The organism is Mesorhizobium sp. M1423, from assembly GCF_040317575.1.
Taxonomy (GTDB): Bacteria; Pseudomonadota; Alphaproteobacteria; order Rhizobiales; family Rhizobiaceae; genus Mesorhizobium.
Map to the genome: position 1 here is coordinate 276,591 of NZ_JAMYKU010000001.1, position 54,997 is coordinate 331,587.

58 protein-coding genes and 1 other RNA gene (2 of these 59 only partly in view) are annotated in these 54,997 nt (G+C 62.9%); 33 read left to right on the forward strand and 26 right to left on the reverse strand.

Features of this window, described 5'->3' with window-relative positions; translation table 11 throughout:
- The 5 genes from NKG95_RS01410 to NKG95_RS01430 form a co-directional block, all read left to right on the forward strand.
- A protein-coding gene (locus NKG95_RS01410) for a S41 family peptidase (RefSeq protein ID WP_353039755.1) crosses the window boundary here: on the forward strand, nucleotides 1–991 show its 3' portion. The gene continues 335 nt to the left of window position 1, outside the view; only the last 991 of its 1,326 coding nucleotides appear in the window; its start codon lies beyond the left edge, outside the window; the stop codon is at nucleotides 989–991.
- A 198-nt stretch (nucleotides 992–1,189) separates the two neighbouring features.
- Nucleotides 1,190–2,401, forward strand: a complete 1,212-nt coding sequence (locus NKG95_RS01415; protein ID WP_353039757.1) for a divergent polysaccharide deacetylase family protein — start codon at nucleotides 1,190–1,192, stop codon at nucleotides 2,399–2,401.
- A gap of 1 nt (nucleotide 2,402) precedes the next feature.
- A complete protein-coding gene (locus NKG95_RS01420) occupies nucleotides 2,403–2,924 on the forward strand; it encodes an RNA pyrophosphohydrolase (protein WP_352480951.1) in 522 nt (173 codons plus the stop codon).
- A gap of 29 nt (nucleotides 2,925–2,953) precedes the next feature.
- On the forward strand, nucleotides 2,954–4,123 hold the full coding sequence (alr, locus tag NKG95_RS01425; protein ID WP_353039759.1) for an alanine racemase: 1,170 nt from the start codon (nucleotides 2,954–2,956) through the stop codon (nucleotides 4,121–4,123).
- 138 nt (nucleotides 4,124–4,261) lie between these two features.
- Complete coding sequence (locus NKG95_RS01430) at nucleotides 4,262–5,518, forward strand: D-amino acid dehydrogenase (RefSeq protein WP_353039760.1); 1,257 nt, start codon at nucleotides 4,262–4,264, stop codon at nucleotides 5,516–5,518.
- Nucleotides 5,519–5,556: 38 nt separating this feature from the next.
- On the opposite strand, the gene NKG95_RS01435 is transcribed toward NKG95_RS01430, so the two are convergent.
- Nucleotides 5,557–6,438 (reverse strand): LysR family transcriptional regulator, encoded by an 882-nt coding sequence (locus NKG95_RS01435; protein WP_352480948.1) that lies wholly within the window; start codon nucleotides 6,436–6,438, stop codon nucleotides 5,557–5,559.
- A gap of 375 nt (nucleotides 6,439–6,813) precedes the next feature.
- On the opposite strand from NKG95_RS01435, the gene NKG95_RS01440 reads away from it, so the two are divergent.
- The 3 genes from NKG95_RS01440 to NKG95_RS01450 all read left to right on the forward strand — a co-directional run bounded on the left by NKG95_RS01440 (nucleotide 6,814) and on the right by NKG95_RS01450 (nucleotide 9,537).
- On the forward strand, nucleotides 6,814–8,310 hold the full coding sequence (locus tag NKG95_RS01440; protein WP_023719667.1) for a CoA-acylating methylmalonate-semialdehyde dehydrogenase: 1,497 nt from the start codon (nucleotides 6,814–6,816) through the stop codon (nucleotides 8,308–8,310).
- Nucleotides 8,311–8,617: 307 nt separating this feature from the next.
- Nucleotides 8,618–8,917, forward strand: coding sequence for a hypothetical protein (locus tag NKG95_RS01445; RefSeq protein WP_023719666.1), 300 nt, complete (start codon nucleotides 8,618–8,620; stop codon nucleotides 8,915–8,917).
- A 305-nt stretch (nucleotides 8,918–9,222) separates the two neighbouring features.
- On the forward strand, nucleotides 9,223–9,537 hold the full coding sequence (locus tag NKG95_RS01450; RefSeq protein ID WP_352480947.1) for a hypothetical protein: 315 nt from the start codon (nucleotides 9,223–9,225) through the stop codon (nucleotides 9,535–9,537).
- A 14-nt stretch (nucleotides 9,538–9,551) separates the two neighbouring features.
- Here the strand turns inward: NKG95_RS01450 and NKG95_RS01455 are convergent, their stop codons facing one another.
- Entirely contained in the window at nucleotides 9,552–10,205 is a 654-nt protein-coding gene (locus NKG95_RS01455; protein WP_353039762.1) for a GntR family transcriptional regulator, read from the reverse strand.
- Between the two features lie 103 nt (nucleotides 10,206–10,308).
- Between NKG95_RS01455 and NKG95_RS01460 the strand changes: the two genes are divergently transcribed.
- The 13 genes from NKG95_RS01460 to NKG95_RS01520 all read left to right on the forward strand — a co-directional run bounded on the left by NKG95_RS01460 (nucleotide 10,309) and on the right by NKG95_RS01520 (nucleotide 25,163).
- Nucleotides 10,309–11,202 carry a dihydrodipicolinate synthase family protein gene (locus tag NKG95_RS01460; protein WP_353039764.1) on the forward strand — a complete coding sequence of 298 codons (894 nt, stop codon included), beginning with the start codon at nucleotides 10,309–10,311 and terminating at the stop codon, nucleotides 11,200–11,202.
- 48 nt (nucleotides 11,203–11,250) lie between these two features.
- Nucleotides 11,251–12,501 carry an NAD(P)/FAD-dependent oxidoreductase gene (locus tag NKG95_RS01465; RefSeq protein ID WP_353039766.1) on the forward strand — a complete coding sequence of 417 codons (1,251 nt, stop codon included), beginning with the start codon at nucleotides 11,251–11,253 and terminating at the stop codon, nucleotides 12,499–12,501.
- Nucleotides 12,502–12,529: 28 nt separating this feature from the next.
- Entirely contained in the window at nucleotides 12,530–13,531 is a 1,002-nt protein-coding gene (locus tag NKG95_RS01470) for a 4-hydroxyproline epimerase (RefSeq protein WP_023719661.1), read from the forward strand.
- A gap of 334 nt (nucleotides 13,532–13,865) precedes the next feature.
- Nucleotides 13,866–14,768, forward strand: a complete 903-nt coding sequence (locus NKG95_RS01475; protein ID WP_023719660.1) for a branched-chain amino acid ABC transporter permease — start codon at nucleotides 13,866–13,868, stop codon at nucleotides 14,766–14,768.
- 4 nt (nucleotides 14,769–14,772) lie between these two features.
- A complete protein-coding gene (gene livM, locus NKG95_RS01480) occupies nucleotides 14,773–16,368 on the forward strand; it encodes a high-affinity branched-chain amino acid ABC transporter permease LivM (protein WP_352480943.1) in 1,596 nt (531 codons plus the stop codon).
- Entirely contained in the window at nucleotides 16,368–17,879 is a 1,512-nt protein-coding gene (locus tag NKG95_RS01485; protein ID WP_353039768.1) for an ATP-binding cassette domain-containing protein, read from the forward strand. Before livM ends, NKG95_RS01485 begins: the two co-directional genes overlap by 1 nt.
- Nucleotides 17,879–18,607, forward strand: a complete 729-nt coding sequence (locus tag NKG95_RS01490) for an ABC transporter ATP-binding protein (protein WP_023719657.1) — start codon at nucleotides 17,879–17,881, stop codon at nucleotides 18,605–18,607. The genes NKG95_RS01485 and NKG95_RS01490 overlap by 1 nt, the downstream gene beginning before the upstream one ends.
- A gap of 17 nt (nucleotides 18,608–18,624) precedes the next feature.
- Nucleotides 18,625–18,972, forward strand: a complete 348-nt coding sequence (locus NKG95_RS01495) for a DUF6867 family protein (RefSeq protein WP_023719656.1) — start codon at nucleotides 18,625–18,627, stop codon at nucleotides 18,970–18,972.
- A gap of 140 nt (nucleotides 18,973–19,112) precedes the next feature.
- On the forward strand, nucleotides 19,113–20,231 hold the full coding sequence (locus tag NKG95_RS01500) for a branched-chain amino acid ABC transporter substrate-binding protein (RefSeq protein WP_023719655.1): 1,119 nt from the start codon (nucleotides 19,113–19,115) through the stop codon (nucleotides 20,229–20,231).
- Between the two features lie 173 nt (nucleotides 20,232–20,404).
- The gene (gene pyc, locus NKG95_RS01505; RefSeq protein WP_352787925.1) at nucleotides 20,405–23,863 is read left to right on the forward strand and encodes a pyruvate carboxylase; all 3,459 of its coding nucleotides are present in this window, start codon (nucleotides 20,405–20,407) and stop codon (nucleotides 23,861–23,863) included.
- Between the two features lie 161 nt (nucleotides 23,864–24,024).
- Nucleotides 24,025–24,285: a DUF2312 domain-containing protein gene (locus NKG95_RS01510; protein WP_023719653.1), complete on the forward strand. Its 261-nt coding sequence runs from the start codon at nucleotides 24,025–24,027 to the stop codon at nucleotides 24,283–24,285.
- A gap of 51 nt (nucleotides 24,286–24,336) precedes the next feature.
- On the forward strand, nucleotides 24,337–24,777 hold the full coding sequence (locus NKG95_RS01515) for a hypothetical protein (RefSeq protein ID WP_353039770.1): 441 nt from the start codon (nucleotides 24,337–24,339) through the stop codon (nucleotides 24,775–24,777).
- A 71-nt stretch (nucleotides 24,778–24,848) separates the two neighbouring features.
- Complete coding sequence (locus NKG95_RS01520; protein WP_353039772.1) at nucleotides 24,849–25,163, forward strand: hypothetical protein; 315 nt, start codon at nucleotides 24,849–24,851, stop codon at nucleotides 25,161–25,163.
- 3 nt (nucleotides 25,164–25,166) lie between these two features.
- Here NKG95_RS01520 and msrB read toward each other — a convergent pair whose 3' ends face one another.
- The 5 genes from msrB to NKG95_RS01545 form a co-directional block, all read right to left on the reverse strand.
- Entirely contained in the window at nucleotides 25,167–25,571 is a 405-nt protein-coding gene (gene msrB / locus NKG95_RS01525) for a peptide-methionine (R)-S-oxide reductase MsrB (protein WP_353039774.1), read from the reverse strand.
- Between the two features lie 109 nt (nucleotides 25,572–25,680).
- Nucleotides 25,681–26,502, reverse strand: a complete 822-nt coding sequence (locus NKG95_RS01530) for an MBL fold metallo-hydrolase (protein WP_352917738.1) — start codon at nucleotides 26,500–26,502, stop codon at nucleotides 25,681–25,683.
- Nucleotides 26,503–27,693 carry a vWA domain-containing protein gene (locus NKG95_RS01535; RefSeq protein ID WP_023719648.1) on the reverse strand — a complete coding sequence of 397 codons (1,191 nt, stop codon included), beginning with the start codon at nucleotides 27,691–27,693 and terminating at the stop codon, nucleotides 26,503–26,505.
- 8 nt (nucleotides 27,694–27,701) lie between these two features.
- Nucleotides 27,702–28,148: a GNAT family N-acetyltransferase gene (locus NKG95_RS01540; protein ID WP_023719647.1), complete on the reverse strand. Its 447-nt coding sequence runs from the start codon at nucleotides 28,146–28,148 to the stop codon at nucleotides 27,702–27,704.
- A gap of 118 nt (nucleotides 28,149–28,266) precedes the next feature.
- Entirely contained in the window at nucleotides 28,267–29,106 is an 840-nt protein-coding gene (locus NKG95_RS01545; protein WP_352961854.1) for an AAA family ATPase, read from the reverse strand.
- 176 nt (nucleotides 29,107–29,282) lie between these two features.
- Between NKG95_RS01545 and ssrS the strand changes: the two genes are divergently transcribed.
- The 4 genes from ssrS to NKG95_RS01565 all read left to right on the forward strand — a co-directional run bounded on the left by ssrS (nucleotide 29,283) and on the right by NKG95_RS01565 (nucleotide 31,847).
- A non-coding RNA gene (ssrS, locus tag NKG95_RS01550) (6S RNA) lies at nucleotides 29,283–29,438 on the forward strand.
- Nucleotides 29,439–29,518: 80 nt separating this feature from the next.
- Nucleotides 29,519–30,106, forward strand: coding sequence for a 5-formyltetrahydrofolate cyclo-ligase (locus NKG95_RS01555; protein WP_023719645.1), 588 nt, complete (start codon nucleotides 29,519–29,521; stop codon nucleotides 30,104–30,106).
- An 81-nt stretch (nucleotides 30,107–30,187) separates the two neighbouring features.
- Nucleotides 30,188–31,012, forward strand: a complete 825-nt coding sequence (locus tag NKG95_RS01560; RefSeq protein WP_023678036.1) for a TIGR00282 family metallophosphoesterase — start codon at nucleotides 30,188–30,190, stop codon at nucleotides 31,010–31,012.
- A 70-nt stretch (nucleotides 31,013–31,082) separates the two neighbouring features.
- Complete coding sequence (locus NKG95_RS01565; protein WP_352494148.1) at nucleotides 31,083–31,847, forward strand: TerC family protein; 765 nt, start codon at nucleotides 31,083–31,085, stop codon at nucleotides 31,845–31,847.
- A gap of 21 nt (nucleotides 31,848–31,868) precedes the next feature.
- Here the strand turns inward: NKG95_RS01565 and NKG95_RS01570 are convergent, their stop codons facing one another.
- The 4 genes from NKG95_RS01570 to NKG95_RS01585 are packed head-to-tail and all read right to left on the reverse strand — an operon-like array spanning nucleotide 31,869 to nucleotide 33,689.
- Nucleotides 31,869–32,336, reverse strand: a complete 468-nt coding sequence (locus tag NKG95_RS01570; RefSeq protein WP_352999090.1) for an SRPBCC family protein — start codon at nucleotides 32,334–32,336, stop codon at nucleotides 31,869–31,871.
- A gap of 31 nt (nucleotides 32,337–32,367) precedes the next feature.
- Nucleotides 32,368–32,730 carry a hypothetical protein gene (locus NKG95_RS01575; RefSeq protein ID WP_352640128.1) on the reverse strand — a complete coding sequence of 121 codons (363 nt, stop codon included), beginning with the start codon at nucleotides 32,728–32,730 and terminating at the stop codon, nucleotides 32,368–32,370.
- 55 nt (nucleotides 32,731–32,785) lie between these two features.
- Nucleotides 32,786–33,178: a VOC family protein gene (locus NKG95_RS01580; RefSeq protein ID WP_352640129.1), complete on the reverse strand. Its 393-nt coding sequence runs from the start codon at nucleotides 33,176–33,178 to the stop codon at nucleotides 32,786–32,788.
- Nucleotides 33,179–33,206: 28 nt separating this feature from the next.
- A complete protein-coding gene (locus NKG95_RS01585; protein WP_023719640.1) occupies nucleotides 33,207–33,689 on the reverse strand; it encodes an SRPBCC domain-containing protein in 483 nt (160 codons plus the stop codon).
- Between the two features lie 51 nt (nucleotides 33,690–33,740).
- Between NKG95_RS01585 and NKG95_RS01590 the strand changes: the two genes are divergently transcribed.
- The 3 genes from NKG95_RS01590 (at nucleotide 33,741) to NKG95_RS01600 (ending at nucleotide 35,354) form a co-directional block, all read left to right on the forward strand.
- Nucleotides 33,741–34,064, forward strand: coding sequence for an ArsR/SmtB family transcription factor (locus NKG95_RS01590; protein WP_352815026.1), 324 nt, complete (start codon nucleotides 33,741–33,743; stop codon nucleotides 34,062–34,064).
- A 232-nt stretch (nucleotides 34,065–34,296) separates the two neighbouring features.
- Nucleotides 34,297–35,046, forward strand: a complete 750-nt coding sequence (locus NKG95_RS01595) for a YebC/PmpR family DNA-binding transcriptional regulator (protein ID WP_023678028.1) — start codon at nucleotides 34,297–34,299, stop codon at nucleotides 35,044–35,046.
- Complete coding sequence (locus NKG95_RS01600) at nucleotides 35,043–35,354, forward strand: Rdx family protein (RefSeq protein ID WP_023719638.1); 312 nt, start codon at nucleotides 35,043–35,045, stop codon at nucleotides 35,352–35,354. Before NKG95_RS01595 ends, NKG95_RS01600 begins: the two co-directional genes overlap by 4 nt.
- A 20-nt stretch (nucleotides 35,355–35,374) precedes the next feature.
- Here the strand turns inward: NKG95_RS01600 and NKG95_RS01605 are convergent, their stop codons facing one another.
- Complete coding sequence (locus NKG95_RS01605) at nucleotides 35,375–35,854, reverse strand: anthrone oxygenase family protein (RefSeq protein WP_353039777.1); 480 nt, start codon at nucleotides 35,852–35,854, stop codon at nucleotides 35,375–35,377.
- Between the two features lies 1 nt (nucleotide 35,855).
- Entirely contained in the window at nucleotides 35,856–36,689 is an 834-nt protein-coding gene (locus tag NKG95_RS01610; protein ID WP_352640132.1) for a Rossmann-fold NAD(P)-binding domain-containing protein, read from the reverse strand.
- 112 nt (nucleotides 36,690–36,801) lie between these two features.
- On the opposite strand from NKG95_RS01610, the gene NKG95_RS01615 reads away from it, so the two are divergent.
- Complete coding sequence (locus NKG95_RS01615) at nucleotides 36,802–37,443, forward strand: TetR/AcrR family transcriptional regulator (protein ID WP_352480932.1); 642 nt, start codon at nucleotides 36,802–36,804, stop codon at nucleotides 37,441–37,443.
- Between the two features lie 16 nt (nucleotides 37,444–37,459).
- On the opposite strand, the gene NKG95_RS01620 is transcribed toward NKG95_RS01615, so the two are convergent.
- On the reverse strand, nucleotides 37,460–38,533 hold the full coding sequence (locus tag NKG95_RS01620) for a helix-turn-helix domain-containing protein (RefSeq protein WP_353039779.1): 1,074 nt from the start codon (nucleotides 38,531–38,533) through the stop codon (nucleotides 37,460–37,462).
- 160 nt (nucleotides 38,534–38,693) lie between these two features.
- On the opposite strand from NKG95_RS01620, the gene NKG95_RS01625 reads away from it, so the two are divergent.
- Nucleotides 38,694–39,401: a hypothetical protein gene (locus NKG95_RS01625; protein ID WP_353039781.1), complete on the forward strand. Its 708-nt coding sequence runs from the start codon at nucleotides 38,694–38,696 to the stop codon at nucleotides 39,399–39,401.
- A gap of 70 nt (nucleotides 39,402–39,471) precedes the next feature.
- Here NKG95_RS01625 and rpmE read toward each other — a convergent pair whose 3' ends face one another.
- Nucleotides 39,472–39,693, reverse strand: coding sequence for a 50S ribosomal protein L31 (gene rpmE / locus NKG95_RS01630; RefSeq protein WP_006327661.1), 222 nt, complete (start codon nucleotides 39,691–39,693; stop codon nucleotides 39,472–39,474).
- A 204-nt stretch (nucleotides 39,694–39,897) separates the two neighbouring features.
- Here rpmE and NKG95_RS01635 point away from each other — a divergent pair, with 204 nt between their 5' ends.
- Nucleotides 39,898–41,700 carry an ABC transporter transmembrane domain-containing protein gene (locus tag NKG95_RS01635; RefSeq protein ID WP_353039783.1) on the forward strand — a complete coding sequence of 601 codons (1,803 nt, stop codon included), beginning with the start codon at nucleotides 39,898–39,900 and terminating at the stop codon, nucleotides 41,698–41,700.
- 25 nt (nucleotides 41,701–41,725) lie between these two features.
- On the opposite strand, the gene NKG95_RS01640 is transcribed toward NKG95_RS01635, so the two are convergent.
- Both NKG95_RS01640 and NKG95_RS01645 read right to left on the reverse strand, forming a co-directional pair.
- Nucleotides 41,726–43,753, reverse strand: a complete 2,028-nt coding sequence (locus NKG95_RS01640; protein WP_353039785.1) for a DUF3857 domain-containing protein — start codon at nucleotides 43,751–43,753, stop codon at nucleotides 41,726–41,728.
- Nucleotides 43,754–43,959: 206 nt separating this feature from the next.
- Nucleotides 43,960–45,444, reverse strand: a complete 1,485-nt coding sequence (locus NKG95_RS01645) for a carboxypeptidase M32 (protein WP_353039787.1) — start codon at nucleotides 45,442–45,444, stop codon at nucleotides 43,960–43,962.
- Between the two features lie 183 nt (nucleotides 45,445–45,627).
- Between NKG95_RS01645 and NKG95_RS01650 the strand changes: the two genes are divergently transcribed.
- On the forward strand, nucleotides 45,628–45,978 hold the full coding sequence (locus NKG95_RS01650; protein ID WP_352480926.1) for a DUF1304 domain-containing protein: 351 nt from the start codon (nucleotides 45,628–45,630) through the stop codon (nucleotides 45,976–45,978).
- Between the two features lie 79 nt (nucleotides 45,979–46,057).
- Here the strand turns inward: NKG95_RS01650 and NKG95_RS01655 are convergent, their stop codons facing one another.
- From NKG95_RS01655 to NKG95_RS01685, 7 genes are all read right to left on the reverse strand, one after another.
- Nucleotides 46,058–46,456 carry a hypothetical protein gene (locus NKG95_RS01655; protein ID WP_353039789.1) on the reverse strand — a complete coding sequence of 133 codons (399 nt, stop codon included), beginning with the start codon at nucleotides 46,454–46,456 and terminating at the stop codon, nucleotides 46,058–46,060.
- Nucleotides 46,457–46,720: 264 nt separating this feature from the next.
- Nucleotides 46,721–47,752, reverse strand: a complete 1,032-nt coding sequence (locus NKG95_RS01660; RefSeq protein ID WP_352480924.1) for a peptidoglycan -binding protein — start codon at nucleotides 47,750–47,752, stop codon at nucleotides 46,721–46,723.
- 1 nt (nucleotide 47,753) lies between these two features.
- Nucleotides 47,754–48,779 (reverse strand): MotA/TolQ/ExbB proton channel family protein, encoded by a 1,026-nt coding sequence (locus tag NKG95_RS01665; protein ID WP_023719628.1) that lies wholly within the window; start codon nucleotides 48,777–48,779, stop codon nucleotides 47,754–47,756.
- Between the two features lie 115 nt (nucleotides 48,780–48,894).
- Nucleotides 48,895–49,602: a PAQR family membrane homeostasis protein TrhA gene (trhA, locus tag NKG95_RS01670; protein WP_023719627.1), complete on the reverse strand. Its 708-nt coding sequence runs from the start codon at nucleotides 49,600–49,602 to the stop codon at nucleotides 48,895–48,897.
- A gap of 99 nt (nucleotides 49,603–49,701) precedes the next feature.
- The gene (locus tag NKG95_RS01675; protein WP_023719626.1) at nucleotides 49,702–50,502 is read right to left on the reverse strand and encodes an inositol monophosphatase family protein; all 801 of its coding nucleotides are present in this window, start codon (nucleotides 50,500–50,502) and stop codon (nucleotides 49,702–49,704) included.
- 81 nt (nucleotides 50,503–50,583) lie between these two features.
- Nucleotides 50,584–51,150 carry an elongation factor P gene (efp, locus tag NKG95_RS01680; RefSeq protein WP_023678016.1) on the reverse strand — a complete coding sequence of 189 codons (567 nt, stop codon included), beginning with the start codon at nucleotides 51,148–51,150 and terminating at the stop codon, nucleotides 50,584–50,586.
- 138 nt (nucleotides 51,151–51,288) lie between these two features.
- The gene (locus NKG95_RS01685) at nucleotides 51,289–52,146 is read right to left on the reverse strand and encodes a LysR family transcriptional regulator (RefSeq protein WP_353039791.1); all 858 of its coding nucleotides are present in this window, start codon (nucleotides 52,144–52,146) and stop codon (nucleotides 51,289–51,291) included.
- 110 nt (nucleotides 52,147–52,256) lie between these two features.
- Between NKG95_RS01685 and NKG95_RS01690 the strand changes: the two genes are divergently transcribed.
- Nucleotides 52,257–53,273, forward strand: coding sequence for a zinc-dependent alcohol dehydrogenase family protein (locus NKG95_RS01690; protein ID WP_353039793.1), 1,017 nt, complete (start codon nucleotides 52,257–52,259; stop codon nucleotides 53,271–53,273).
- Between the two features lie 45 nt (nucleotides 53,274–53,318).
- Here the strand turns inward: NKG95_RS01690 and NKG95_RS01695 are convergent, their stop codons facing one another.
- Entirely contained in the window at nucleotides 53,319–54,350 is a 1,032-nt protein-coding gene (locus NKG95_RS01695) for a tetratricopeptide repeat protein (protein ID WP_023719623.1), read from the reverse strand.
- Between the two features lies 1 nt (nucleotide 54,351).
- Nucleotides 54,352–54,997 carry the 3' portion of a thiamine phosphate synthase gene (locus NKG95_RS01700; RefSeq protein ID WP_353020171.1) on the reverse strand. Its footprint extends 2 nt past the window's final position, so only the last 646 of its 648 coding nucleotides appear in the window; only part of the start codon is in view: it crosses the right edge, with 1 base visible at nucleotide 54,997; the stop codon is at nucleotides 54,352–54,354.

Here is a 54,997-nt window from a genome sequence, read left to right on the forward strand (position 1 = left end):
GGTCAAGGTGATCACGCCGATCGACGATACGCCGGCCGCCAAGGCTGGCGTGCTCGCCGGCGACTATATCGCCAAGATCGACGGCGAGGAGGTTCGCGGCCTGACCCTCAACGACGCCGTCGAGAAGATGCGCGGGCTGGTCAACACACCGATCAAGCTCACCATCCTGCGCCAGGGCGCCGACAAGCCGATCGAACTGACGGTCGTGCGCGACATCATCAAGGTAAAGGCGGTGAAGTTCCGGGTCGAAAACGACATCGGCTACATGAAGATCACCTCCTTTACCGAAAAGACCTATGACGACCTCGAGAATGCCATCGACACCATCAAGAAGCAGGTGCCGAACGACAAGCTCAAGGGTTACGTGCTCGACCTGCGCCTCAATCCGGGCGGTTTGCTCGACCAGGCGGTGAGTGTGTCGGATGCCTTCCTCGACCGTGGCGAGATCGTCTCGACGCGCGGCCGCGATCCGAAGGACGTCACCCGCTTCGACGCGCGGGCCGGCGACGACATCGGCGGCAAGCCGCTGATCGTGCTCGTCAATGGCGGCTCGGCCAGTGCCTCGGAAATCGTTGCCGGCGCGCTGCAGGATCTGCGCCGCGCCACGGTGGTCGGCACGCAGTCCTTCGGCAAGGGTTCGGTGCAGACCATCATTCCGCTTGGCGAGAACGGGGCGCTGCGGTTGACGACGGCGCTCTATTACACACCGTCCGGCAAGTCGATCCAGGGCAAGGGCATCACGCCCGATATCAAGGTTGACCAGCCGCTGCCGGCGGAACTGCAGGGCAGGGACCTGACGCGCGGCGAATCCGACCTCAAGGGCCATATCAAGGGCGCCGACGAAGGCACGACCGGTTCGGGCTCGGCAGCCTATGTGCCGCCGGAACCGAAGAACGATTTGCAGCTCATCTATGCCGAGCAGCTGCTGCGCGGCCAGAAGACCGATCCGGCGTTCCCACCGAATCCGCAGAAGGCCGTGTTGAACCAATAAGGGCAGGCAACCCGGGCCAAACAGGTCTGGCTGCCTGAGCGAAGCGATGCGATGCTGCCGGGGCCGCGAGGCTCCGGCAGTTTGATTCGGGGCCGCGGCCGGCATGCTGCGCGTCCAGTGAAGCGAGGGGACGCGCCGACATTTTGGATTTGCGCCTCCGGAGGTTTCACTTCGGAGATGCGCGCCGGAGGTGCGGGCTTGGCTGATATCGGCAAGAACATAGAACGACCTCTCGGACAGGCGATCCGGGCGCCGCGCCCAGGCAGCAGGATCAGCGCCGGCGCAGTCGCGGCCGCGCTCGTCGTGCTGGCCGTGGTCGGCGTTTCCGGCGCGATCGCCTTGCGCGACAAGCCGTTCCGCAAGCCGCAAGAAGTCGCCGTTTCGACGCCGAAGATGCCGGCAGCGGCGGATCCCGCCGCGGCGCCGGCCAAGGCGACGCCCGCAACGGAAGCGCCAAGCAACGCAAGCGAACAGAAGACGGGCGAACAAACGACAAGCGGGAAGATGGGCGGTCCGCAGATCATCCATGTCCAGACCGAAGAGGGCGACGGTCCGCCCAAGGCGGCCATTGTCATCCGCGACCCTTCGACGATCGGCCAGAACCTCAGGATCGCGCACATTCCCGACAAGGCGCTGATCGAGGCCAGCGAGACCGGTCCGCTGCCGATCCGCGCCGCCGACGGCCGGCGCCCGTTCGATGTCTATGCGCGGCCGTGGTCCGGCGCACGCGGTGCACGCGTGGCGCTCGTCATCGGCGGGCTTGCCGTGTCGCAGACCGGCACGCAGGCAGCCATCGCCAAGCTGCCGGCGGAAGTGACGCTGGCCTTCGCGCCGCAAGGCAACAGCATCGGCCGCTGGATGCAGGTGGCGCGGCAAGGCGGCCATGAGATCATCATGCAGGTGCCGCTCGAGCCGTTCGACTATCCGAACGTCAACCCCGGCCGTAACACGCTGACCGTGGCAGCGGCGCCGGACGAGAATTTGAAGAATTTACGCTGGGCGCTGTCGCGAACGACCAACTACACCGGCGTCATGAACTATATGGGCGCCCGCTTTTCGGCCGACGCGACGGCGATGGGGCCGTTGATGGCCGAGCTTGGCAAGCGTGGTCTGGCCTATGTCGACGACGGTTCGTCGGCGCGCAGCCTGGCATCCGAATTGGCGCTGAAGGACGGCGTGCCGTTCGTCGGCGGCGATACGGCGATCGACGCGGTGCAGGACCGCGGCGCCATATTGAAGAAACTGGATGGGCTGGAAGCGATGGCACGGGCGAAAGGCTTTGCCGTCGGCATCGGCTCGGCCTTCGACCTGACAGTCGATACCGTGTCGTCCTGGGTGACCGAGGCCAAGAAGCGCGGCATCGAGATCGTGCCGATTTCGGCGGTGGCCATAGATCCGGAAAAAGGCTGACATGGCAAAGAACAAGCTCGTTGACGCCGAGACACTGCCCTACCGGCCCTGCGTAGGGGTGATGGTCCTCAATGGCGATGGCATGGTCTGGGTCGGCCATCGCATTGCCGAGCCGGACAGCGAATTCGCTGGAACCACGCAGCTCTGGCAGATGCCACAGGGCGGCATAGACGATGGCGAGGAGCCGCTGCCCGCGGCGGAGCGCGAGCTTTACGAAGAGACCGGCATGCGCTCGGTGTCGCTGCTGGCCGAGGCGCCGCACTGGATCAAATACGACCTGCCGGCCCATCTGGTCGGCGTCGCCTTCAAGGGACGATATCGCGGCCAAACGCAGAAATGGTTTGCCTTCCGCTTCCACGGTGACGAAAGCGAGATCGAAATCAATCCGCCGCCGGGTGGCCACAAGGCCGAGTTCGACCGGTGGGCGTGGCGGCCGATGCTGGAACTGCCCGGTCTGATCGTGCCGTTCAAGCGCAAGGTCTACGAAGACGTGGTGGCAGCGTTCCGGCACCTGGTGGCGTAGCCGCCGGCCTTCCGCTAAAACAGGTCGGCATGACCGACATCTCCAGCAAATCCCTTCCGCAGACCGTCTCTCTACCGCAGGCCGGCGCCCCGAGTGAGCCGATCAGCGAAGCGGCGGCGGGGGCGATCCTGACCGTCGATCTTGGCGCCGTCCGTGAGAATTACCGGCGGCTGAAGGCGCGTCTGGGCGGCGTCAGCTGTGCCGGAGTGGTCAAGGCCGACGGTTACGGGATTGGCGCGGCGCCGGTGGCGGCGGCGCTGATGGCTGAAGGCTGTGATATTTTCTTCGTCGCGCATTTGGCCGGCGGCGTCTTGCTGCGCAAGGCGCTCGGCTCAGACCCGGCCATCTACGTGCTGAACGGCATTCCGCCAGGTGCGGAACGGGAAGCGGTTGCGGCGGGGCTTTGCACTGTCGTCAACAGCGCCAGCCAACTTGCGGCATGGCGCGAGATGGCCGGGCGGGTGGGCCATAAATTGCCTGCCGCCGTCCAGGTCGACAGCGGCATGTCGCGGCTCGGCATGGCGCCCGAGGAGGTGAAAGCCATCGCGCAGGATCCGCAGGCTTTCGATGGTGTCGAACTGACCTTCGTGATGAGCCATCTCGCCTGCGCCGACGAACCCGAGCAACCGGCCAACGAGCAGCAACGGCTGGAATTCGAACGGCTGCGCCGGATGCTGCCGGGAGCGCCGGCGTCGCTTGCCAATTCATCAGGCATTTTTCTCGGGCAGCGCTATCACTACGACCTCGTTCGTCCGGGTGCCGCTCTCTATGGCATCAATCCGACGCCGGCGAAGGACAACCCGATGCTGCCGGTGGTGCGATTGCAAGCCAGGGTCATCCAGACGCGGATGCTGGAGGCCGGCGCCGGTGTCGGCTACGGCCACACTTTCCACACCAAGGCCCCGCTTGCCGCGGCGACGATTTCGCTCGGCTACGGCGATGGCTGGCATCGACGCGCCGCTTCCGCTGCCTGGTTCGAAAGTGTGCGGCTGCCCTTCATCGGCCGGGTTTCGATGGATTCGATCATCCTTGACATTTCCGCATTGCCGCCCGGCAAGCTGAAGGCCGGCGACCTCGTCGAACTGATCGGGCCGTCGTCGCAGACCGTGGACCAGGTAGCCGGCCAGGCCGGCACCATCGGCTATGAGGTCTTGACCAGCCTCGGCCACCGCTTCCACCGGCGCTATGTGAATGGCTAGGACGCAAGCTTGTTGTCCTCACGCATGTCGTTTCCCTCAGCATCGGCACTTGGCGGACGCCGCAGAATCCGGCAGACAGAAGGCGGCGATGATCCCGGACCCGACCCCTGACGAGACGCCGTTGCGGAGAACTAAGCGATGAAGATCTTCGTGCTGGGCGGCGGTGTGATCGGGGTCACCACCGCCTATTTTCTTGCCGAGGCCGGCCATCAGGTGACGGTGATCGACCGCCAGAAAGGCCCGGCGCTGGAAACCAGCTTTGCCAATGCCGGCGAGATCTCGCCCGGCTATGCCTCGCCCTGGGCCGGGCCTGGCGTTCCGCTGAAGGCTATCAAATGGCTGTTAATGAAGCACGGTCCACTGGTGGTGCGGCCGGCGCTCGATCCGCATATGTGGATATGGCTGGTCAAGATGCTGCGCAATTGCACGGCTGAACGCTACGCGCTGAACAAGGCGCGCATGGTGCCGCTGGCCGAATACAGCCGCGACACGCTGAAGGCGCTGCGCGAGGCGACCGGCATCGCCTATGACGAGCGCGCCAAGGGTACGCTGCAGCTTTTCCGAACGCAAAAGCAGCTCGATGGCGTCGGCGGCGACGTCGAGGTGCTGAAGACCTATGGCGTCCCTTATGAGGTCCTCGACCCCGACGGCTGCATTGCTGCCGAGCCCGCGCTGGCTGGCGTGCGCGAGAAATTCGTCGGTGGCCTGCGGTTGCCCGGCGACGAAACCGGCGACTGCAAGATGTTCACCGACAGGCTTGCGGAGCTTTGCGCGGCACGCGGCGTCACCTTCGAATACGACACGGAGATACGGCGCGTCGTCAAGAAGCGCGATCGCATCACCAACATCAGCACCAGCAGGGGTTGGATGGTCGCTGACGCCTATGTAATGGCGATGGGCAGCTATTCGGCGCGGTTCATGCGCATGCTGAAGCGGCCCATCCCGGTCTACCCGGTCAAGGGCTATTCGATCACCCTGCCGATCAAGGACGCCGCCGCCGCGCCGGTGTCGACGGTGATGGACGAGAGCTACAAGGTGGCGATCACCCGCCTCGGCGACCGTATCCGGGTCGGCGGCACGGCGGAAATCTCCGGCTTCGACATGCGGCTGCACGAATCGCGGCGCCGCACGCTCGAACATTCGGTCGGCGACCTTTTCGCGGGCGGCGGCGACATGCGGTCGGCCACCTTCTGGTGCGGGCTGCGGCCGATGACGCCGGACGGGCCGCCGCTGATCGGGCGCACCGATTTCTCCAATCTCTATCTCAATACCGGCCACGGCACGCTCGGCTGGACCATGGCCTGCGGCTCGGCCAAGGTTCTGGCCGACATCATCTCCAGCCGGGTGCCAGACATCGACGTCGGCGATCTCGGGCCGGGACGATATGCCAAGTAAGACCCCCAGCAGCTAAGACAGCCAGCGGCCGATAGATCTCACGCGAACAATCCCCGATCCCGTTCGACGGCCTTGGTGATGAAGCTCGCGACGATCTGAACGCGGCGCAGCGGCCTGACCGATTCATGATAGACCAGCCAGTAGGCGCGGCGGATGGGTGCGACGATATCGAGAGGCACCAACTCCGGCATCGAGTGGGCAACGAAGGTGTGCAGTATGCCGATGCCGGCGCCGGAACGCACCGCTTCGGCCTGGCCGAGCGCTGAGGAAATGGCGAAGCTGGTGCGCCAGTCGGCGCTGAATTCGGCCGCGTAGTCGAGCGAGGGACTGACGATCAGGTCCGGCACGTAGCCGATCAGCGTGTGCTGGCCCAGCTCGGCGGCGCTTCCGGGCAGGCCATGCGTGTCGGCGTAGGCCCGCGACGCGAACAGGCCGAGCGTGTAGTCGACCAGCTTTCCCGCCACCAGCCGGCCTTCCGTCGGCCGTTCGACGGTGATGGCAATGTCGGCCTCGCGGCGGGATAACGAGAAGGAGCGCGGTACCGGCACCAGCTGGATGGTGAGTTCACGGTGCAGAGCGGTCAGCGCGCCGAGGCGCCTGGCCAGGAAGGCGACGCCAAAACCGTCCGGCGCGCCGATGCGCACGGTGCCCGAGACGTCGTCGCCTTCGCCTGAAACGGTCGAGCGCGCGGCGATCATGTCGCCCTCCATGCGTTCGGCGATTTCGAGGAAACGTTCGCCTGCCGGCGTCAGCTCGCTGCCGGTGGTAAGCCGGCGAAACAGTTTTGTCCTGAATGCATCCTCGAGGGCGGCAATGCGGCGCGAGACGGTCGCGTGATTGAGCTCCAACCGCCTGGCGGCGCCGAGGATCTGGCCGGCGCGCGCCACGGCAAGGAAGATGCGAACGTCATCCCAGTTCATGGGGATGGTCCGTTTCGATAGAGAGCGCCGTGTTCCCGCCCACCCCCCTCTGGCCTGCCGGCCATCTCCCCCGCAAGGGGGGAGATCGGATGTCCGGTCGGCTTTCGCCAATCTCCAACGTCGCAAAAAGGGCGGTAAGGCCGAAGTCGCCAATCTCCCCCCTTGCGGGGGAGATGTCCGGCAGGACAAAGGGGGGTGTGAAGAAACTCAACTCAGCAATCCAAGCGATAGGAGTACACTCCCTACCATTTGCGCCATTTGATGCACAATCGCGCGCCGCTATCTATTTTCTGCACAACGGTTGCGTTTTCACTCGCGTTGCCATCGCTCCCGCAAAGGCGGACAATGCCTCATCACGAACCAGGGAGAGAGACCATGATCGAATACGGTCATTTCATCGGCGGCAAGCGTGTCGCCGGAACCAGCGGCCGCAAGCAGGACGTCATGCAGCCGATGGACGGCACGGTGCGTGGCACGGTGGCGTTGGCTTCGCAGGCGGAATTGCGCGCAGCGGTCGAAAACGCCAAGGCGGCACAGCCCGGCTGGGCGGCAACCAACCCGCAGCGGCGCGTGCGCGTCTTGATGCGGTTCCTCGAGCTGGTCGCCAAGGAGTATGATGCGCTGGCCGAGATATTGGCGCGCGAACACGGCAAGACCGTCGCCGACGCCAAGGGCGACATCCAGCGTGGCCTCGAAGTGGTCGAGGTCTGCATCGGTGCGCCGCATATGATGAAGGGCGAGTTCACCGATGGCGCCGGCCCCGGCATCGACGTCTATTCGATGCGCCAGCCGCTCGGCGTCGTCGCCGGCATCACGCCGTTCAATTTTCCAGCGATGATCCCGTTGTGGAAGATCGCGCCGGCCATCGCCTGCGGCAATGCCTACATCCTCAAGCCGTCGGAGCGCGATCCGGGCGTGCCGATGCGGATTGCCGAACTGTTCATCGAGGCCGGCCTGCCGGCGGGCATCCTCAATGTCGTCAACGGCGACAAGGAAGTGGTCGACGCCATCCTCGACGATCCCGACATTAAGGCTATCGGTTTCGTCGGCTCGACACCGATCGCCCAGTACATCTATTCGCGCGGCTGCGCGGCCGGCAAGCGCGTGCAGTGCTTCGGCGGCGCCAAGAACCACATGATCATCATGCCCGATGCCGACATGGACCAGACCGTCGACGCGCTGATCGGCGCCGGCTACGGCTCGGCCGGCGAGCGCTGCATGGCGATCTCGGTGGCCGTCCCGGTCGGCAACGACACCGCCAACCGGCTAATGGAAAAACTGGTGCCGCGCGTCGAGAGCCTGAAGGTCGGTCCGTCGACGGATTCTTCCGCCGATTTCGGCCCTCTGGTCACGGCGCAGGCGCTGGAGCGGGTCAAATCCTATGTCGACACCGGCGTCAAGGAAGGCGCCAAGCTGGTGGTCGATGGCCGCGGCTTTTCCATGCAGGGCTACGAGAACGGCTACTATATGGGCGGCTGCCTGTTCGACAACGTGACTGCCGACATGCGCATTTACAAGGAAGAGATCTTTGGGCCGGTGCTGTCGGTGGTGCGCGCGCCGACTTACGAAAACGCCATCAAGCTTGCCAACGAGCACGAGATGGGCAATGGCGTCGCCATCTTCACCCGCGACGGCGATGCGGCGCGGGACTTCGCCTCACGAGTCCAGGTCGGCATGGTCGGCATCAACGTGCCGATCCCGGTGCCGATCGCCTACTATACGTTTGGCGGCTGGAAGGCGTCCTCGTTCGGCGACCTCAACCAGCACGGGCCGGACGCGTTCCGCTTCTACACCAAGACCAAGACTGTGACGTCGCGCTGGCCGTCCGGCGTGAAGGACGGCGCCGAGTTCGTCATCCCGACGATGAATTAGCCGGACGGTTTCCTGTCTGCGCGTCCTCGCTTCGGCTGCGGGCGCGCGGGCCGGTGTGAAGGACGGCGCCGAGTTCGTCATCCCGACGGTGAACTGATCCAAATCGCAGAAAGCAAGAAAAGGCCCGGGCTTGGAGCCCGGGCCTTTTTTGTCGCCGTCTTCATCGGCATGAACACGAATGTGATGGAACCAAGAAGGCAGCAATCCTCTTAGGTTGCAGTCCTGCCGCGAAGGAGGAGCTGGCAGATCAACCAACGGCGCTGGTGACGGCTCCGGGGGATATCGTCGGGCGCAAAGGAGATGTCAGATGACACGTCTCATGGCGATCATAGCTTGCGCGGCAACGGCGGCGCTTTCCGCCATCCCGGCAATGGCTGCCGAGCAATGCGCGGCACGCGCCGATATGGTCAAGGCGCTCGGCGAGAAGTTTCATGAAAACCCGAGCGCGGTTGGCGTCGTCAATCCGAATGTGGTGCTTGAAGTCTTCGTTTCCGACAAGGGCACCTGGACCATCCTCGCCAGCGATACAAAAGGTCAAAGCTGCGTGATTTCAGTCGGCGAAGGCTGGGAGAGCGCGATGACGATAGCGGCGCTGCCCGGTACCTGAAGTAGGCCTTTCCTATTCACCTGGCCGCAGCCTCGGCACGACAGCCGGGCTGCGGCCCTGTTCTCGGCGACCTTGAAACGGATCTCCCCGCGCCCACTTGAGGCGCGCACGGCTTGCTATTTTTCGTTAGCGATACCATATATGGAACATAGCGAGAACATCCAGAATCGTTCCCGCTGGCGGCAGACCGGAACACGGAAAGGAGCGACGCGATGATGACGTCGGAACCGGCCTGGATCGCTCCGGCAAAATGAGGCCGTCAATCACCTCCCTTTGCCGGATCGTGATGGCAAAGGAGGTGCCCTATGGCACGCAAATCGCTGTTAGGATGGGTGAAGACCGTAGCTTTTGCTGGCTTATTCGCGGTGGGTACGAATGCCGCAAGCGCCCAATATCAATACTGCGTTGAACATGGCGACCTCGTCGCCCACCTGGCCGAGAATTTCCAGGAAAGACAGTTTGCTCTCGGACTGATCGGTCAGGAGGCGGTCATGGAAGTTTTTGTCGCCGATAGCGGAAGCTGGACGGTCATCGTGACCGACGTCGCCGGCAGAAGCTGCATTGTCGCAGCCGGCGAAAATTGGGAAAGCGTGGAGGCCCTGCCCGGCCAAAACTCATGAGGGAGCGGGCGGCGTCAGCGCGTAGCAGCTGCCTCAGCGTGGCCGCGCAGCAACGCCATCAGGCGTTTGGCATCCTTGGCCGCGGCCTCTTCGTCGCCGGCGAGGATCGAGCGGATCAATGCGACATGGTGCTCGGCCGATTCGGCCAGGCCGGTGTCGGCCTTGTAGCGGAACCAGAAGCGGCGGCTGTGGGTTTGCAAGGGCGCCGCCAGGCGCGCCGCGAACGGGTTGTCTGCAGCCAGCGCCAGCGCCTCATCAAGCGCCTTGTCGGCTTGGATGAAGCAAAGAACATTTTCCGAAATCACGGCCTTTTGCATGGCCAGCGCTGCGTCATGAAACAGGTCGGCGGCCTCGCGGGTGACGAAGCGCGCGGCCGAGCGGGCAAGCAAGACCTCGACGCCGCGGCGGGCGTCGAGGACGCGCAGCCAGTCGCCAGGGTGAAGCGGGGCAATGGCAATGCCGGCACGCGGCCGGACCTCGAGCAGCCCCTCCCAGGCCAGCCGCTGGATCGCTTCGCGCACCGGGGTGCGGCCAAGGCCGAGCCTGTCGATCAGCGCCCCCTCGGTGATGAAGCTCGCGGGCGCCAGTTCGAGCGTTACGATCATATGCTCGAGCCTGCGGTAGGCCTTCGCAGTCGCCGGCTCGGAGCCTGGGTTGTCATATACCAATGCGGCGTCTCCTGATATATTTTTGATATATCATATCAGATTCAACGTTGACAGCCGGCTTCTTAAGAAATATACGACTGATATATCAGACGGAGCAACCGACATGTGGGCCGGAGTTTTCCCCGCCGTTACGACCAAATTCACCGAGGATGATCGCCTCGACCATGCCGAGATGGAGCGCTGCTTTGCGCTGCAGATGGAGGCCGGCTGCGACGGCATCATCGTCTGTGGCTCGCTTGGCGAAGGACCGATGCTGTCGCATGACGAAAAGATCGAGGTGCTGAAGACCGCGCAGAAGATCGCCGGCAACAAACCGGTGCTGTTGACGGTCAACGAAGCCGGCACACGCGAGGCGGCGACGATCGCGCGCCGCGCCGCAAAAGAAGGCGCCAACGGTTTGATGGTGGTGCCGAGCCCGATCTACCATACCGATGCCGAGGAGACAGTCGCGGCACTCAGCGCCGTCGCCGCGGCCGGCGACCTGCCGGTGATGATCTACTCCAACCGGCTTGCCTACCGCGTCGACGTCACCGTCGACCAGATGGAGGAACTGGCGAAGGACCAGCGCTTCGTCGCCATCAAGGAGTCCTCCGACGATATCCGCCGCTCGACCGAGATCATCAACCGCCTCGGCGACCGCTACGATTTGTTCACCGGCGTCGACAATCTCGCCTTCGAGGCGCTGTCGGTCGGCGCTATCGGCTGGGTGGCGGGCCTGGTCACCGCGTTCCCGCGCGAGACGGTCGCTATCTACCAGCTGATGAGACAGGGCCGCCGTGAGGAGGCGCTGAAGATCTACCGCTGGTTCCGGCCGCTGCTCGATCTCGACGTATCGACCTATCTGGTGCAGAACATCAAGCTCGCGGAAGTCTTCGCCATCGATACCAATGACCGGGTGCGCATGCCGCGCCAGCCATTGTCGGGCGAGCGCCGCAAGGCTGTCGAAAAGATCGTCAGGGATGCGCTGGCGGTGCGGCCAGAGCTGCCGACATTCTGATCCAGTCACTTTGAGGCTATTTGCAGATGTGCAGCGCGGCGCATGGCAATGAATGATGATGCTACGCTCGATGTTGCCATCATTGGTGGCGGCATCATCGGCATCTGCGCCGCCGCCTTTCTGGCCGAGGCGGGACGAAACGTCACGATCTTCGATCGGACGGGGATCTGCGAGGAAACCAGCTCCGGCAATGCCGCTGCCTTTGCCTTCTCCGATGTGCTGCCGCTCGCCCACAAGGGCATGATCAGGCAGCTGCCGAAATGGCTCGCCGACCCGCTCGGCCCGCTCAGCATTCCGCCCGCCTATTTGCCGAAGCTGTTGCCTTGGCTGGTCCGCTTCTGGCGGGCCGGCCGAAGCGACCGCTATGAAGCCGGCCTTGCCGCGCAGGCCGGGATGATGAAGCTCGCCGAGGCGGAATGGATGGGCTTGCTCGACCGTTCCGGCACACGGCCGATGCTGCACGAGGACGGCTCGCTCGAACTCTACGAAAGCGAGGCCGAGTTCAAGGCGTCGCTGCCCGGCTGGGCGGCAAGGCAGCGCTTCGGCATCGGCTTCAACCATGTCGAAGGCAGCGCTCTCGCCGCCTTGCAGCCCGGCCTGTCGCCGCGCTTCGCCAGGGGCACGTTCGTGCCGGGGTGGAAGACCGTCGCCGACCCCAAGCTGCTTGGAAAGGCCTTATGGGCCTATGCCGAGAGGTTGGGCGCGGGGTTCGAAAAGGCCCGGATCGAGCGTATCGAGGCGGGACAGGGCGACGCGATCCTGACCATGGCCGACGGTACGACGCGTCGGGCAAAGCATGTCGTCATCGCTGCCGGGGCCTGGTCGCATCTGCTGGCGAGACATCTCGGCGACGGCATCCCGCTGGAGACCGAGCGTGGCTACAACACGACCCTGCCGAAGACTGCGTTCGACGTAAAGCGGCAATTGATCTTCTCCGGGCATGGCTTTGTCATCACGCCGCTCGAGACCGGCCTGCGCGTCGGTGGCGCGGTCGAGCTCGGCGGCCTCGAAAGGCCGCCCAATTATGCGCGCTCGAAAGCACTGCTCGAAAAAGCGCAAAAATTCCTGCCAGGGCTGGATCCGGCCAATGGCCGCGAATGGATGGGATTCCGGCCATCGCTGCCGGATTCGTTGCCGGTGATCGGGCGGTCGCAAAAAACGCCGTCGGTGGTGTATGGCTTCGGCCATGGTCATCTCGGCCTGACCCAGGCCGCGGCGACCGGACGCTTGATCCGCGAACTCGTTCTCGGGCAGAGTCCATCGCTCGATCTCGGTCCGTTCAGCCCGCAACGGTTTTGAGATCGAAGACATTCAGTTGGGAGCCGGCATGGCCAAGAATTCCTTCTTCTGCATAGACGGCCACACCTGCGGCAATCCGGTGCGGCTGGTCGCCGGCGGCGGACCGCTGCTCAACGGCTCGACGATGATGGAGCGGCGAGCGCATTTCCTGGCCGAATATGACTGGATCCGCACCGGTCTGATGTTCGAGCCGCGCGGCCATGACGTGATGTCCGGCTCGATCCTCTATCCGCCGACGCGCGAGGATTGCGACATCGCCATCCTGTTCATCGAAACCTCCGGCTGTCTGCCGATGTGCGGCCACGGCACAATCGGCACTGTGACCTTTGCCGTCGAACATGGGCTGATCAAGCCGAAGACGCCGGGCGTGCTCAGGCTGGATACGCCGGCGGGCCTGGTCGTCGCCGAGTACAAGCAGGTCGGCGACTATGTCGAGGAGGTGCGCATCACCAATGTGCCGTCCTTCCTCTATGCCGAGGGACTGACGGTCGAATGCCCCGGGCTCGGCGAGATCAGCGTCGATGTCGCCTATGGCGGCAATTTCTACGCCATCGTCGAACCGCAAACGAACTATCGCGACATGGCCGACCATTCGGCGGGCGAGCTGATCGCCTGGAGCCCGGTGGTGCGGCAGCGGCTCAACGAGAAATATTCCTTCGTCCACCCGGAGAATCCCGGCATCGACAAGCTGTCGCACATATTGTGGACCGGTGCGCCGACCAACCCGCAAGCCGATGCCCGCAACGCCGTCTTCTACGGCGACAAGGCGATCGACCGCTCGCCCTGCGGCACCGGCACCTCGGCGCGGATGGCGCAGCTTCACGCCAAGGGCAAGCTTGGGGTTGGCGACGACTTCGTCCATGAATCGATCATCGGCTCGCTGTTCAAGGGCAGGGTGGAAAAAGAGGTCACCGTCGCCGGCAAGCCGGCGATCATTCCGTCGATCGGCGGCTGGGCACGGATGACCGGATTGAACACGATCTTCATCGACGACCGCGACCCGTTCGCGCACGGCTTCGTCGTCAAATAGAAAAAACGCTGACGCAGGGGAAGAAAGAGAGCGTAAACGGATTGCGATCAACGACGCAACGATCCCGCTCATCAACTTATTTTGACGGCGATTTCTTCGAAACGAGGCGCATGGTGCGGTTGAATCGTCAAAGACATTGCGTTAGGCCAATGGTAGGGTCCGCGATGGTCCAGGGGCCGGACGGGAATAAAACGGGCAATCGGACGGCGTGCGGCGAAAACACGCATAGCCATCGAAAAATCACGTTGCAATCCGGGCTCGAAACTTTACGACTAGGGGAAATACGAAAAGGAATGCGTCTGCATGGGCGACATTCCAGGGGAGCCACGACAGCATGCAGTATTTTGTCCAGCAGCTTATCAATGGGCTGACGCTGGGATCGATCTATGGGCTGATAGCGATCGGCTATACGATGGTCTACGGCATCATCGGCATGATCAATTTTGCCCATGGCGACATCTTCATGGTCGGGGCATTCACCGCCCTCATCGTTTTCCTCATTCTCGGCGCATTGTTCTATTCCTTGCCGGTGGTGATCGCGCTGCTGATCATGATGATCGTCGCGATGCTGCTGACCAGCCTGTATAATTGGACGATCGAGAAGGTGGCCTACCGGCCTTTGCGCGGTTCGTTCCGGCTGGCCCCGCTGATCACCGCGATCGGCATGTCGATCGCCCTGTCGAACTTCGTCCAGGTGACGCAAGGGCCGCGCAACAAGCCGATCCCGCCGATGGTGTCCACGGTCTACAACATCGAGGGCATCAGCGTATCGCTGAAGCAGATCATCATCGTCATCGTCACCGCGCTGCTGCTGGCGCTGTTCTGGTATTTGGTCAACAAGACCTCACTGGGCCGGGCGCAAAGGGCATGCGAGCAGGACCGCAAGATGGCGGCGTTGCTTGGCATCGACGTCGACCGCACCATCTCGATCACCTTCGTCATGGGTGCGGCCCTTGCCGCCGTCGCCGGCACGCTGTTCCTGATGTATTACGGCGTCATCGCCTTCTCCGACGGTTTCACGCCCGGCGTGAAGGCGTTCACCGCGGCGGTGCTCGGCGGCATCGGCTCGCTGCCCGGCGCCGTGCTCGGCGGGCTGATGATCGGCTTCATCGAAAGCATGTGGTCGGCTTATTTCTCGATCGACTACAAGGACGTCGCCGCCTTCTCCATCCTGGCGATCGTCCTGATCTTCCTGCCTTCCGGCATATTGGGCCGGCCAGAAGTCGAAAAGGTCTGAGGTCATGGCGGTCACTGTATCTCCGGAGCGCGGCGTCGTCGCCACCCCAGTGCAACGCGCCACGCGCGAGGCGCTTTATGCCGGTGCCATCGCGCTCGGCCTGTTCGTGCTGTTCATCGGCCTGCGGACCGATCAGAACATCTCCAACGAGCTGATCCTCGTACAGCGCTGGGGCCTGCTCGCCGCCGTGGTGATCGCCACCATGCTCGGCCGCTTTCTCTACGTTGCCTACGGCCAGCCCTTCCTGGCCAACCAGAAGATTGCCGACATCGCCACCGGGCTGTTGCCGGAAAGCGTGGCGACGCGGTTCTTCCGGTTGCCGTATTTCATTGCTGCCGTCGTCGTAGTGGCTGTGCTGGCGCTGCTGGCCGGCTCGCTCGATGGTTTGCTGGGGCCGGGTCTCGCCGGTTATGCGCGCTTCGCGCGGGCGCTGGCGATCATCTATGCGCTGGCCTCGGTGCTGTTCTATTTCCGCACCTTCATCCTCGCCCATTTCTCGGCGTTGGGCATAACCGCACTGGCGCTCTACCCGATCATCGTCGTGGCGGTGCTTGCCGTGTACGCAGGGTCGATGGCCGGCGGGTTCCAGGGTTCACTGAAATGGGTCGACAATTTCGGCATCCAGATCCTGATCTATGTGATGCTGGCCTGGGGGCTGAACATCGTCGTCGGCCTCGCCGGCCTGCTCGATCTCGGCTACGTCGCCTTCTACGCGGTCGGCGCCTATGCCTATGCGCTGCTCGGCACGCATTTTGGCCTGTCGTTCTGGATCCTGCTGCCCGCCGCCGGCGCCATGGCCGCCTTCTGGGGGGTATTGCTCGGGTTTCCGGTGCTGCGTCTGCGCGGCGATTATCTGGCGATCGTGACGCTTGCCTTCGGCGAGATCATTCGTCTCGTGCTGATCAATTGGCGCGAGGTTACGAACGGCTCGGCCGGCATCTCCGGCATCCCCAAGGTCACCTTTTTCGGCCTGATGACGTTCAACGTTTCGGATCCGAATTATATCGCCAAGGTGTTGGATATCGCCACATCGAGCGCCTACTACAAGATATTCCTCTACTATCTGATCCTGGGGCTCTGCCTGCTCACCGCCTTCGTCACGATAAGGCTAAGGCGCATGCCTGTCGGCCGCGCCTGGGAAGCGCTGCGCGAGGATGAGATCGCCTGCCGCTCGCTCGGCATCAACACCACCACCACCAAGCTCACTGCCTTTGCCACCGGCGCCATGTTCGGCGGCTTCGCCGGCTCGTTCTTCGCGGCACGGCAAGGTTTCGTCAGCCCCGAATCCTTCATCTTCCTGGAGTCGGCCATCATTCTGGCTATGGTCGTGCTTGGCGGCATGGGTTCGCTGGTTGGCATCGCCGTCGCCGCCATGGTGATGATCGGCGGCACGGAGGTGCTGCGCGAACTCGATTTCCTGAAGCAGGTCTTCGGCCCCGACTTCACCCCGGAACTCTACCGCATGCTTTTATTCGGCATGGCCATGGTCATCGTCATGCTGTGGAAGCCGCGCGGCTTCGTCGGCAGCCGTGAACCGACAGCCTTCCTCAAGAAGAGCAAGGCCGTATCCGGCTCCTTCACCAAGGAAGGCCACGGCTGATGAGTGATACGAACCCATCTCCCATGAACGATGCCATCCTGCAGGTCGACCATCTGTCGATGAAATTCGGCGGTCTGGTCGCCATCGGCGATCTCTCCTTCCAGGCCAAGCGCGGCGAGATCACCGCGCTGATCGGACCGAACGGCGCCGGCAAGACCACGGTGTTCAATTGCATCACCGGTTTCTACAAACCGTCGGAAGGCATGCTCACGCTCAACCGGCGCGACGGCTCGAGCTATCTGCTCGAACGCCTGCCGAACCATGAAATCCCGGCACGCGCCAAGGTGGCGCGCACCTTTCAGAACATCCGCCTGTTCTCGGGCATGACGCTGCTCGAGAACCTGCTGGTAGCCCAGCACAACAAGCTGATGAAGGCGTCCGGCTACACCGTGCTCGGCCTGTTCGGCTTCAGCGGCTACCGGAAGGCATCGGCCGAGTCGGTCGAACTGGCCAGGCACTGGCTGGAGAAGGCCGATCTCGTCGACCGTGCCGACGACCCGGCCGGCGACCTGCCCTATGGCGCGCAACGACGCCTCGAGATCGCGCGGGCGATGTGCACGGGTCCGGAGTTGCTCTGCCTCGACGAGCCGGCTGCCGGCCTCAATCCGAAAGAATCAATGGCGCTCAACGCGCTGCTAATGGACATCAAAGACAACACCGGCACCTCGATCCTGCTGATCGAGCACGACATGGCGGTGGTCATGCAGATTTCCGACCACGTCGTGGTGCTCGAATACGGGCGCAAGATATCGGACGGCAGCCCGCATTCGGTACGCACGGACCCGCGCGTCATCGCTGCCTATCTCGGCGTCGAAGACGAGGAAGTCGAGACGGTACTGACCGAAGTCGGCGACGAGGACGTCATCGAGCAATTGGACACCGGTCCCGATTCCGCGCACGGCCCAGGCACATCGTCTTCGTATCTCGCCGGACCGGTGACCGATACGATCGGCCACAGCGAGGGCGAGCGCGTCACCGTGTCGAAAGGCGCCTCGAAAGCCGGGCAGTTCGATGCAAGGTCGAGTGCCGCGGCAAGCAAGGCAGCAGCGCAAGCCGCCGCTCCCCCGGCCAAGGCGGAACCCGCTGCAGCTAAGCCGACCGCGAAACCCTCCACGGCTAAGGCGCCGGCCAAGTCGAAGGTCGCGGGCGTTTCGAACCGGCTCACAGCGCCACGTGGCGGCGAGGCCGACAATCTGACCCGCATCAAGGGCATCGGCACGGTCAACGAGAAGAAGCTTAACCAGCACGGCATCTTCCATTTCGACCAGATCGCGGCATGGAAGAAAGCCGACGTCGCGGCCGTCGAGGCCTATCTCGCCTTCGACGGACGCATCGCCCGTGAGGACTGGGTTGGTCAGGCCAAGCTTCTCGCCGCCGGCAAGGAGACGGAATTTTCGCGCCGCGTCGACGCCGGGAAAGTGGAAACGAGCCACGCTTCCGGGAAAACTGCGAAAACAGTTGCCGGCAAGACTGCTGCCGCACCTGCGGGCAAGCGCGGAGGGCGCAAGTGATGGCCGGCACAACGCTGCTCGATATCAAAGGCGTCCAGACCTACTACGGCAACATCAGGGCGCTGAACGGTGTCGACGTCACCGTCAGGCAGGGCGAGATCGTGGCGCTGATCGGCGCCAACGGCGCCGGCAAGTCGACGCTGATGATGACCATTTTTGGTGCTCCGCGGGCCCGGGCGGGCACGATCACCTTCGCCGGCACCGATATTACCCAGATGCCAACGCATGAGATCGCGCGCATGCGGATCGCCCAGTCGCCGGAGGGCCGGCGCATCTTCCCGCGCATGACGGTGATGGAAAACCTGCAGATGGGCGCCAGCCTCGACGGCCTCAAGCATTACGACGAGGACGTCGAGAAGGTGTTCACGCTGTTTCCGCGCCTGAAGGAACGCATCGCCCAGCGCGGCGGCACCCTGTCGGGCGGCGAACAGCAGATGCTGTCGATCGGGCGTGCGCTGATGGCACGGCCGAAGCTGCTCCTGCTCGACGAGCCGTCGCTCGGCCTGGCGCCGCTGATCGTGAAGCAGATCTTCGACGCCATCCGCGAGTTGAACCGGACCCAAGGGCTGACAGTGTTCCTGGTCGAGCAGAACGCCTTCGGCGCGCTGAAGCTCGCGACGCGCGGCTATGTCATGGTCAACGGCAATGTGACGATGAGCGGCACCGGCAAGGAGCTGCTCGCCAATCCGGAAGTGCGCGCCGCCTATCTCGAAGGCGGCCACCACTGAGTTCAGGAGACTTCATCATGCAGGGCATTCTCTACGAGGAACCCTCGATCTGGCAGTTCTTCTTCGTCACCTGCCTGCTCGGCGGCTGGGCGGCATGGATGACCGGCAAGGCCAGCGCCCAGACATGGCGCAGCTTCCTCCAATTGTTCGCCTACATGCTCGGCCTTGGCATTGGCGTAAGGTTCATTCATCACGCGCTGTTCGGCGGCACGATGTTCTCGCTGCATTACTATATCGTGGATACGATCGTACTGATGATATTGGGCTTCATCGGCTATCAATACACGCGCACAAACCAGATGGTGACACAGTATAATTGGCTCTATGAAAGAGCATCGGTTTTGAGCTGGAAGCCGAAAGGTTGACGTTCATGATTAACGCCGTTTCGGGGATGAATCGGCGTGACAAGTGCCTGAAAATCGGCAAAGTACGTTTTCTGCGAGTAAAAGTGGGCATCGCATGAAAGCATCATCCAACGCCCACTCCGTAAATGGGAGCGTTTTACATGAAAAAATCACTTTTGTCCGCCGTCGCCCTGACCGCGCTGATCGCGTTCAGCGGCAGCGCGTGGGCTGACGTCCTGGTTGGCGTCGCCGGTCCGATCACCGGTCCGAATGCCGCCTTCGGCGCGCAGCTGCAGAAGGGTGCCGAACAGGCCGTCGCCGACATCAATGCGGCCGGTGGCATCAATGGCGAGCAGATCAAGCTCTCGGTCGGCGACGACGTCTCCGATCCGAAGCAGGGCATCTCGGTCGCCAACAAGTTCGTCGGCGACGGCGTCAAGTTCGTGGTTGGCCACTTCAACTCGGGCGTCTCGATCCCGGCGTCGGAAGTCTACGCGGAAAACGGCATCCTCGAGATCACGCCGGCCGCGACCAATCCGAAGTTCACCGAACGCGGCATGTGGAACACGTTCCGCACCTGCGGACGTGACGACCAGCAGGGCAGCATCGCCGGCGCCTATCTCGCGGCGAACTTCAAGGATGCCAAGATCGCGGTCATCCACGACAAGACGACCTACGGCCAGGGCCTTGCCGATGAGACCAAGAAGGCGATGAACGCAGCCGGCCTGACGGAAGTCATGTACGAAGGCGTCAATGTCGGCGACAAGGACTTCTCGGCGCTGATCGCCAAGATGAAGGAAGCCGGCGTTTCCATCATCTATTGGGGTGGCCTGCACACCGAAGCCGGCCTGATCATCCGCCAGGCGGCTGACCAGGGCCTCAAGGCGACGCTGGTTTCCGGCGACGGCATCGTGTCGAACGAGCTGGCCTCGATCGCTGGCGACGCAGTTGCGGGCACGCTGAACACGTTCGGCCCGGATCCGCGTCTGATCCCGACGAACAAGGAACTCGTCGAGAAGTTCCGCGCGCAGGGCTTCGAACCGGAGGCCTACACGCTTTACTCCTACGCCGCCATGCAGGCGATCGCCGAAGCAGCCACCGTTGCCAAGTCGAACGACCCGCAGGAAGTTGCCAAGGCGCTGCATGAGAAGGGTCCGTTCAAGACCGTTCTGGGCGACCTCTCCTATGACGCGAAGGGCGATCCGACGCTGCCCGGCTACGTCATGTACGAGTGGAAGAAGGGCGACGACGGCAAGTACACCTACATCCAGAAGATGTAAGCCTGTCGACGACGATAATTTTGGAGATGCCCGGCGCTTGCGCCGGGCATTTCCGTTTTGACGACATCGAGTTGATTTAAATCGGTTTAGCCGCTGCCCGATTTTGTTTGCACTGCAGCATTTTCGCGCTAATCATGTCCGGCAGTTCCCTTCCCGTGTCCGGAGCCCTGTCCTTGGCAATCTCGAAGATCCTTGTCGCCAACCGCTCCGAAATTGCCATCCGCGTCTTCCGCGCGGCTAATGAACTCGGCCTCAAAACCGTGGCGATCTGGGCGGAGGAAGACAAATACTCCCTGCATCGCTTCAAGGCCGACGAAAGCTACCAGGTCGGGCGCGGGCCGCACCTGACCAGGGATATGGGGCCGATCGAAAGCTATCTGTCGATCGAGGAGGTTATCCGCGTCGCCAGGCTTTCGGGCGCCGATGCCATCCATCCAGGCTACGGCCTGCTGTCGGAGAGCCCGGAATTCGCCGAGGCCTGCGCCACGGCCGGCATCATCTTCATCGGGCCAAAGCCGGATACGATGCGCAGGCTGGGCAACAAGGTCGCCGCCCGCAATCTCGCAATCGAAGTCGGTGTGCCGGTAATTCCCGCCACCGATCCCTTGCCGGACGACATGGCGGCGGTGAAGGAACTCGCCAGGACGATCGGCTACCCGGTGATGCTCAAGGCGTCCTGGGGCGGCGGCGGCCGCGGCATGCGCGCCATCCGCTCCGAGGCCGATCTCGCCCGCGAGGTGATGGAAGGCAAGCGTGAGGCGAAGGCGGCTTTCGGCAAGGACGAGGTCTATCTCGAGAAGCTGATCGAGCGCGCCCGCCATGTCGAGGTGCAGGTGCTGGGCGACACGCATGGCAACGCCGTGCACCTATTCGAGCGCGATTGTTCGATCCAGCGCCGCAACCAGAAAGTGGTCGAGCGGGCGCCGGCGCCCTATCTCGAAATGTCGCAGCGCGAGGAGCTTTGCGGCTACGCGCTGAGGATCGCGCGCGAAACCAGCTATATCGGCGCCGGCACGGTCGAGTTCCTGCAGGATGCCGATACCGGAAAATTCTATTTCATCGAGGTCAATCCGCGCATCCAGGTCGAGCACACCGTCACCGAACAAGTGACCGGCATCGACATCGTCAAAGCACAGATCCACATACTCGACGGCTTTGCCATCGGCACGGCGGAATCGGGCGTGCCGACGCAGAAGGACATCAGGCTCAACGGGCACGCGCTGCAGTGCCGCATCACCACTGAAGACCCCGAGCATAATTTCATCCCCGACTATGGCCGCATCACCGCCTATCGTGGCGCCACCGGCTTCGGCATCCGCCTTGATGGGGGCACCGCCTATTCGGGCGCGGTCATCACCCGCTTCTACGATCCATTGCTGGAAAAGGTGACGGCGTGGGCGCCGACGCCGGCCGAGACCATCGCCCGCATGAACCGGGCGTTGCGCGAATTCCGAATCCGGGGCGTGGCTACCAATCTCACCTTTCTCGAGGCGATCATCAATCACCGGAGCTTCGCCGACAATTCCTACACCACCAAGTTCATCGACACGACGCCGGAACTGTTCGCCAGCGTGAAGCGGCAGGACCGCGCGACCAAGCTGCTCAACTATCTTGCCGACGTTTCGGTCAATGGCCATCCCGAGACGCGCGGCCGGCCGCAGCCAAAAGCAGATGCGGCGCCGCCGGTGGTGCCATATCTCAACGGCAATGTGCCTGACGGCAGCAAGCAGAAGCTCGACGTGCTCGGGCCGGAGAAATTCGCGGCGTGGATGCGCGAGCAAAAAGAGGTGCTGGTCACCGACACGACAATGCGCGACGGGCATCAATCCTTGCTCGCGACGCGTGTGCGCACCTATGACATCGCCGGCATCGCCGGCACCTATGCGCGCGCTCTGCCGCAGCTTTTGTCACTCGAATGCTGGGGCGGCGCAACATTCGACGTCGCCATGCGCTTCCTCACCGAAGATCCATGGGAGCGGCTGTCGCTGGTGCGCGAGGCAGCACCCAATCTTCTGCTGCAGATGCTTCTGCGTGGCGCCAACGGCGTTGGCTATACCAACTATCCCGACAACGTCGTCCAGCATTTCGTCCACCAGGCCGCTGCTGGCGGCATCGACCTGTTCCGCGTCTTCGACTGCCTGAACTGGGTCGAGAACATGCGTGTGGCCATGGATGCGGTCGGCGCCGAGGGCAAGCTGATCGAAGCGGCGATCTGCTATACCGGCGACATACTCGATCCGGCGCGGGCGAAATACGATCTGAAATACTATGTCGGCCTGGCCAGCGAATTGCAGGCGGCGGGCGCCCATATCATTGCCGTCAAGGACATGGCGGGGCTTCTAAAGCCGAGTGCTGCCCGCGTGCTGTTCAAGGCACTGCGCGAGGCGACAGACCTGCCGATCCACTTCCACACGCACGACACATCCGGCCTGTCGGCGGCCACCGTGCTGGCAGCGGTGGAGAGCGGTGTCGACGGCATCGACGCGGCGATGGATTCGCTATCTGGCAACACCTCGCAGCCATGCCTGGGTTCGATCGTCGAGGCGCTGAAGGGCACCGAGCGCGATCCGGGCCTCGACCCGCAATGGATCAGGAATATCTCGTTCTACTGGGAGGCGGTGCGAAACCAGTACGCCGCCTTCGAAAGCGACCTGAAGGGGCCAGCATCGGAGGTCTATCTGCACGAAATGCCTGGCGGGCAGTTCACCAACCTCAAGGAACAGGCGCGCTCGCTTGGGCTGGAGACGCGCTGGCACGAAGTGGCGCAGACCTATCACGACGTCAATCTGATGTTCGGCGATATCGTCAAGGTGACGCCGTCGTCCAAGGTCGTCGGCGACATGGCGCTGATGATGGTCAGCCAGGACCTGACCGTCGCCGACGTCGAGAATCCGGCGCGGGACATCGCCTTCCCGGATTCTGTGGTGTCGATGTTGCGCGGCGACCTCGGCCAGTCGCCGGGCGGCTGGCCAAAGCCATTGCAGAAGAAGGTGCTGAAGGGCGAAAAGCCGATCACGGTGCGGCCGGGTTCGCTGCTCAAGGCGGCGGACCTCACGGCCAGCCGCAGGGAGGTCGAGGAAAAGCTCGAGCGCAAGCTCAGTGAGTTCGAGTTCGCGTCGTGGCTGATGTATCCGAAGGTGTTTTCGGATTTCGCCGCCGCGCAGGAGACCTACGGGCCGGTCAGCGTGCTGCCGACGCCGACCTATTTCTACGGCATGAAGCCGGAAGACGAGATTTTCGTCGACATCGAAAAAGGCAAGACGCTGGTGGTGCGCTGCCTTGCCATGGGCGATGTCGACGAAAAGGGCATGGTCACCGTGTTCTTCGAGCTCAACGGCCAGCCGCGCCGGGTGAAGGTGCCGGACCGGGCGCATGGCGCCTCCGCTGCCAAGGCACGGCGCAAGGCGGAGCCGGGCAATGAGGCGCATGTCGGCGCGCCGATGCCTGGCGTCGTCTCGGCGCTTGTGGTCGCTGCCGGCCAGGCGGTGAAGGCCGGCGACGTGCTGCTGTCGATCGAAGCGATGAAGATGGAAACGGCGTTGCATGCCGAACGCGACGGCACCATAGCCGAGGTGCTGGTCAAGGCCGGCGACCAGATCGATGCCAAGGATCTGCTGATCGCGTTCGGGTGAAATAGGCCGGCATCAGAGAGCCTTGTCGGCGCCTGGCAGCAGCCCCTTCATGCCGCATCGATAGCACCTTGACCCGCCGCGCCCGGTCGGGCATCGAACCGCTGCAATTCGCCGCTCGGGTCCCCGTGAGTCGCGGCGAGAAACGACGCGGAGTGAAGAATATGGCCGACGACATCACCGAAACCAGCCAGACTGTTGCCGCCGGCCAGCTGCGCGCCTTCATCGAACGCATCGAGCGGCTCGAGGAAGAGAAGAAGACGATTGCCGACGACATCAAGGAAGTGTTCGCCGAGGCCAAGGGCACCGGATTTGACACCAAGGCGATGCGGTCGATCATCCGGCTGCGCAAGAAGGACCAGGCCGAGCGGCAGGAAGAGGAGTCCATCCTCGATCTGTACAAGGCCGCGCTTGGAATGGTGTAGGCCGATAACAGCCTTGGGCGCCGGTTGCGGCGCCCCTCGACGGTTCGAACCATGAGCGAATTCGATTTTGGCGCCCGCCGCGCCTCTGAATTCCGCCAACGCAGCTTCTGGACGCTGTTCGCGGAACGGCATCCGGATGAAAGGGCTCTGCTGGCGAGGCGTGGACCGTGGTTCTGGCAGCGTGGGTTGCCCGACTTCGCATTGGTCCTTTCCATGTACGTCGCGCCTGCGCAGAATCATGTCGGCGTCTTCTTCGGCCGCAACGAGAAGTTCGGTGCCACGCAAGCCTGGTCGCGGCTGAAGCCGTTCCAGCCGGCCATCGAAGAAAGGCTGAAGCTCAGGCCAGAACAAAGTTGCGACGGCCTCGGCATCAATTCGATGTGGCGGGTGAATTGTTTTGCCGAAGACAATTGGCCGGCGATGACCGACTGGCTGGTGACGGAAGCCTCGCGTTTCGAGCGCGCGATTGCCGAAGTTCTGGGTCAGGAATAAAGCAGGGTTTCCAGACGCAATCCTTGTGGAAGGGTTGCGCTGGTGAGCAGAGCGAGGGAGCCGGTGGATCGATGACGATCATGTCGCGCGTTGCCGCCTTCTTCCGCTCACGCTGGTTCGGCGGCGTGCCGCTCGATCGGCTGTTCTGGCGCGACCTGGTTGTTGTCGGCACAGCGATCAACGTCGCGTCGTCGGTGGTGGCGCTCATTCTGCTCGGGCTGAAGCTGCCGCTTGCGCTGGTTCTGGCGGTGCATTTCGCGCCGGTGCCCTACAACATCTTCCTGACTTTTGCCGTTTGGCGAACTGCCGGAAAATCAAGTGGCGCCAAGGCCTCGCTGATGACGCTTGGCGCCACGTTGTGGCTGATCCTGGTGGTCGTGGCCTGACGATCAGGCGGCCGGCTCGAATTTGAGCGCCACGCCGTTGATGCAATAGCGCAGACCGGTCGGCGGCGGGCCGTCCTCGAAGACGTGGCCGAGATGGCTGCCGCAGCGGGCGCAATGGCATTCGGTGCGGACCATGCCGTAGCTGCGGTCGACGGTGGTCTCGACCGAGCCCGGCACCGGATCGTTGAAGCTCGGCCAGCCTGTGCCGCTCTCGAATTTCAGCTTGGATTCAAACAAGGGTTGGTCGCAGCCGACGCAGGAGAAGGTGCCGGCGCGCGTCTCGTGCAGCAGGGCGCAGCTTCCCGGCCGCTCGGTGCCGTGGTTGCGCATCACCGCATATTGCTCAGGCGTCAGCCGGGCGCGCCATTCGGCGTCGGTGCGGGTAACGGGGTAGGTGTGGCTGTCCATTTTTTCCTCTTAGCTTATGTCGCTATTTGGGTTGCCTTCCCAACTTCGCCTGAAATAGGCATTTGTTACGGCGTTTGCCCGTATTTCCTATCCTGCCCCGAAGAATTCCTCAGGCGATGGCGGCGAGATAGCGCGCAACCGATGCTGAAAATGCCGCCTTTGCATCTCCGATGACGTTCTGGTTCCACCATGCGCCATAGATATGGTCGAACGCGAAAGGCTCAAGCGCAGCCTTGATGCCGTGCAGTTTCGTCGCGTTGAGCGGGATATAGTTCGGGTAGCTGTACATGAAGCTGACATGGCGGCGAGTCGGCGTCACCTGCACGATGTCGCCGGCCAGGATGGCATTGCCGCCGTCGCGCTTCCAGTGCAGCACCTGGCCACCGGCAAAGTGGCCGCCGCAGCGGATGAGCGTCAGCGACGGGTTTATGGCGCGCGTCTCGCCTTGCCAGCTGATGATCGCCGGATGCGGCCGCATGATCCACTGACGATCATCGGCGTGCAGATAAATCGGCACGCCGCCAAACGCCTCGCTCCACTCGACCATTGCCGAATAATAATGGCAGTGGGAAATGGCGATCGCGGCGAGGCCGCCCCGGCGGTTGATCTCGGCCACCGCCTCGTCGCTGACCATCGAAATGCAGTCCCACAGCACATTGCCGTGCGGCGTTTGCGCCAGCAATGCCCGCTGGCCGATGGCGAAGCGCGGCTCGATGCCGAAGGCGAGCACGCCGGCGTCGTCTCTCATCGCGAGCCGATGGCCGGCGGCGAGCTCTTCCGGCGTGGTCCAGGCCTGGCCCTCCCAACGCACATATTGCCGCTCGTCCTCGCAGATCGGGCAATGTCGCGGCGGCGTCGCTGTCGCCGCGAACTGGACACCGCATTGCAGGCAAAGGAAACAGGTCGACCTTCCTGTTTTGCGTGGATCCATTCAGTGCTTCCTTGAAAGTTGCTTCGTCGCGGCTTCGAGGCCGGCGAGCGTCAGTGGAAACATGCGGCCGTCAAAAATATCGCGGATCATGGCAATCGAATGGGTAAAACCCCAGTTCTTCTCGGCTTCCGGGTTGAGCCATATGGCATTTGGCCATTGCTGCAGCAACCGCCCAAGCCAGACGGCGCCGGCCTCCTTGTTCCAGTGCTCGACCGAGCCGCCGGGATGGGCGATCTCGTAGGGGCTCATCGAGGCGTCGCCGACGACGATCACCTTGTAGTCGGGGCCATATTTATGCAGGAGATCGAAGGTCGGAATCACCTCGGCATGGCGGCGGCGATTGTCCTTCCACACGCCCTCGTAGAGGCAGTTGTGGAAATAGAAATATTCGAGCTGGCGGAATTCGGCGCGGGCAGCCGAAAATAGCTCCTCGACGCTCCTGATGTGGTCGTCCATCGAGCCGCCGACATCGAAGAACATCAGCAGCTTGACCGCATTGCGACGTTCGGGTTGTGTCTTAACGTCGAGATATCCGTGCTCGGCGGTGGCGTGGATGGTCCCTGGCAGGTCGAATTCCTCTTCGGCACCTTCGCGCACCCAGCGGCGCAGGCGTTTCAGCGCGACCTTGATATTGCGGGTGCCGAGCTCGACGGCATCATCGAAATTCCTGAACTCGCGTTTGTCCCAGACTTTTACCGCGCGGCGGTTGCGGCTTTCGTGCTGGCCGATGCGCACGCCTTCGGGATTGTAGCCATAGGCGCCGAAGGGCGAGGTGCCGCCGGTGCCGATCCATTTCGAACCGCCCTGATGTCGGCCCTTTTGCTCCTCCAGCCGCTTCTTCAGCCTCGCCATCAGCTTTTCGAAGCCGCCCAGCGCCTCGACCAGCTTCTTCTCCTCATCGGTCAGGTGCTTTTCGGCGAGCCTCCGCAGCCATTCCTCCGGGATGTTTGCGACATCGACCGGGTTTTCGCCAGCCCGCGCCTCGACACCTTTGAAGATGTGCGAAAAGACCTGGTCGAAGCGGTCGATGTGGCGCTCGTCCTTCACCAGAGCGGCGCGGGCGAGATAGTAAAAGCCCTCGACATCATAGTCGACCAGCCCGGCCTCCAGCCCCTCCAGCAGCGACAGATATTCGCGGAGCGAGACCGGAACCCGCGCTGCCTTCAGTTCGAGGAAGAAGGGGATGAACATCTCACGGTCTACAGCAGATCATACTCGATGAAGCCGGTCCTGCGCGCCACATGGTCGTAGAGCTTGCGTGCGGTGGTGTTGGTCTCGTGCGTCATCCAGTAGACGTTCTTGACGCCGATCTTGCCGGCTTCCTGCCTGACCGCTTCGATCAGGGCGGCGCCGACGCCCTTGCCGCGCACATCGGGGTCGGCAAACAGGTCCTGCAGATAGCAGTTGTTTATCTCCGACCAGCAGGAGCGATGGTAGAGATAGTGCGTCAGGCCGACGGCCTTGCCGTCGAGGGTGGCGATGAAGCCTTTCGGCTCGAACTCGCCCGCCGTGAACAGCCGCTTCCAGGTGACGGCGTAAACCGCTTCCGGCAACTTGGTTTCGTAGAAGGTGAGGTAGGCGGTCCACAGACGCCGCCAATCGGCATGGTCGGATTGCGCCAATGGGCGGACGGTGATCTCGGTCATTTCATTTCCCTCTGAAGTCGGCAACCCGAAGCTGCCTCCGTGCCTGGCCAAGGGCAACGGTCCAGCGACGGGAAACCGCTGTCCGAGGGCTTTCGTCGGCTTCCGACTGACCGGCTCCTCACCCCTGCCGTCTCGCCATGAAGGCCAGGCGCTCGAACAGATGCACGTCCTGTTCGTTCTTCAGCAACGCGCCATGCAGTTTCGGCAAAGCATTCTTCGGGTCGGCGCGCAGGTCCTCGGGCGCGATGTCGTCGGCGACCAGCAGGCGGATCCAGTCGAGTGCCTCGGAGGTCGACGGCTTCTTCTTCAGGCCCGGCACGTCGCGGATCTCGTAGAACTGGGTCAGTGCTGCTCGCACGAGGTTCCGCTTGATGCCGGGATAGTGCACGTCGACAATTTTGTGCAGCGTCTCGACATCGGGAAAGCGGATGTAGTGGAAGAAGCAGCGGCGCAGGAAGGCGTCCGGCAATTCCTTCTCGTTGTTGGAGGTGATGATGACGATCGGCCGGACGGTGGCGCGGATGGTCTCGCCGGTCTCGTAGACGAAGAACTCCATCCTATCCAATTCCTGCAACAGATCGTTGGGGAACTCGATATCGGCCTTGTCGATCTCGTCGATCAGAAGCACGATTTTCTTGCCGGCCGCAAAGGCGTCCCATAATTTGCCGCGCTTGATGTAATTGCGGATGTCGTTGAAGCGCTCGTCGCCGAGCTGGCTGTCGCGCAGCCGCGAGACGGCATCATATTCATAAAGGCCCTGCTGGGCTCTCGTCGTCGATTTGACGTGCCATTCGATCAGGTCCAGGTCGAGCGCCGCCGCCACCTGGCGGGCAAGTTCGGTCTTGCCGGTGCCGGGCTCGCCCTTGACCAGCAACGGCCGCTCCAGCGCGATCGCCGCGTTGACCGCCACCATCAGATCCTTGTCGGCAACATAGGCTGCCGTGCCTTCGAAACGCATTTTTGCTCCCGGGTTCATCGCGCGACCCTAAGGACGCGGCCTTCGGTGTGCAAGGCGCTGCTGGCGAAGCGGGGATCTTGCCGCCGCTGACCTCGTTGAGGGATTTTGCGTCGATTTAAGACTCGAAGCATGTCGTCTCTCTGGCGCTTGGCCTGCCGTCTGCCTATATTGGCGGGGACGGTCTGCGCTTCCCGGCAGGAGAACATTTTCCCCGGGGCCTTAATGATCCCTAGGGAGCTGTCCCTGGGAAGACCCGTGGGTTTTCTCATACGGCGCCCACCTACTTTGTAGGTTCCCGGGATCGCTCTCTCCACCGGTTGTGTGGATCGTCACTCACATTTCAGTGGGCCATGCGGTAGGAAACGTCGCTCCCAAAACCCCGTCCAGATCCGACTTTTTCTATCCTGACTCCATGACCTTCCGAAAAGACCTGAAAAAAAATCTCCGCAACGAAGCCCTCGGGCGCCGCGACGCGCTCGATCCGTTCTGGCGGGTAGAGGCAGCACTCGAAATGGCCGAGACGGCGCGCGACCGGATCACCGTCGAGCCGGGCCAGATCGTCTCAGGCTTCTGGCCGATGCGCTCGGAAGTCGACGTCCGGCCGCTGATGTTTGCCTTGCGCGAGAAGGGCGCGAGGCTCTGCCTGCCGGCCATTCTCGACAAGACCACCATCGTTTTTCGCGAACTGGTGCGCGGCGCGCCAATGATCGACATGGGCTTCGGCACCGTCGGGCCGCATGAGGAAGCCGAGGTACTCGATCCGCAGGTGATGCTGGTGCCGCTTGCCGCCTTCGATGCGCGCGGCCACCGCATCGGTTACGGCGCCGGCTATTACGACCGGGCGATCGCGCGGCTGGCCGACAACGGACAGCAGCCGCGGCTGATCGGCATTGCCTTCGACTGCCAGGAGGTGGCCCTGGTGCCGGACGAGCCGCATGACGTGATCATTCCGGAAATACTCACCGAGAGCGGGTTGCGCCTGTTCGCGCCGAAATTGTAGATAAGTTCCTGGACGCATGGTCTTTTCCGAAAGTCATGCAGCTTTTTGCTTCGCTGACCTTCAGTTCAGGATCACGCTTATATGAGACTTCTCTTTCTCGGCGACATGGTCGGCAAGACAGGACGTACGGCGGTGTGGGAACAACTGCCCGGCCTGATCTCGGATTTCAAACTCGACTTCGTCATCGTCAATGGCGAGAACGCCGCCGGCGGCTTCGGCATCACCGAGGAGATTTTTCGCGAGACGATCTCGGCCGGCGCCGATGTCGTCACCACCGGCAACCATGTCTGGGACCAACGCGATGCGCTGATTTTCGCGCCGCGCGAGGAACGCTTCCTGCGTCCGTCCAACTTCCCGAAAGGCACGCCGGGGCGCGGCTCAGGCGTCTACATCGCCAGGAACGGCGCGCGCGTGCTGGTCGCCAACATCATGGGCCGGGTGTTCATGCATCCCGAGCTCGACGATCCGTTCCAGGCCGGCGAGCGCGAACTTGCCGCTTGTCCGCTTGGCGAGCAGGCCGATGCGATCGTCATCGATTTCCATGCCGAGGCGACCTCGGAAAAAATGTGCTTCGCCCATTTCGTCGACGGCCGTGCCAGCCTTGTTGTCGGCACCCACACGCATCAGCCGACCGGCGATCACCAGATCCTCAATGGCGGCACCGGTTATATTTCCGATGCCGGCATGTGCGGCGATTACGATTCCTCGCTCGGCATGGACAAGGAGGAGCCGCTCAACCGGTTTTTGTCCAAGGTGCCGAAAGGCCGTTTCGAGGCGTCGACCGGACCGGCGACATTGTGCGGCGTCGGCGTCGACATTTCCGACCGTAGCGGCCTGACTGAACGGATCGCGCCGTTTCGCCGCGGCCCGCGGCTGGAGGAAACGGCTCCTTCCTTCTGGTCGTGACATTGATATGGACGCTTGCAATACCCAATTGCCGGCGAAACTGCTCTAGATCGTAGAGGGGACGACCTCCATGCAGCTAGTCGAATTCCTGGCGCCGCATTTCGCCTTTGTCTCCGACCCGACGGCATGGGTCGCGCTGCTGACGCTGATCGTGCTGGAGGTCGTGCTCGGCATCGACAATCTGATCTTCATCTCGATTTTGACCAACAAATTGCCGGTAGCGCAGCGAGCCCGCGCCCGGCGGCTCGGCATCTCCGCCGCGCTGGTGATGCGGCTGATCCTGCTGGCCACCATCTCGATCATCGTCCAGTTGACGATGCCGATATTCACCGCCTTCGGCCACGGCTTTTCATGGCGCGACCTGATCCTGATTGCCGGCGGCCTGTTCCTCGTCTGGAAGGCGACCAAGGAGATCCACCACACGGTCGATCTCGATGATCACCAGGACACGATGATGGGCGAAACACTGCAGCTGTCGCTGGCCGGCGCCATTTTCCAGATATTGCTGCTCGACCTCGTCTTCTCGATCGACTCGATCATCACCGCCGTCGGCATGACCGACGAAATCGCGATCATGTACATCGCGGTGATCGTGGCGGTGAGCGTGATGATGCTGGCGGCCGGGCCGCTGGCCGATTTCATCGCCAGGAACCCCAGCATCGTCATGCTGGCGCTAGGGTTCCTGCTGATGATCGGCATGACGCTGATCGCCGACGGCATGGGTTACCACGTGCCGAAAGGCTATATCTACGCCGCCATGGGCTTTTCGGCACTGGTCGAAGGACTCAACATGCTGGCGCGACGGCGGAAGAAGGCCAAGGGCGGCGGGCACTGAGGATGGCCCACCGCGGTTGACCTAATGCCCCGGCAAACCCTTCGGATGGCGGTCGCCGGTCAGGCCAAGCGTCAGGCCTTGCTCGAGCCACGCCTTGGCGCCGGCGAGCACCAGCGCAAAACCGCCGGTCGAGTCGATCGCCTGCTTGACCTGCTCATCGGGGCTGCCGGCAAAGCCGAAATTGCGGACCTCGAGAAAGGTCGTGCCGCCCGGCATCTCGGTAAAGGTCCACACCACCGTGGTCGGCGGATCGCTCCATTGCATGACGATCTTCTCGTTCGGCACGATCTCGCTGACCGTTACCGTCGTCGAGACGCCATACATGCGCCATTCCCAATGGATTTCCTTGCCGCTGTCCAGCCTGTCGCTGCCGTGGGTGAACCAGAATTTTGTCGTGATCGCCGGATCAACGATAGCTTCGAACACGTCGGCGACCGGCCGCCTTATCAGCATGCCGGCTTCGGCGGTCGGTGTTTCACGGATTTCCATAGCGTCCTCCTTTCCACGGCGCCGCCCCGGTTCACCAAGCATCGGGTTCGCGCACGAGGTGAATGATGTTGGCCGGGTTGGTGATCCAGCCGCCGCGAAAGCCTTCACCCAGTGCCTCGATGGCGTCGCAGCGCACGACGCCGGCCTTGGCGAGATGGTCCGCCGCGCCTGGAAAATCATCGGTGAACAGTTCCAGCCAGACCTCGGCCTGACTAAGCATCGGCGCCTCGTCGATCCACAGGCGATTGGGACCGAGTTCAAAGCCGATAGCGGGCGCCTTGGCCGTGAATGGCTTCAGGCCGATGACGTCGCGATAGAAGGCGATCGTTGCCTGGTATTGATGTGGCGGCACTTTCATGGCGATGTTGATGCCGCCGCTGATCTTCGCGGTCATTTGCTGGCTCCATTCCCGTGTTCAGGTTCGATTGGCCGGTTCGGTCCAGAACCCGCTATGCCAAATTGATTTGCCAGGAGACTCCGAACCTGTCGTTGAGCCATGCAAACCGGCGGCTGAAACCATAATTGTCCAGCGGCATCAGAAATTTGCCGTCCTTGGCCAGGGCCTCGACAATGCCGTTCAGCTCTGCCTCCGTGGAGCAATCCACATACAGCGAGACCGACGGCGTGAATGTGAAGGCATGGTGCACGGGGCTGTTGTAGACCATCACTTCCAGACCGCTTATGGACACGCGCGCCAGCTTGACCGTCCCTTCCGGGCCGTCTTCGCCGGAGCCGTAACGTGTGACGTCAAGGACGCTGCTGTCGGGGATCGTCTCGCAATAGAAGGTCATTGCCTCTTCGGCCTTGCCCTCGAACATCAGAAATGGCGTCACTTGCTTCATCGCAGGCCTCCGTCATCTTGGTGGTTTTTCAGATGTTGTTCTCGTTGGCCGGCTCGCCCTTCATCTCGCTGCGGTAATAGCCGTCGCGCAGATTGATGCCGTATTCGACATAGGCCTTCATGCAGGCCAGCATCTGCGACCAGCCCTCGCAATTGAGATAGGACTTCTTCAGGCCGACCGCGTCCTCGCGCCAGCCGGTCTCGGCGATGGTGACAAAGGTGCCGCCATCATCGAGCGGTTCGAAATTCATCTCGATGCGGGTCTTGTAGGCTGGCTTGCCGTCGGCATCGGAGGCGTCCCAGTGCAGCACGATGCGGCTGTCCTTGATCACTTCGTCGACCTCGACGGGGACCTTGCCCCACCAGACAACACCGGCACCAGCCACCAGCGGCGCGCTGGCGCCGCCGATCGTAGTGAAATAGCCGCTAAGCTTCTTCGGATTGACGACCGCGTCGAAGACTTCGGCGACAGGTTTGCCGATGCGGCCCGAAACCCTGAATCCAAGAGACATATCCACAGCTCCTTCCTTGAATGGCTCAACGATATGTTATAGAAACATAACATGTCAAGCCATTCGCAGGACGACAATGTTTTCAAGGCGCTGGCGCATCCGCGCCGGCGTGAGTTGCTGGACCGGCTGAAGGATGCGCCGCAGACCACCGGCATGTTGTGCGATGCCTTCCCCGACATGGACCGCTGCACGATCATGCTGCATCTGAAAGTGCTGGAGGAGGCCGACATGGTCGTGGCGCGGCGCGAGGGCCGCGAGCGTTGGAACCATCTCAACGCGCTGCCGATCAAGCACATCCACGACCGCTGGATCAGCCAATATGCCACGCACGCGATCAGCATTCTCGACCGGCTGAAGTCCGATCTGGAGGGGTGAACGGCCGCCGAAGCCTGCCTTTTCGGGTCTCAAGCCCTTGCGTGTCGTCTGCCACGGCGCGGCTGGACGAATTGAGCCGATTTATCTATAAGCCGGCCATTCCGACATAGAGCGCCGTACGTCCGTCCGGACGCAGCAGGACGTTCTGAGATTTTGAATTCGAGCACTTTGCAAGGCGCCGGGTGGTTCACCAGGCCGCGGATGCTCTAGCCGAGAAGACGACAGGGGTGCCATGGCTGGCCATTCACAGTTCAAGAACATCATGCACCGCAAGGGCCGTCAGGATGCGGTGCGATCGAAAATGTTTTCCAAGCTGGCGCGCGAAATCACCGTCGCCGCCAAGAGCGGCACGCCCGATCCATCGATGAACCCTCGCCTGCGCCTTGCGGTGCAGAACGCCAAGGCGGTGTCGATGCCGAAGGACAACATCCAGCGCGCCATCAACAAGGCGTCGATGGGCGATGCCGAGACCTACGAGGCCGTGCGCTACGAGGGTTATGGGCCGGGCGGCGTCGCGCTGATCGTCGAGGCGCTGACCGATAACCGCAACCGCTCGGCGTCGAATGTGCGCGCTGCCTTCACCAAGGCCGGCGGGGCGATGGGCGAGACCGGCTCGGTGTCGTTCATGTGGGACCGCGTCGGTGAGATCTACTATCCGGCATCGGCCGGCAGCGCCGAAAAGGTGATGGACGCGGCGATCGAGGCCGGCGCCGACGACGTCCAGTCGGACGAGGAAGGCCACACGATCTACTGCGCCTTCGAGAATCTCGGCGAGGTGTCGAAGGCGCTGGAAGGCGCGCTCGGCGAGGCTGAATCGGTGAAGCCGATCTGGAAGCCGCAGACCAATATCGCGGTCGACGAGGAGCGGGCACAATCGCTGATGAAGCTGGTCGCGACGCTTGAAGATGACGACGACGTGCAGAGCGTCTACGCCAATTTCGAGGTCGACGAGGAGACCTTGGCGAAGCTCAGCGCGGCATGACCCAACACGCGCTGCCTACAGTCCGCATCACCTATTGCACGCAGTGCCTGTGGCTGCTCAGGGCCGGCTGGATGGCGCAGGAGCTGCTGTCCACCTTCGGCACCGATCTCGGCGAAGTGACGCTGGTGCCCGGTACCGGCGGCATCTTCACCATTTCCTGCAATGACACGCTGGTCTGGGACCGCAAACGTGACGGCGGTTTTCCCGACGCCGCAAAGCTCAAGCAACTGGTTCGCGACGTCATCGATCCGGATCGCGATCTCGGCCATGCCGATCGCAAGGGTCATAAGTCGAAGGACCCTGCCTGAAGGTCTTCTTGCCCCGGCATTCACCGCCACGCGAAGATAAAACAGCCCAGCGCCACGATGGCGGTGATGGTGCGGACATGGTTCCAGATCACCCAGTCCTTGAGATAAGTGGCCCATACCGCGGCGCCGTTGGCGCTTGCCGGATCGACGGCGGCCAGGGCGTTGTTGAGCGGCACGTTGAACATCATCGTCACGATCGGGTTGCCGACGAGATAGATCAGGGCGCCGGCGAGAAGCCAGAACGCGCCCGGCTGGCTCCAGCCGATAAGAGCGCCGGCGGCAAGCACAAGACAGACCAGCCCGGTGCCGAATAGCGCGGTCATGAATGCCGGCGTAATCACGGTGATGTTGATCGAATTCATGGCGGCGATGCCGCCTCCGGCAGGCAAGCGGGCGAGCGCCGGCATGATAAAGTTGGAGAAGGCGAAGAAAACGCCGCCGACAACGCCTGAGCCAATGGCAGCGACGAAGGTGAGGGTGGGAAGCAGTTTCATGATCATGTCAGTTCCTCCAGATGCCCGTGGCGGCGGTTTCGGTTGCGTAGGTGGAAAAGTCTTTTGGGGCGCGGCCAAGCACGCGCTGGACGCCGTCGGTCAGCGTTTCGTTGCGGCCGTCGAGCACTTCGGTGAACAGCTCGTTGAGCAGCCAGGCGAACTCGGCCGGCAACTCGTGCTCGGCTATGGCGGCGGTGAACTCGGCATGGGAAACCCGCTTGAAACGGATGTCGCGGCCTGCGGCCCTGCCGATCTCGGCGACCGCGTCGGCAAAGCTCAGCAGCCGCGGCCCGGTCAGCTCATAGAGCTCTCCGACATGTCCTTGCCGGGTTAGTACGGTAAAGGCGGCCTCCGCGATATCGTCGGCATCCACAAATGGTTCGCCCACACTGCCGACCGGCAACGCCACCTCGCCCTCCTGCAAAGATTCGACGAGGAAGCCTTCGCTGAAGTTCTGGGAAAACCAGGCGCAGCGCAGGATCGTCCAATCGGCGCCTGAAGCTTTGAGCATCTCTTCGGCGCGCTGTGCTTCCGTTTCGCCGCGCCCCGACAGCAGTACCAGCCGGCGCACACCACACTCCACGGCAAGACGAGAGAAGGCGCCGACGGTGTCGGCCGCGCCGGGCACCGCAAGATCAGGATAGTAGCTGATGTAGACGGCGCCGACACCATCAAGCGCGGGTTCCCAGGTCGTGCTATTTTCCCAGTCGAAGGGCGGCGTACCCGAGCGCGAGCCGATCTGCACCGGCAGGCCCCGCGCCGTCAGCCGCTCGGCGAGACGGCGGCCGGTCTTGCCGGTGCCGCCGAGGATCAAAGTTGGTTTCGTTACAGTAGGGTTCATGTCGATTTTCCTCAGTTTGCAAATGTGAGCAATCCTCACATTTGCCAAACGTGATAAACCCTCGTATTTTGCGAGTCAAGCCAATTTGTTGATTGTTCGCCTGGAGACAGTGATGGAAGGCTCTGCCGTATCGGATTCACAGGATGGCCAGATCGCATCGCCGCGCCGAACGCCGAGCCAGCAGCGTAGCCGCGAGCGGGTCGAGCGCATGCTGGCCGCAGCGTCGGCGCTGATCGCCGAGCAAGGCAGCGATGCGATGCGCATGGGCGAGGTGGCCGAGAGGGCTGGCGTGTCGATCGGCTCGCTCTACCAGTTCTTCCCGGACAAGCGGGCAATCATTTGGGCGCTGGCCGAACGCTACACCGCCGAAAGCCAGGCCTGCATCGCGGCGGCACTTGCCGACGTCAGTGACGCCGACGGCTTGCGCCAGGCGTTTTCGGAGCTGGTGGATATCTACTACCGGTTATTCCTGGCCGAGCCGGTGATGCGCGACATCTGGTCGGGGACACAGGCCGACAAAGCATTGCGCGAGCTTGAGCTTGCCGACAGCCGGGCCAACGCCGAATTCCTCACCACGGTGCTGAAGCGGTTGCGGCCGTCCGCCGATCCGGAAGCGCTGGAAACGACGGCATTTCTCATCTGGCAGATGGGCGAGGCCGCAATGCGGCTTGCGATTTCGGTCGACCGGCAAGAGGGTGACAGGCTGGTTGCGGCCTACAAGCGGATGGCTCTGCGAGAGTTGCTCGGCGCCTGACCGGCGCCGCGCGCATTCATTTTCCCTTGCCTGGCAAGGAGATGGCCGGCATCGTGCCCTTCGGCGGCCGATACTTCCGCCGCCATGCCTTCGGGCTCAGGCCGGTGATGCGCAGGAACTCACGGTTGAAGTTCGATTTGCTGAGGAAACCGGCGTCGAGCATGATGCGGGTGATCGGTTCGTCGGTCGCCGCGAGCAAGCGGCGGGCCTCATCGATCCTCCTGCCGTTGACGTATTGGGATACGCTCGATCCGTGGACGCGATTGACCGCCGATGACACTTGCCGTGCGGGGAGGCCGAGCCGCCTGGCGATGCGCCCGAGGTTGAGATCGACATCCTTGTAGAGATATTTCGATGTCATCAGCGCGTCGACCGCCGCCGCGACCGCGGAATCTTCGCTGGTCACCCGTGGCGTGGTTTGGGCGTGCGACACATCCTCTTCCTCTTCGTCGGAAGCAGCGGTTTCGCTGGCAACAGCGGCCGCGCTGCCGAGCAGCATCAGCGCTAGGACGTTGGCGGCGGCAATCACCGCGCCGGAATGAGTGCCACCTGTCCATTCGAGGTCGAAGCCGATGATGATGTCGGTGACCGGCGATGCAAGGATCGCCAGCGCCGTCACCAACAGCGATCGGTAGGGCCGCAAGACGCCGTCGAGACGCGATTCGACAAGAACATCCGGACCGGCCAGCGCTAGCCAAAGAAGGGCGGCGCCATAGGACAGGAAAACGAGGATGATCACCGGCCCGACCGGCTCGCGCCAGAAGATCAGGAGCAGGACAACCAGGCAGGCCGGCAGCAAATGCGGCCAGAGTGATGCCAGGCGATGCGCGGACGGTTCCTTTGTCAAACCGCTGAAGGCTATCCAGGCAAGGGGTGCGATCAGTGTCGCCAGGACCGACTGGAACGGCATGATTGCCCTGACATCATAACCCCAGCGAATGCCGATCAGCACCGACTGCAAGGCACAGGCGGCGATCAGCAGCATGAAGGCGATGTTTTCACGCAGATCGGCCTCGTTTCGGCGGACCATCTGCACGAGCAGGATGACCAGCAACAGGGCAACGACGAATGGCAGGGGAATGAAGATCATGATCGCAAGCGTGGTTCCAAAGCGGGCAGCGGCCGACAATGACCCGGATTGCGTTCGCGGTCGTCCCGGATCGCGATCAAGGTCGCGGAAATCGACGTTTCAGATCATCTCGACAACGCCACGGTCCAGTCGCGACCGCCCAACATGATCGGAGACAATGATGAAATCCGCAATTCTCGTCTTGCTGCCTTTTGCCGGCGTTGCCCTGGCATCGCCGGCGACCGGTGAGGCCTCCAAGACGCTCGATCTCGTCGGGGTGAGCGCCGTCGTCATCACCGGCGAAGCCAGTTCCGTCAAGCTCACCACTTCGTCCACGGCACCCTACCACGCGACGATCAGCGGCCGCCGTGAAGGCTGGTTTGCGAGCTGGTATTCGAGTTGGTTCGCCAGTGACTGCCGTTCCGCCAGCGACATGAAGCTGGTGGCCTCGACGCTACGCATCGATGTTGCTCCCTCCTCGTGGCTGGATCCTTCGGACTGCGTGGTCGAGATCAACGCCAACATCCAACCCGAGAGTTCCGTGTCGATCGACCAAGCGGCGCTGCAAGCCAACATGGCGGGGAATTTCTCTACTATCGCCATCGCCGGCAAGGCCGCCGATGTTTCACTCGACGGGCATGCTTCGAGCATCGATCTCAAGGGCGAGGCGCTGAAGGTCAATCTCTTCTATGGCAGCATCCGGCAGGACGAAAACATCGCGATTGCCGGCAAGGCGCTGGATGCCACGCTGTCCTTCGGCCAGCAGGTTCCGATCAGCTATTCGGTGACAGCATTGGCGTCCTTCGTCGACAGTTCGCTTCCCAACACCGCCGGCGCCAAACCCTCGATCGTCATCAAGGGCGATTTCGTTCGCGCGACGATCCGCTGAATAAAAAACCCGCCACAAGGGCGGGTTTTTTATCTGCAGGCAGCCAATGCGGCTTGAGCGTTCTTCGACCTTACAGGCCAAAACCTTCGAAGCGCTTCTTGAACTTCGACAGGCGGCCGCCGCGGTCGAGCAGGGTCTGCTGGCCGCCGGTCCAGGCCGGATGGGTCGTCGGGTCGATATCGAGGTTCATCGTATCGCCTTCCTTGCCCCAGGTCGAACGGGTCATGTATTCGGTGCCGTCGGTCATGACGACCTTGATGGTGTGGTAGTCGGGATGGATGTCGGTCTTCATGGTTCTGTTCCTGGCTTGCCGGGTGCTGCCGACGGGCTGAAGCCTGCGTCGATGCGCCCCTTTTTAAAACTCGAAGCCGCAGCTATTGAGGAGCCACGGCTTCTAAAACGGTCGGCGAGCCTATACATCAGCCGGAATTGAATCACAAGGCCGCGGCAAGCGCATATTGATGGCGCAAACCTCAAAAGGCCAAAGGACACGGTCATGGCGAACATCAGCGGCGATGCAGACGAGCGCAGGCGCTCGCTGAGGCCGCTGCAGCGCCTGTTTCCCTACATCACCCATTACCGCAAAATGGTCATCGGCGCGATCATCTCGCTGGCCGTCGCGGCGGCGACGACGCTGGCGCTGCCACTGGCCGTGCGGCGGATGATCGATCACGGCTTTTCCGCTTCCGATTCCAGCTTCATTGCCGAATATTTCGCCATGCTGGTGGTGATGGCCGCCGTGCTGGCGGCGGCATCGGCCAGCCGCTATTATTTCGTCATCACGCTGGGCGAGCGCGTCGTTGCCGATATCCGCCGCGATGTCTTTGCCCACGTCACGACGCTGTCGCCCGCCTTCTTCGACACGGCCCAGTCGGGCGAGATCGTCTCGCGGCTCGCCGCCGACACGACACAGGTCAAATCGGCCGTCGGCGCCACCGCTTCGGTGGCTTTGCGCAACGTCATCCTCGGCCTTGGCGCCGTGGCGATGATGGTCTTCACCAGCCCAAAACTGTCCGGCCTGGTCATCGCGGCCATTCCGCTAATCGTGCTGCCGCTGGTCGCCTTCGGCCGCTCGGTGCGGCGCAAGTCACGGCTGGCGCAGGATACTCTGGCCAATGCCACCGCCTATGCCAGCGAGCAGATCGGCGCGGTCCGCACCCTGCAGGCCTTCACCAACGAGAAGCTTGTCACCGGGTATTTTTCATCCGCCGTGGAAGCAGCGTTCGAAGCGGCGCGGGCCTCGATCTTTGCCCGCTCCTTTCTCACCTTCTTCGCCATCTTCATGATCTTTTCCTCGGTGGTGGCGGTGCTGTGGTTCGGTTCGCGCGACGTGCTCGACGGCACGCTGTCGCCGGGCACGCTCGGCCAGTTCCTGCTCTATTCCGTGTTCGCCGCCGGCGCGCTCGGCGCACTGTCGGAAGTCTGGGGCGAACTGTCCCAGGCAGCGGGCGCTGCCGAACGGCTGACCGAGATCCTGGCCGAGAAACCCGCGATCCAGGCGCCCGTCGATCCGAAGCCGCTGCCGGCAAAGGCGAGAGGCGCGATCAGCTTCGACGATGTCTCCTTCTCCTATCCGGCCCGGCCCGACCGCGCCGCCGTCCATGGCCTCAGCTTTCAGGTCAAACCCGGCGAGACGGTGGCGATCGTCGGGCCATCCGGCGCCGGCAAGAGCACGGTGTTTTCGCTGCTTCTGCGCTTCTACGATCCGGAAGCCGGCAGGATCGTCATCGACGGGGTCGATCTGCGCGACGCCGATCCGGCCGCGATCCGCGCGCGCATAGCCATCGTGCCGCAGGATGTCACCATCTTTGCCGCAAGCGCGCGCGACAATATCGGCTTTGGCCGGCCTGGCGCCAGCCAGGCCGAGATCGAGGCGGCGGCGAAGGACGCGCTTGCCGACGAGTTCATCCTGAAACTCGAAAAGGGCTATGACAGCCAGGTCGGCGAGCGCGGGGTGACGCTGTCGGGCGGCCAGCGCCAGCGCGTGGCGATCGCCCGCGCCATTTTGCGCGATGCGCCGATCCTGCTGCTTGACGAGGCGACCTCGGCACTCGATGCCGAAAGCGAGACGCTGGTGCAGACGGCGCTCGACCGGCTGATGCAGGGGCGTACCACGATCGTCATCGCCCATCGGCTGGCAACCGTGCTGAAGGCCGATCGCATCCTGGTCATGGATGGCGGCCGCATCGTCGAGGAAGGCACGCATCAGAGCCTGGTCGCCAAGGGCGGCATCTATGCGCGGCTGGCCAAGCTGCAGTTCGAAGCCGGGGCGAATGCCTTCAGGGGCGCGGCGGAGTAGGTCCCCCAGCGGCCGCCGGGATTCTTCAGCTACCGAAAGCACGGCCTTTGCCGCGTCGATAGGCGATGAACAGGGGAACGCCGACAAGCAACGACAACAAAAGCATGCTGGCGACGGTCTGTCGCTGCTCCTTTGCCGGATCGCTGCGCTGCACATCGGCAGGCGGCTCTTCATAGGTAAAATCGTACTGCCACCGGATTTCGTCCGCGACGTCATCGACGGTTTTCAGATAGTCGGCAATCGCCTTGGCCGGCACTTCAGTTGCCAGGCTCTGAAAGTTCCATTCGACTTGAAATTCGGTGGGCGTGTTGGACCAGGACGCCTTGAGAGACAGATAGGGCGTCACGACGTTTTTCATCGACTCGCCGGAAAACCTCGCCTTGAGGTTGCGCACCGTTATCTTGTGACGCCGGTAGAACTGGGGGCCGATGGAGACTGGCCCGGTTCGGTCGACGATTGTCGGGGTTGGAAGAGAGTTGTTGCCGAGATCGGCCGCGCGGATCGGGAAATTCTTTGCCAGATCGTTGGCCGCCAGCGCCTCTGCCGGCAAGCGATAACTTTCCTTCACGCTCACTATGTTGTCGTCGCGGCGATCCACGATTTCCGGCTTGGCGACGGTTTGGATGCCCGGATATTGCTTGTTGTAGTATTTCAGGTAGGCGTCCGACACCTCGCTCAGCGACCGGCTGGCCAAATTGCCGCGCATCCAATCGGCATCGGCGTCCTGATATGTCGAGAAGACCGTCAGCACGAGGGGATCGCCCGGTTTCCGCGGAAAATCGAAGTCCTCGGCGATCTGGATCGATGGGCTGGTAAGCACAGGACTCGGCATCGTCTCCAATCCGCCGGTGCTGGAAAGCGGCAGCGCGAAGCCGTAGTCCGACTGTGCGAGATTGGGCGCCTTGCCGCCCTGAAGATAGTCGGTAGCATCCAGCCAATATGTCTTTGTTCCGATCCTCGCCTTGACGATGGCATGGTCGAAATCGCGAAGCGCCGGCAGATGCTGGTCCAGGGCCCGCCCTTCGTCGAGATCGGCCAGGGCAACCTCGGCAGCAATGCCAAGCCGCACAAGCGAAGAAACCAGCAGCAGTGCCTTGTCCTTGCAGTCACCAAACCCGCTCAGGATGACGGTCGCGGGATCACGCGGAATGTAGGAACCGGCACCCATCGACAGGCTTACATAGCGGATCTGGTCCTGCACCAACCGCATTGCCTCGACCATCCGGTCTTCGGGCACGGGATGCCGCAGTGCGATGTCGTCGAGCTTTGCGGCAAAAGCCGAGGGAAAAACGGTCGCTGGCTTGTAATAGGGCGCAACAGCATCGACCACACTTTGCCAATTCGCGGTCGATGCGACATCGATAGAGCCCCAGCCTGGATATGTCACGGGCAGGTTGTCCTCGACATTGACCGGTTTCGGGTTTGGAATTTCCCACAGATAGGTCGTGTCCGGCCCTGTCGACGAGATCGAAGGCTTGAGTTGGGTTCCCCTTGTCTTGGTCTCGAGCGGCTGGCCCGAAGGCCAAATGATGCTCGTGCGGATAAGCGCTACCGGCTCTTCCCATTCGGTGGAGAAATTCTTGAAGAAGAGATCCTTGCCGACGAGCGGCGTTATTTCATAGGTCGATCCGTAATCAACGATGTCGCCGGCGCGCACGTCATCGATGTTGACATGTGCTGTCAGCCAGCCGTCGAAGACGCCTTTCTCGGCATCTCTTTCCCTGCGGAAGATGTCGAATTCGACGTCTTCCAGCCGGTCCAAAACGGCGCCGTCGCGGATGATGTGAAGATGGTTGAGCGTGACATTGTGCCGGGACGGATCGAATTGCAGATCGATACTCGCGCCTCGATCCAGCCCGGGACGGTCAACGATTCTATAGACTGTGCGCGAGTACTCGACATAGCCGCCGGCGCGATGCTTGATCTGGTCGTCCGAGAGCAGCCATGAAACGCCATTCTTGATTTGATCCGATCGGGTGGGATCGGCAGCCGGAATATCAACCTGCGTTACCCAGCTTTCCGCGGGGCCCTTGAGAACCATGTCGTCGGACATGGCCGGAGAACTCAGGCCGATCAACAAGATGAAAAATACCAAGCGGGGCCAGAAAGACTTCATCCCATGAAAACTGTAACAGGCAGACATCTACGCTCGCCCAACTTGGAAGAACTCCTTTTTCAGAGGCTTTCCCACCAAAGTAAAGGCCAGTTTCGCGGATTTCTGCGGTCACCGCAGCAAGAACCAGGAACAGACGAAGCGACTCAGTTACCGTACCGCTTCTTCAGGTGATCGGTGAAATGCACGGCATTGAGCTTTTCGCCGGTGGCGCGTTCGAGCAGTTCCGGCGTCGACCAGCGCGAGCCTTGCGACCAGATCCTTTTGCGGCGCCAGTCGTTGATCGCGGCGAAATCTCCCTTGGCGAGGTCTTCGTCGGCTGAAGGATGATCTCTGGTCAGCGCCGCCCATTGCTGCGCCGCCATCATGGCGCCCAGCGTGTAGGAGGGGAAATAGCCGAAGGCGGCACCCGGCCAGTGGACGTCCTGCATCGGACCATCAGCCGGATTGTCTGATGTCGGCAGGCCGAGATAATCGCGCATCTTGGCATCCCAGGCCTCGGGCAGGTCGGCTGCCTCAAGCCGCCCCGAGACAAGCTCCTGCTCCAGCTCGTAGCGCAGGATGACGTGCAGCGGATAGGTGACCTCGTCGGCATCGACGCGGATCAGGCCGCGCTCGACCCGGTGCACATGCGGCAGGATGTCGTCGATCGTCCAGCTCTCGCCGAGGTGCCTTTCGACCACCGGCAGCGCCCAGCGCCAGAATTCTGGATTGCGGCCGATCTGCTTTTCGACGAACAGGCTCTGGCTTTCATGCACCGCCATGCCGCGCGCTCTGCCGAGCGGCCAGTGTGCCCACGCCTTCGGCAGGTTCTGCTCGTACAGCGCATGGCCGGTCTCGTGCAGCACGCCCATCAACGCCGACAGGAAATCCGAGGTCTTGTAGCGGGTGGTGATGCGCACGTCGCTCGGCACGCCGCCGCAGAAGGGATGGTGCGAAACCGACAGCGAGCCGTGGGTGAGGTCGAAGCCGACTGCCGCCATCATGGCGAGGCCGAGTTCGCGCTGCTTGTCCAAGGGATAGCTGCCGGAAAGCGGCTTCAGCGGATGTTTCGCCAGCCGCTCCTCCTGCACGGCCAGTGCCTCCGGCACGAAACCTTTCAGGAAAGTCTTCAACTCGGCAAACACCGGCGTGATGTCGGCGGCGCGATTGCCCGGATCATATTGCTCCATCAGCGCGTCATAAGGCTCGAGCCCGAGCACCTCGGCGCGAAGTGTCGCCTCCTCGCGGACCAGCGCCACGACGCCTTCGAGTGCCGGCAGGAAGCCGGCCCAGTCGTTCTTGGCGCGCAGGTCGCGCCAGAGCTGCTCGGAGCGCATGCGTACAGTCGTCTGGCGCTCGACGAACTCGACCGGCAGGCAGGTCAGGTTGGTGTACTGCCGGCGGAATTCCCTGACCGCGGCCTGCTGCTCTTCGTTCAACGCCTCCTGCTCGGCCGCCGCGATCCAGTCGGCAATCTCCGGCGCAGTCGCCTGGGTGTGGTGCATGCCGGCAAGCGCCGACATCGCCTCGGCGCGCTTCTCGCCGCCGCCGACCGCCATATGGGTCGCCTCGTCGGCGCCGAGAATGGCGAGGGCATGTTCCAGCGCTTCGAGCTTGTGGCCGAGGTCGTCGAGTTTTTGAAAGGACATGGTGGGTTCCGCTGATTTGACGGCGGGAAAAGATACCAATGCAAAAGTGTTGGCAACCCCTGAAGACCGTCTGCGACCGATGCATTGACTGCCGGCCGCAACGGCCGAACGGCATCTTGCGGAAGCGTGGCGTGCGTGATCAATGTCGTCGGCGGCGGCAGACCGCAATGGGGGAGACGAGATATGATCGCCAATGTGCTGGTCGGGCTGGTGGCCGTGATCCACCTCTGCATCGTCTATCTGGAGACGGTGCTGTGGGACACGCCGCGCGGCCACATGGTATTCAAGCTGACGCCGGAATTCGCCAGTGCCTCGAAAGTGCTTGCGGCCAATCAGGGACTTTACAACGGTTTTCTCGCAGCTGGGCTGATCTGGGGGCTTTACCTCGGCGAAGCCGGTTTCCAGTTCAAAGTCTTCTTCCTGCTCTGCGTCGCCGTCGCCGGTCTCTACGGCGCGGCGACGGTGGGCCGTAAAATCCTGTTCATCCAGACAGTGCCGGCAATGCTGGCGCTGATTGCGCTGGCGTTGGGCTAGCGCATGATCCCTGAACCGAAAACTGGAAAAGGATCATACGCAAAATCAATTGCCACAGCGCCGGGCGCTGCGGCCGATCTCAGCCGCCTGGATAGTTTGGGCCGTAGCCGTTAGGATAGTATCCGCCATCGCCGCCGTTGCCGATGAGGAAGGCACTGCCGGTATCAGCGCGTAGCTTTTGGCTGACATCGTCGAGCTGCGCCAGCAACTGCTGATATTGCGTGCTCGGCATCGTTCCCTCGCGCGCGGCCCTCTGGGCGGCCCGATCGAGTTGAGCGACCTGCGTGCGCAAGTCACGCGCCTCGCCCGGCTCGAGCTTGTTCGCCCGGATGGCGCCCTGGATACCCGTCTCCACGCTCTGGATCTGATTGATCAAGGCCGTCACACGCGGGCCGGCGTAAGCGCCAGCAAACGGAACGGCGAGGAGAAGTGTGGCGAACGTAGCAGTCCTGAGGTTCCTGGGAGCGAAGAAGCGCATGGTTGCGTCTCCTTTACTGGGGAAGGCGGTGGTTGGGAGGGGCCCGCCTTCCGGCCGCGGGCCGTCAGGTTCCGTCGCGTCGCGATGAGCGGTTCCACCGCCGGCGGTTCTCGGCCCATGACCAAGGCTAAAAGGTGGTGGTGGCAAAGTGTAATTAAAAAAAGGTAATTTTTTCAGCTCTTGCCGCTGCCGCACCAGTGCCCTAGATGCCGCCGACTTGAGCCGGCTCGATCCGGTGCATGTAACGAGCCAAAGGCTTGCAGATCACCGCTCGGTCAGCTTCAGCTCGATGCGGCGGTTCTTGTTGCGCGCCTCTTCGGTATCGGCGGGGTCGAGCGGCTGGAATTCGCCGAAGCCGGCCGCGACCAGCCGGTTGGCCGGGACGCCGTTCTCGATCAGGAACTTGACCACCGACGTCGAGCGCGCCGTCGACAATTCCCAATTGTCGCGGTAGCGGCCGGTGCCGGAGAGCGGCTTGTTGTCGGTGTGGCCGTCGACGCGCAGCACCCAGTTGATCTCCGGCGGGATCTCCTTCTGCAATTCGATGATGGCATCGGCGAGCTTCTTCATTTCGACCTTGCCTGCATCGTTGATCACTTCGGAGCCGGTCGGGAAAAGCACTTCCGACTGGAAGACGAAGCGGTCGCCGACGATGCGGATGTTCTCGCGGTCGGCGAGAATTTCACGTAAGCGGCCGAAGAAATCGGAGCGGTAGCGGTTCAGTTCCTGCACGCGTTGCGCCAGCGCGACGTTGAGGCGGCGGCCGAGATCGGCAATCTTGGTGTTGGACTCGCGATCGCGCGTTTCGGACACGTTGAGCGCTTCTTCGAGCGCTCCGATCTGCCTGCGTAGCGCCGCGATCTGCTGGTTGAGGATTTCAACCTGGCTCAGTGCCTGTTGACTGATCTGGCGCTGGCTGTCGAGCTCGCCGGAAAGTGCCGTTGCGCGCTGGTTGGCGGCGTCGCCGGCGCCAGCGCCTTGCGCCAGCAATTGTTCGAGCCGGCTCTTTTCCGCCTCCGATGCAGACAGCGAGGCCTGCAAATTGGCAAGGGTGTCCTCCTTGTCCTGCGTCGTCGAGCGCTCCAGCGCCAGGAGCTGGGTCAACTCATTGATCTGGGAGTTGAGGCGGTTGAGCACCGTGTCCTTGCCGGAGATCTCGCGGCCGAGCAGGAACTGCGCCAGCACGAAAACCGTGAGCAGGAACATGATCGCCAACAGCAGCGTCGACAGCGCATCGACGAAGCCCGGCCAGTAATCGATGCGGCGGTCGGAGCGCCGGCCTCGTGCCAACGCCACGTCAATGCACTCCAGGTTTCTTCAAGGCGTCGGCGATCTTCTCCAGGGTGTTGCGCATCGCCTTCTGCTCGTCGGACTGGGCCTCGACCCAGTCGCGCATGATCTGCTGTTCCGAGCGCATGTTCTTGACCAGGCCAGAAATGCCGTCGGCGAGATTGGCCATGGCGGTGGCGACGCGCGGATTGGAGCCGCCGCCATTCTCCTGCAGGGTGCGCAGCTTTTCCGACAACAGACGGATTTCATCGGAGGGTTCGCTCTTGGCCGCGTCGGCAACGACGATGTCGGAGGACAGGTCGGTGACCGAGGACAGCCAGTTCTCGAGCTCGGTATAGAAGCGCGTCTGGGCGCGGCCGGCCTGCAGGTCGAGGAAGCCGAGCACCAGCGAGCCGGACAGGCCGAACAGAGACGACGAGAAAGCGGTGCCCATGCCGGCCAAAGGGGCGGAAAGCCCCTGCTTCAGGGATTCGAGCACGGCCGCTGCGTCGCCGGTGCCGGGATCGAGCGACTCGATGGTTTCGCGGATCGAGCCGATCGTGTTGAGCAGGCCCCAGAAGGTGCCGAGCAGGCCGAGGAACACCAGCAGCCCGACAAGGTAGCGCGAGGTGTCGCGGCTTTCGTCGAGGCGGGTGGCGATCGAATCCAGCATGGTGCGCATCGAACTGGTCGAGAAGGCAATCGTCGAGGAGCGGCCGATCATCGCCTTCATCGGCGCCAGCAGCACGGGTTCGGTGGTTTCGGAACCGGCGCGGAACGAATTGACCCAGCGCACCTCGCGGAACAACCGGCCGACCTGGACGAAGGCCAGCAGGATGCCGACCGCCAGCACGCCGATGATCAGGCCGTTGAGGCCGGGATTGGTGACGAAGGCGGTCGAGATCTGGCGGGTCAGGATGGCGGCGATAAAGGCCACGATGAACAGAAAGATCACCATGGTCAGCAGAAAGACCTGCGGGCTCGACAATTTGTGCGGGTCGTAGATCAGAACGTCGGAGCGCCTGCCCATGCCGAAGGATCTGAGTAAAGTCATCCGTGCCCCGTTTCCGATGCCATCGCCGCCGATCACATTGTGTTTGCGACTCTAAACGGAATTGTGACGAAATTGAATGGCGCTTGGCAATATTGCCACTGTCCGCGACCGGAGGTCAAAGCCGGTTGATGACCAGGCAGTCGACCATGGCGGCCAGATGCAGGCCGGCGCCGGTGACGACAAAGCCGTGCCACAGCGCATTGTGGAAGCGCAGGCCTTTCCAGGCGAAGAAGATCACGCCACAGGAATAGACGATGCCGCCGGCAACGATGAGGGCGATCGATGTCGCCGGCAGCGTCCGTAGGAGCGGCTCCACCAGAACGATGCCGCTCCAGCCGATGGCGAGATAGAACACGATTGCCAGCCGGTCGAAACGGCCGGGGAGAAAGACCTTGATGGCGATGCCGACCGTCGCGGCGATCCAAACCAGGACGATCATCGAAACAGCCAGCGGCGAGCCGCCGAGCTGGGCAAGGAACGGCGTGTAGGTCGCAGCGATCAGCAGGTAGATCGCCGCATGGTCGAAGCGCCGCAATATCCATTTCGCCGGCGACGATACCGGCCACAGATTATAGGCCAGCGAAACCGACAGCACGGTGAGCAGCGAGACCACATAGAAGGCGGCGGCGACATATTCGCCGGGGCCGGTTCGATAGGCGGCCAGTGCCAGCAGCGTCGAGCCGGCAGCGATCGCCAGCACGATGCCCACGGCGTGGACGATACCGTCGGCGATGATCTCGGCGCGCGAGTAATGCCAGCGCCCCATGAAGGGGATGTCGAGCTGGGATAATTCGCTCTGGGATGTGGGCCGGCTGTTCGTCATCGATGATCCTGCGTCGCCTTATCTGGGCGGCCGCGGGACAGTATTTCAAGCTTTGGTTGCGGTTTTGCGACTGCGGCGCTTCAGCGCGGCGCGACTATATCAGCGCGCTGGGAGCGGCTTCTTCACCGTCTTCAACAGCGCGCGTTGCATGAGTTCGTTGCCGGCAACGACCGAACCGGCGGTCAGCATGTCCTGGCCGCCGGCAAAATCGGAGACGAAGCCGCCCGCCTCGCGGATCAGCAACATGCCGGCGGCAATATCCCAGGCCGACAGGCCGATTTCCCAAAAACCGTCCATGCGGCCGGCGGCGACGTAGGCGAGATCGAGCGAGGCGGAGCCGAGGCTGCGCACGCCCGAGACCTCGGCCATGACATTGCGCAACTCGACAAGGAAATTGCCGTGCTGGCCACGCCCGAGATGCGGCACGCCGCAGCCGATCACCGCATCGACCAGCTTGGTGCGGCCGGCGACGCGCAACCGGCGATCGTTCATGAAGGCGCCGCCGCCACGCTCGGCGGTATAGAGCTCGTCCATCGCCGGATTGTAGATGACGCCGGCGACGATCTGGCCCTGGCGCTCCAGCGCGATCGAGATAGCGAAGAGCGGAATGCCGTGCAGGAAATTGGTGGTGCCGTCGAGCGGATCGACGATCCAGCGGTGCTGGCCGTCGTCGCCCTCGATCACGCCGCGTTCCTCCATCAGGAAGGCGTAGCCGGGCCGCGCCTTGGACAGTTCGGCAAAGACGATGTCTTCGGCCTTGCGGTCGGCCTGGCTGACATAGTCGCCCGGGCCCTTCATCGAGACCTGCAGGTTCTGCACTTCGCCGAAATCGCGCGACAGCGAGCGGCCAGCCTTCATTGCGGCCTGGACCATGACATTGAGGATCGCGGAACGCGCCATTGCTCTTCTTCCTGTCGCTGCGCCTATTTGCTTTGACGCATGATCTTATCCAAAAAGTCTGCCACTTTTTGGGATCACGCCTCAGTCGGCGCGGCGCACGTAAGTGATTTCGTTGGTGTCGACGATGATGCGCTCGCCCGAGCCGATGAACGGCGGCACCAGCACGCGGATGCCGTTTTCGAGAATCGCCGGCTTGTAAGACGAGGCTGCCGTCTGGCCCCTCACCACCGGGTCGGCCTCGGTGATGGTCAGCGTCACCTGGTCGGGCAGCGAAATGCCGATCGGCCTTTCGTCATAGAGCTGGACCGTCACCATCATGCCGTCCTGCAGGAAGGCGGCGCGATCGCCGACGAACTCCTTTTGCAATTCGAGCTGCTCGTAGCTTTCGGTGTCCATGAACACCAGCGCGTCGCCCTGCTCGTAGAGGAAGGAAAAATCCTTCAGATCGAGCCGGATCTGCTCGACCGTCTCGGCCGAACGGAAGCGCTCGTTGAGCTTGGTGCCGTTGATCAGGTTCTTGAGCTCGACCTGGTTGTAGGCGCCGCCCTTGCCGGGCTTGACGGTGTTGGTCCTGACCGCCACCCAAAGGCCGCCATCATGCTCGATGACGTTGCCGGGACGGATTTCGTTGCCATTGATCTTGGCCATGGTGAGGTGATCCGGAAATGAGATGATCGCCGCAAAGGGCAATTTGGCGCCTCCAAGACCACAAATCGCCAACAGAGGCAAGGAGCGCCTTCCGATGAAGCGGGAACGAAGCTCGCCCGGCAGCGCGGCGCGGCAGGCTCAGTCCGTCCTGACGATGGCGGTTACGGCCTCGGTCACGGCGTCGGCTACCTCTGTTAAAAGATGCAGGTGCGGCGAACGCAAGACGACAATTCGCAGCGACAGCTCGAGGCCGGGAGCGTCGACCAGGGCAATGCCCTCCGGCAGCTTTTCCTGCAGCAGCCGCTTGGGCAGCAGGCCAAGGCCTTGGCCTCGACGAACCCAGTCGATCTGCAGCGCGCTGTCCTGAATCTCGGCGCCGACCATCAACCTGTGGCCGCCCTCGGCAAGGGCAGCCGCCAGCCGCCGACGCGCGTCGCAAGGTTCAGGACTGAGAACCCAGGGCATGGTCTTGACGTCGGCTTGCCGGCCGGTGTTTTCGGCGGCGATGATGGCGAGGGGCTCGGTTCCGACAACGCCGTCGCCAGTTTTGGAATTGCCGCCGTCCAGGATGAAGGCGAGGTCGAGCTGTCCGCGCTTGTGCTGGTCGGCCAGCTCAAGGCTCCAACCGCTCTTCAGACGGAGCGAAACCTTCGGAAACCGCGCCACGGCATCAGCAATGGCGGCGGCCACGGCTTTGTCGCAAAGTCCATGGGCGAGGCCGAGCCGCAGCAGACCCTCCGGCTCGTTGCCCCTGGCGAATGATCGCAGCGCGTCGACGGCGGCGAGAATGTCCTTGCCGCGTGCCAGCACCTCTACGCCGGCCGGGGTCAGTCGCGACGGCTTTAGCCGGCGGTCGAGCAATTCCGTGCCGAGCATCTCCTCCAGCCGCTGGATCTGGCGGGTGACGGCCGGCTGCGTCAACGGCAGGCGTCGAGCCACCTTCTGAATCGAACCCTCCTCGGCAAAGAGGGCCAGTGTTTTCAGTTCTTCGAGCACGAGACACCTGAACATGTCAGAGAGGCATAATTATGCTGAACATTATGAATTTGAAATCCGATGGATGGCAAGCGATTTTCCTCCGGCAGGACCAGCAGAGAAGGAACACGATGAAAGCGATCGAATTGCAGAGCCCGGGCGGCCTCGAGAATCTCAGAATGGTCGAGCGGCCGATGCCTGAACCAGGGCGCCAAGAGATGATTGTGAAGGTGAAGGCGACGGCGCTGAACTACCGCGATGCCGAGATCGTCCGCGGCAGCTATCACACGAAGTTTGCATTGCCGCTGGTGCCGCTGTCGGACGGCCTCGGCGAAGTCGTAGCCGTCGGCGCCGAGGTCAGCAGGTTCCAGATCGGCGACCGGGTCTGCGGCACGTTCTGGCAGCGCTGGGTCGGCGGCAGTTTCGCGATGGCCGAGCCCTCCTATCAACGTGGCGGCCCGATCGACGGGCTGCTCAGCGAATTTGCTCGGCTCGATGAACAGGCGGCGGTGCTGGCGCCGGCCAATCTGAGCGACTTCGAGGCGGCGACGCTGCCCTGCGCCGGCGTGACGGCATGGCACGCGCTGTTTACAGAGGGCAGCGTCAAGCCCGGCGACACCGTACTTTGTCTCGGCACCGGCGGCGTTTCCTTGTTTGCGATGCAATTCGCCGCCGCTGCCGGGGCGCGCGTCATCGTGACGTCGAGCAGCGACGAGAAACTTGCACGGGCAAAGCAACTGGGCGCGCATGATGGCGTGAACTATCGCAGCGTCCCCGACTGGGCATCGGCCGTGTTGGGATTGACGGATGGGCGCGGCGCCGACCATATCATCGAGGTTGGCGGACCGCACAGTTTTACACAATCGCTGAGGGCAGCGGCGCGCGGCGCCCAGATCAACGTCATCGGCTATCTCGGCGGCAGTGACGGCGCCATCAACCCGCTCGACATCTTCCGCCGGCAGGTCAGGGCGCGAGGCATACCGGTGGGCTCACGCGAATCCTTCGAGGCGATGAACCGCGCCATTGTCGTCAACCGATTGAGACCGGTGATCGACCGGGTCGTACCGTGGACCCAGGCCGCCGAAGCCTTTCGGTACCTTGAACACGGCTCGCCCTTCGGCAAGGTCGTGCTCGATCATACGCAATGAGCCTCGCGCTTGCGAGTCCGGGTGCAATGAGTCGCGAGATCACAGTCAGGGCAGGCGATTGGCCCGTTGCAGCGCCTGCTGCGTCTGCTCGTCGGTCAGGCCCTGCAGGAAATCGTCCATCTCTTGGTCGATGAGCCCAGCGCGGCGGGCGACAACATACCAGGCGCCGGCGAGGATCAGATCCGGATCGGTGCCGATGCCGTTCATGTAGAGCTTGGCGAGACGGTTCTGGGCGGCGACGTTGCCGCCTTCTGCGGCCTGCTTCATCCAGTTAAAGCCCGATTTCAGGTCGCGGGCGCCGCCGCGCCCCTCGATCATCCAGGTGGCGAGATCGATCTGCGCCGTGTCGTAGTTCTGCCGCGCAGCCTGTGCCAGCAGGCCGCGGGCGCGGACATCGTCGCGCGGCTTGCCGCCGGCGCCATTGGCGTAGACCTGTGCCATCGCATATTGTGCGTCGGCAAGCCCGGTCGCGGCGGCGCGCTCGTAATAGGATACGGCTTTGGCAATACCGGCATCGCCGGGCTCCTGTTCGACCATCAGCTGGGCAAAATTAAACTGCGCCAGGCGGTTGCCGGCTTCGGCGGCGGCCTGCATCAGCGCATAGGCCTCCTTCTCGTCCTTTTTGACGTAGCGGCCATCGAGCAGCATCAGCGCATACTGGAATTGCGATTCCGGGATGCCCTGCTCGGCGGCAAGCGCATACCACTTCGCCGCCCCTGCCGCGTCGACCGGCACGCCGAGGCCGCGCGACAATATCTCGGCCACCAGCGTCTGTGCCGCCGGATCGCCGTTTTGAGCACGGGAAATCGCAAGGTTGTAGGCCGTCTTGTAGAGGCCGCGCTGAAAGGCGCCGTAGGCGGCGTCGGACGGTTTTGCGCCGAAGCGGTCGGGGTTGATGGTATCGGCCGACGGCAAAGGGGCCGTGGTGGCGGGCTGCGGCAATGGTGGGAGAAACGGCTTGTCGGCAGGCTCGCTGGAATCCGGCCTCGGCTGCGGCAGCGGAACGGGTTCCGCCGCTATCGCCTGGGTTACGGCCGTTGCGAGAAAAGCGCTGAAAAGGATCGTCCGAGAGAGCACGTCAGTCCTCGAAGCGCGGTGCGGTTTCGTCGAGCAGCGCGTTGGCGGTGGCAACCGCCGTCTTCGGATCGACGTCGCCGGCGAAAACCGCGCTGGAAAGCGCCACGAATTCGGCACCGGTGGCGGCGACAGCTTCCACCGAGGCAAGATCGGATCCGGCCATGACGATGCAAGGGATCTGGATCACGTCCGCCCACCATTGCCCGAGCGACAGGTTGCGGGGATGCGGCTCCGGCTTGTTGTCGTAGCCGAAGCGACCGAAGAAAATATAATCGGGCCTGACCTCGCCAAGTTCCAGCGCGTCGTCGCGGGTCTTGGCGCCGCCGGTGCCGACCATCATCCTGGCCTGGAAGTGTTCGATCGCTTCGGCGAGCTCGTCCTTGCCGACCTCGACATGGATGCCGTCGGCCTGGACGCGGCCGGCGATGCGGGTGTCGCCAGCAATGATGACGGCAATGCCGGCCGCTTGCGCCACCGGCACGATCTGCTCGGCAAAGGCCTGGAAGGCGGCCTCGTCCATGCCGTTTTCCGGCAGGATCAGCGAGGCGACGTCACCGCCGTCGAAGGCTGCGGCGATGCGCTCGGCCGGCACGTTCGGCGGCGCGATCAGCACGATACGGCAGCGGTTGGGGGGCGTTGCGTCATTC

Coding starts and splice junctions, on each gene's coding strand:
- NKG95_RS01490 (WP_023719657.1), top strand. CDS start 17,879: ATGGCCGGCACAACGCTGCTCGATATCAAAGGCGTCCAGACCTACTAC.
- NKG95_RS01615 (WP_352480932.1), top strand. CDS start 36,802: ATGGAAGGCTCTGCCGTATCGGATTCACAGGATGGCCAGATCGCATCG.
- NKG95_RS01495 (WP_023719656.1), top strand. CDS start 18,625: ATGCAGGGCATTCTCTACGAGGAACCCTCGATCTGGCAGTTCTTCTTC.
- NKG95_RS01530 (WP_352917738.1), bottom strand. CDS start 26,502: ATGGATCCACGCAAAACAGGAAGGTCGACCTGTTTCCTTTGCCTGCAA.
- NKG95_RS01565 (WP_352494148.1), top strand. CDS start 31,083: ATGCAGCTAGTCGAATTCCTGGCGCCGCATTTCGCCTTTGTCTCCGAC.
- NKG95_RS01645 (WP_353039787.1), bottom strand. CDS start 45,444: ATGTCCTTTCAAAAACTCGACGACCTCGGCCACAAGCTCGAAGCGCTG.
- NKG95_RS01575 (WP_352640128.1), bottom strand. CDS start 32,730: ATGACCGCGAAGATCAGCGGCGGCATCAACATCGCCATGAAAGTGCCG.
- NKG95_RS01510 (WP_023719653.1), top strand. CDS start 24,025: ATGGCCGACGACATCACCGAAACCAGCCAGACTGTTGCCGCCGGCCAG.
- NKG95_RS01690 (WP_353039793.1), top strand. CDS start 52,257: ATGAAAGCGATCGAATTGCAGAGCCCGGGCGGCCTCGAGAATCTCAGA.
- NKG95_RS01420 (WP_352480951.1), top strand. CDS start 2,403: ATGGCAAAGAACAAGCTCGTTGACGCCGAGACACTGCCCTACCGGCCC.
- NKG95_RS01640 (WP_353039785.1), bottom strand. CDS start 43,753: ATGTCCGACGACATGGTTCTCAAGGGCCCCGCGGAAAGCTGGGTAACG.
- NKG95_RS01440 (WP_023719667.1), top strand. CDS start 6,814: ATGATCGAATACGGTCATTTCATCGGCGGCAAGCGTGTCGCCGGAACC.
- NKG95_RS01585 (WP_023719640.1), bottom strand. CDS start 33,689: ATGTCTCTTGGATTCAGGGTTTCGGGCCGCATCGGCAAACCTGTCGCC.
- NKG95_RS01475 (WP_023719660.1), top strand. CDS start 13,866: ATGCAGTATTTTGTCCAGCAGCTTATCAATGGGCTGACGCTGGGATCG.
- NKG95_RS01625 (WP_353039781.1), top strand. CDS start 38,694: ATGAAATCCGCAATTCTCGTCTTGCTGCCTTTTGCCGGCGTTGCCCTG.
- NKG95_RS01675 (WP_023719626.1), bottom strand. CDS start 50,502: ATGGCGCGTTCCGCGATCCTCAATGTCATGGTCCAGGCCGCAATGAAG.
- livM (WP_352480943.1), top strand. CDS start 14,773: ATGGCGGTCACTGTATCTCCGGAGCGCGGCGTCGTCGCCACCCCAGTG.
- NKG95_RS01520 (WP_353039772.1), top strand. CDS start 24,849: ATGACGATCATGTCGCGCGTTGCCGCCTTCTTCCGCTCACGCTGGTTC.
- NKG95_RS01545 (WP_352961854.1), bottom strand. CDS start 29,106: ATGCGTTTCGAAGGCACGGCAGCCTATGTTGCCGACAAGGATCTGATG.
- NKG95_RS01650 (WP_352480926.1), top strand. CDS start 45,628: ATGATCGCCAATGTGCTGGTCGGGCTGGTGGCCGTGATCCACCTCTGC.
- NKG95_RS01535 (WP_023719648.1), bottom strand. CDS start 27,693: ATGTTCATCCCCTTCTTCCTCGAACTGAAGGCAGCGCGGGTTCCGGTC.
- NKG95_RS01560 (WP_023678036.1), top strand. CDS start 30,188: ATGAGACTTCTCTTTCTCGGCGACATGGTCGGCAAGACAGGACGTACG.
- NKG95_RS01600 (WP_023719638.1), top strand. CDS start 35,043: ATGACCCAACACGCGCTGCCTACAGTCCGCATCACCTATTGCACGCAG.
- msrB (WP_353039774.1), bottom strand. CDS start 25,571: ATGGACAGCCACACCTACCCCGTTACCCGCACCGACGCCGAATGGCGC.
- trhA (WP_023719627.1), bottom strand. CDS start 49,602: ATGACGAACAGCCGGCCCACATCCCAGAGCGAATTATCCCAGCTCGAC.
- NKG95_RS01590 (WP_352815026.1), top strand. CDS start 33,741: ATGTCAAGCCATTCGCAGGACGACAATGTTTTCAAGGCGCTGGCGCAT.
- NKG95_RS01610 (WP_352640132.1), bottom strand. CDS start 36,689: ATGAACCCTACTGTAACGAAACCAACTTTGATCCTCGGCGGCACCGGC.
- alr (WP_353039759.1), top strand. CDS start 2,954: ATGACCGACATCTCCAGCAAATCCCTTCCGCAGACCGTCTCTCTACCG.
- NKG95_RS01580 (WP_352640129.1), bottom strand. CDS start 33,178: ATGAAGCAAGTGACGCCATTTCTGATGTTCGAGGGCAAGGCCGAAGAG.
- NKG95_RS01445 (WP_023719666.1), top strand. CDS start 8,618: ATGACACGTCTCATGGCGATCATAGCTTGCGCGGCAACGGCGGCGCTT.
- NKG95_RS01465 (WP_353039766.1), top strand. CDS start 11,251: ATGAATGATGATGCTACGCTCGATGTTGCCATCATTGGTGGCGGCATC.
- NKG95_RS01430 (WP_353039760.1), top strand. CDS start 4,262: ATGAAGATCTTCGTGCTGGGCGGCGGTGTGATCGGGGTCACCACCGCC.
- NKG95_RS01500 (WP_023719655.1), top strand. CDS start 19,113: ATGAAAAAATCACTTTTGTCCGCCGTCGCCCTGACCGCGCTGATCGCG.
- NKG95_RS01555 (WP_023719645.1), top strand. CDS start 29,519: ATGACCTTCCGAAAAGACCTGAAAAAAAATCTCCGCAACGAAGCCCTC.
- NKG95_RS01450 (WP_352480947.1), top strand. CDS start 9,223: ATGGCACGCAAATCGCTGTTAGGATGGGTGAAGACCGTAGCTTTTGCT.
- NKG95_RS01665 (WP_023719628.1), bottom strand. CDS start 48,779: ATGACTTTACTCAGATCCTTCGGCATGGGCAGGCGCTCCGACGTTCTG.
- NKG95_RS01595 (WP_023678028.1), top strand. CDS start 34,297: ATGGCTGGCCATTCACAGTTCAAGAACATCATGCACCGCAAGGGCCGT.
- rpmE (WP_006327661.1), bottom strand. CDS start 39,693: ATGAAGACCGACATCCATCCCGACTACCACACCATCAAGGTCGTCATG.
- NKG95_RS01470 (WP_023719661.1), top strand. CDS start 12,530: ATGGCCAAGAATTCCTTCTTCTGCATAGACGGCCACACCTGCGGCAAT.
- NKG95_RS01635 (WP_353039783.1), top strand. CDS start 39,898: ATGGCGAACATCAGCGGCGATGCAGACGAGCGCAGGCGCTCGCTGAGG.
- NKG95_RS01655 (WP_353039789.1), bottom strand. CDS start 46,456: ATGCGCTTCTTCGCTCCCAGGAACCTCAGGACTGCTACGTTCGCCACA.
- NKG95_RS01435 (WP_352480948.1), bottom strand. CDS start 6,438: ATGAACTGGGATGACGTTCGCATCTTCCTTGCCGTGGCGCGCGCCGGC.
- NKG95_RS01485 (WP_353039768.1), top strand. CDS start 16,368: ATGAGTGATACGAACCCATCTCCCATGAACGATGCCATCCTGCAGGTC.
- NKG95_RS01540 (WP_023719647.1), bottom strand. CDS start 28,148: ATGACCGAGATCACCGTCCGCCCATTGGCGCAATCCGACCATGCCGAT.
- NKG95_RS01515 (WP_353039770.1), top strand. CDS start 24,337: ATGAGCGAATTCGATTTTGGCGCCCGCCGCGCCTCTGAATTCCGCCAA.
- efp (WP_023678016.1), bottom strand. CDS start 51,150: ATGGCCAAGATCAATGGCAACGAAATCCGTCCCGGCAACGTCATCGAG.
- NKG95_RS01570 (WP_352999090.1), bottom strand. CDS start 32,336: ATGGAAATCCGTGAAACACCGACCGCCGAAGCCGGCATGCTGATAAGG.
- NKG95_RS01460 (WP_353039764.1), top strand. CDS start 10,309: ATGTGGGCCGGAGTTTTCCCCGCCGTTACGACCAAATTCACCGAGGAT.
- NKG95_RS01605 (WP_353039777.1), bottom strand. CDS start 35,854: ATGATCATGAAACTGCTTCCCACCCTCACCTTCGTCGCTGCCATTGGC.
- NKG95_RS01620 (WP_353039779.1), bottom strand. CDS start 38,533: ATGATCTTCATTCCCCTGCCATTCGTCGTTGCCCTGTTGCTGGTCATC.